Source organism: Arthrobacter sp. 2RAF6, assembly GCF_052115205.1.
Classification (GTDB): domain Bacteria; phylum Actinomycetota; class Actinomycetes; order Actinomycetales; family Micrococcaceae; genus Arthrobacter.
Genome location: NZ_JBFRGF010000030.1, coordinates 1 through 56,901 on the forward strand (window position 1 = coordinate 1; position 56,901 = coordinate 56,901).

Consider the following 56,901-nt stretch of genomic DNA (forward strand, 5'->3'; position numbering starts at 1 on the left):
GAGGTCCTGACCCCGGCCGACTACACCCACCACATCGACAAGTGGAACTTCACGGTTCCCTTCGTCTGCGGTGCCACCAACCTCGGCGAGGCGCTGCGCCGCATCAACGAGGGCGCGGCCATGATCCGCTCCAAGGGCGAGGCCGGCACCGGAGACGTCTCCAACGCCACCACCCACATGCGCCAGATCCGCGCCGAGATCCTCCGCCTCTCCACCCTGCCCGAGGACGAGCTCTACGTCGCGGCCAAGGAACTGCAGGCACCGTACGAACTCGTCAAGGAAGTCGCCGCCACCGGCAAACTCCCCGTCGTGCTGTTCACCGCCGGCGGCATCGCCACCCCCGCGGACGCGGCGATGATGATGCAGCTCGGCGCGGACGGCGTGTTCGTCGGTTCGGGCATCTTCAAGTCCGGCAACCCGGCCCAGCGTGCCGCCGCCGTCGTGAAGGCCACCACGTTCTTCGATGACCCCGACGTCATCGCCAAGGTCTCCCGCGGCCTGGGCGAGGCCATGGTCGGTATCAACGTCGAGGAAATCCCCGAACCCCACCGCCTCGCCGAGCGCGGCTGGTAGAAGCACAAGCCTCAGCACAAAGCGGCTTTTCCCTCAGCGGTGAAAGGCCGCTTTTGCTTTTCCGTGAAGCGCCGCACTGGACCTCTGACCGATGGGACGAAACTGCCTGAGCATTCGGGCGTTTCGTCACCCCAGACGAGCGATTCGCATCTAGGGAACTGACACTCCCGGGACCGAGGCTTAAAGGACAGCAAACCGCCCCATCAAGGAGATCACGTGACTACTTACAACCTGGCCCTGATCGGATTCGGAGGCGTCAACCGCGCCTTGGCCGAACTGATCCGCGACGAGCCCCAGCGTTTCGCTTCCCTCGGATTCGAGCTTCGCGTCGTGGCCATCACCGACCTCGCCTTTGGCTCGCTCGTCCAGGGTGGGGGAATCGATCTGGCCGCCGTCCTTGCGATGCCGCGCGGTTCCTCTTTCGAAGGATTGCCCGGGGGAAGCGCCGACCCGCGCAACGAAGAAGTCATCAAGAACAGCCCGGCCGACATCGTTGTCGAAGCCACCTTCACCAGCCCTGTTGATGGGGAACCCGCCGTGTCCCACGTCAAATGGGCCATCGAGTCCGGCAAGCACGTCGTGACCACCAACAAGGGCCCTGTAGCCCTGCTGGGCCAGGAGCTGAGTCGGCTGGCTGCAAACAACGGGGTCCGCTTCGAGTACGAAGGCGCCGTCATGAGCGGCACGCCCGTGATCCGTCTGGCGCACAAGATGCTCGGGGGTCTCGAACTGACCGCCGTGCAAGGGATCCTGAACGGAACCAGCAACTACGTGCTGGGACGGATGGAAGCTGGTCTGCGCCTGGATGAGGCCATCGCAGAAGCCCAGGATCTCGGATACGCGGAAGCGGACCCCACCGCCGACATCGGTGGCTCCGATGTTCGCTTGAAAGTCGCCATTCTGGCCAACGAATTGCTTGGCGCCAGCGTCCACCCCAACGATGTGGACACCACCGGCATTCAGGACATCAAGAGCGATGACGTCGCCCAAGCCCTGGCAAATGGTTTCCGGTGGAAGCTGATCGGCGAAGCTCGCCGTGAAGCAGACGGCCGCGTCGTCGCCGCCGTCCAGCCCATCCCCCTCCCCGCCGATCACCCGCTGGCCGGCATTTCCGGGGCCACCAACGCCGTATCGTTCACCACCGACCTCCTCGGCGCCGTTACCGTTTCCGGTCCGGGCGCTGGTCGCGTCGAGACCGCCTACGCCCTCATCTCCGACATCATCGCCGTCGACGAATTCGTCAAAGGAGCCGTTCGTGCCTGAAACAGCCATCGCCGAGACCAAACCGGCAGCCACCACCAACGAGCTGGTGGTGCACAACAAGTTCGACGGCAGTGTCCTGGCAACCCTGCCCCAGAGCACTGAGGCGGACGTACGCGTCGAACTCATCCGCGCCGCCGCCGCCACTGGTGCAGCTGCAGCCATGCCCCGCCATGAGCGTGGCAGGATCCTGGACACGGCTGCTGATCTGCTTCAGCAGCGGTCACGGAAAGTCTCCGAGCTGATCGTCGCGGAATCCGGAAAAACCATCAAGCAGGCCCGCAAGGAAGTCTCCCGTGCGGTCAACACACTCAAGCTCTCGGCAGCGGAAACCCGCCGGAACGTCGGCGAAGTACTTCCGTTCGACTCTTTCGCCGGTTCGGAAAACCGCCAGGGATGGTTCACCCGTGAACCGCTTGGACTTATCGCGGCCATTACGCCCTACAACGACGCGTTGAACCTGGTCGCGCACAAGCTGGGGCCGGCGATAGCCGGCGGCAACACCGTGATCCTGAAACCGTCCCAGCTGACCCCCCTGACGGCCATCCTCCTCGTGGACCTGCTGCGTGAGGCCGGGCTGCCGGCGGATTTCGTCACCGTTGTCCTGGGAGACCGCACGGTCGCGCAAACGATCATCTCCTCCAAACTGGTCCGCATGGTCTCCTTCACGGGCGGCTTCGCGACCGGCCGCGCCATCGCGGCAAACGCAGGTATTAAGCGCCTGTCCATGGAACTTGGAGGCAACGCACCCGTCATCGTGTTCGACGACGCCGACATTCCGGCTGCTGTGGAGGCCAGTGTGTCCGGTTCCTTCTGGGCAGCCGGCCAGAACTGCATCGGCGCCCAGCGCATCCTCGTCCAACGCGAAGTCTTCGACACCTTCCTGGATGCCTTTGTCACCCAAACTGCAGCCTTGAAGACCGGCGACCCACGCAACGAACACACCGACGTCGGGCCCATGATCAGCACCGCCTCCGCAGCCGAAGCGAAGCGCAAGATCGATCAGGCAGTGGCCGCTGGGGCGCAACTGCTGACGGGAGGCGCCCTGGACGGAGCGTTCCTGACACCCGCTGTTCTCACCGGAGTGCCCCGCACCTGCGAAGCCTGGAGCGATGAACTGTTCGCCCCCGTCGTCCTTGTCGAACCCTTCGACTCCACCGAGGAGGCCATCGAGCTGGCCAACGACAGCGACTACGCCCTGCAGGCCGGAGTGTTCACCAAGGACCTGGGCCGCGCCTTGCAGACAGCCAAAGCCATCGACGCCGGCGGTATCATGATCAACGATTCCTCGGACTACCGACATGATGCCATGCCGTTCGGCGGCTCGAAATACGGCAGCATGGGCCGTGAAGGGGTCCACTTCGCCTACGAGGAAATGACCCAACCCAAGGTCATCGCGATCGCTTCATGAGCGTCAATGTGAGAATTGAACAGGACAGCCTGGGGTCCCTGGCGGTCCCCGGGTCCGCCCTGTGGGGCATCCACACTGAACGGGCGATCCTGAACTTCCCGATCAGCGGCATCCAGCTGGGGACCCACCGGCATCTGGTCCGCGCCCTCGCGTATGTGAAGAAGGCCGCCGCGCTGACCAACGCCGAGCTGGGCTTGATCCCGGCCGATATCGGCCAAGCGATTGCGTCAGCCTGCGACACTGTGGCTTCGGGCGAGGTCGATGATGCCTTCCCAGTGGACGTCATCCAGGGCGGCGCCGGAACCTCGACGAACATGAACGCCAACGAGGTCATCGCCAACCTGGCCCTGCAGTCGTTGGGTCATCCCCCCGGGTCCTACGGAGTCATCGACCCGATCGGTCATGTCAACAAGTGCCAGTCCACCAACGATGTGTACCCGACTGCGGTGCGCTTGGCGCTCGTGTTCGCCTTGGAGGGCCTTCTCGAGAGGCTGGCTCTGCTCTCGGCGGCATTCGCAGAGCGCGGTCAGGCGTTCTCGGCCATCCCGAAGGTTGGCCGCACACAGTTGCAGGATGCGGTTCCCATGACGCTTGGGCAGGAGTTCACTGCTTTCTCGGTCACGCTCGAGGAGGACCAGCGTCGCCTTCGCGAGGCGGCCGCGCTGCTGAAGGAATGCAGCCTGGGCGCCACGGCCATCGGTACCGGCATCACCGCGGATCCGCTGTATGTGGAGCACGTCATCGACAGACTCTCCGCAGTCAGCGGGGTCCAGTTGGTTCGTGCCCACGATTTTGTGGAGGCAACGTGGGACACCGGGGCCTTCATGACCTTCTCCGGGGCGCTCAAACGGACCGCTATCAAGCTGTCCAAGATTTGCAGCGACCTGCGTCTGCTCTCCAGCGGGCCGCAAACGGGGCTCGCGGAGATCCGTCTGCCCCCGCGGCAGGCGGGCTCCTCGATCATGCCGGGCAAGGTCAACCCGGTCGTGCCCGAAGTCATCAATCAGATCGCCTTCTTCGTCGCCGGCGCCGATGTCACTGTCACCATGGCCGCTGAAAATGGACAGCTTCAGCTGAACGCCTTCGAGCCGGCCATCGCGCACGCGTTGCTGCAGTCGTTGAGTTGGTTGACCAACGGGTGCGACGTCCTACGGGACCTGTGCGTGACCGGCATCGAGGCCAATGAGGCGTTGCTGCGGTCCCGGGCTCGGGCATCCACGGCGCAGGCAACCGCACTGCTTCCTGTCTTGGGATACGCTGTGGCAGCCGAGATCGCTCACCGGGCTCTAGTCTCCGGGCAGAGTGTCCTCGACATCGCTGTCAGTGAGGGCCTGCTTCTGCCCGAGCAGGTCGAGGCACTGATGGGTGCCTGAGACATAGGCAACAAGCTCGTCGGGGCGGACGGCAAGGAGAGCAAGTGATGACCGGCACGGGGCTTCTTCCTGACCGGCGCTGCCGCCCCGGCGCCGCTGCAGGCGTTGGTCGCCTCTTCCTGCATTTAACCCGCCCGGCGAATCCGGCGTTGCGGACATACTCGTTTCCGCAACGCCGGATTCCTTTATCCCCTGGGTATGATGTTGGCCCGTTTAGCGTGGAGCCTGGCGGTCTATCACGGTCGACAGGGACAGGGCGGTGGTCGTGTCGCGGACGCCGGGAAACTCCGAGACCTGCCGCCAAATCTCCTGAATCCTCGCAGCATCGGGCGCCTCGACCCTGACAATGAGATCCAGTTCGCCGCTGACCACGTCGCAGGTGGCGATTTCCGGGATGGCCCGCAGCCCGGCGATGACGTCGCTGCCCCGCATCCTGTCATGCCGCTGAATCAGGAGCACGGCATTGACTGTCGGCGCTCCCTCCCCTGCTGATTCCCTGATGGTGTAGCCATTGATGTAACCATCACGTTCGAGCCGTTCGATCCGCTGCCTCACCGCATTGCGGGACAGCAGTATCTTTTCCCCCAGCTGGGCCAGACTGATCCGGGCATTGCGCCGGAGCTCGGCCAGAATCTGCGCATCTATCTCATCACGTGGACTCTTCGGCACGGGTGCTCCTGACTGAGGGGGATTGAACATGTGTTCGGGCGATCTCACGCAAAGCATCAATGACGATTGCGACGGCCCTGTGGACGACCCGCTCCGGCCGGATCAGCATGTCCACATGCCGCACCGTCTGCAGGCCCTCCAAAGGGCGCAGTACAACGTCCTGGGATGCAGGAATACGAACCGTGTGCCGGGGCAGCAGCGCAAGATGACCGCCCTCCGAAACCATGGCCGCGGCAGTACTGAAGTCATTGATCCTGTGCACAACGCGCATGGGGTACCCGGCGGCAGCAGCTACGGCGTCCAGCATGTCGGCCGGCGAGAAGCCGGAGTGGGTGGAAATCCATGTCGTCCCGACGAGGTCCGAGGGCTTCAATGTCTTCTTCATGGCCAGATCATGGGAGGAATGCATGGCCACGTCCATAGGTTCACGCAACAACGACAAAACCGCGAGCCTGTCCCTGGGCCACGGGGGTGTGTGGCTCATTCTATGGCCGATCACGATGTCGTAGCTGGCTGTCAGGGCAGGGAAGGAGACACGGTCGACGTCTTCGTCGACGCATTCAACCACCGGGAATCCTTCCGTGTGTTCCAAAGCCGCCAGATCGGGGAAGAAGGTCATCGCGGCACTATGGAAGGCACTGACATGCACCGTCCGATCAATCCCGCCGACGAACTCATCGACGGTTGCCTCAGCCCGGCTAATGGCCTCGGAGACAGCGATCGCCGCCACCGCAAGAGCCTGCCCCGCATCAGTGAGCTCCACGGAGCGCCCGCGCTTCCGGGTCAACGGGGCCTTGAATTTGCGCTGAAGTGCCGCCAAGGACTGGGAGACGGCCGACGGGCTCACCCCGAGGGCTCGTGCCGTAGCGGCAACACTGCCATGATCGCCGAGTTCGCGCAAGACGCTGAGCTGATATGGATCCATAAGCCTTACCTTAATCGTTGATAACAACATATCCCATTGGCTTGATGTTTCCCCCTCTTTAGCATTGATACAAATCACAGCTGGTACGCCTACCGGGCGCGCCGCGTGACGAACGCCCGGCACGGAACCAAGACGTTGGATCCCGCCGTGCTCACGCTATGTCTCTGCCGATCTTCGACCATGTGTGCAGGAGCGCCGCTCCCGCACACATGGCGTTCCTGCCTTGCGCCACGGATGCCGTGGAGGCAGGAGTACTTGACCCCGGGTCAAGCCATACCGCTAGGAATTTTCAGATGTCTTCAATACGCCACGTCCTCTTTCGCAGAACGACTCCGGGCCTGCAGCAATCTACGGAGCAGCCAGCGCTGACCCGCAGCATGGGAACCTTCCAGTTGTCCATGCTGGGCATCGGCGCCACCGTGGGAACGGGTATCTTCATCGTCCTGTCCCAGGCCGTGCCGGTTGCCGGCCCGGCGGTGATCTGGTCCTTCGTGATCGCGGCCGTCGTCGCCGGACTCACCGCCCTCTGCTATGCGGAGATGGCCAGCGCGATCCCCGCATCCGGCTCCTCCTATTCCTACGCTTACGCGACACTGGGCGAATTCCCTGCCCTCGCCGTGGGCGCCTGCCTCCTGCTCGAATACGGCGTCTCGGGGGCAGCTGTAGCCGTGGGCTGGTCCGAATACCTGAACCAGGCTCTGGAGAACCTGTTCGGAGTGCGCATCCCCGAGGCTCTCTCCAGCGCACCCGAAGCCGGCGGCGTCGTCAACCTGCCGGCCATCGTGTTGGTTGCGCTGTGCACGCTGTTGCTGGTGCGGGGTGTCAGCGAGTCAGCGAAAGCCAACGCAGCCATGGTCATCATCAAGCTGGCGGTCCTGGTGATGTTCATCATCATCGGGATCACCGGCTGGAACCAGGACCACTTTTCGAACTTCGCTCCGATGGGCATAGCCGGCATCACCGGTGCCGCCGGGATCATCTTCTTCTCCTACATCGGCCTGGATGCGGTCTCGACCGCAGGCAACGAAGTAAAGAACCCGGCCCGCACCATGCCACTGGCAATCCTCATCACCCTTGGTGTCGTCACGGCGCTGTACATCGTCGTCGCTGTCGTGGCCATCGGAGCCCAGGAAACGCAGGCGTTCGAGGGCCAGGAAGCAGGCCTGGCGGCGATCCTGCAGACCGTCACCCACGCCAGCTGGCCCGGCACAGTACTGGCCCTGGCCGCCATCGTTTCCATCTTCAGCGTGACGCTGGTCGTGCTCTACGGTCAGACCCGCATCTTCTTCGCCATGAGTTCAGACGGGCTCGTGCCGCCGGTCTTCTCCCGCATCGATGCCCGAACCCGGACACCAATTGCCGGCACTGTCATCACCGGCTCGGCCGTTGCAGTGCTCGCGGGGCTGCTGCCCATCAGCTTCCTTGCGGAAATGACAAGCATCGGTACTTTGGTCGCGTTCATCGTCGTGGCTTTGGCCGTCATCATCCGACGCGCCCAGCATCCCGACCAACCAGCCCCTTTCAAGGTCCCGCTGTACCCGGTCGTGCCCATACTCTCGATCGTGGGCTGCCTGTGGATCATCAAGGACCTTCGCCCGATCACCTTGATCGCTTTCGTCGCATGGTTGCTGCTGGCCACGGCGTTCTACTTCAGCTACTCAATCCGCCACTCCCGCTTGCGACAGGTACCGGCGGCAGAACCAGCTCCCGTTCCCTGAGCGCGTCAGCGCCAACCCCGTCCACCGCTACCCAAGGGATCAGAGCATGCCCGTAAACCGCGTCATCGAATCACCCAACGCCCCCGCGCCCGTCGGCTCATACAGCCAGGCAAAGCAGATCGGCCAGTTCCTCCAGGTCTCCGGTCAGATCCCCATCGATCCGCAAACGGGGGGCATTCTTCGCGGCAGCGTCACCGAGCAGGTGGCACAGGCGCTTGCCCAGATCGACGCGATCCTGGCCCACGCCGGAGCCGCCTGGAGCGACGTCCTGATCAGCCGCATCTACCTTTCCACCGATCAGGACTTTGATGAGTTCGACGCCGCCTATGCCCGGCATGTGCCCCAGCCGTATCCGGCCCGGGTGACGGTCGGAGCCGAGCTTGCTCCCGGTGCTCTCGTGGAGATCGAAGCGCTGGCCGTCATCCCTGGCACAGCAACGAGCGGCCTCCCGGCCTGAATGACCCAACAAGGAACACCCCTGCAAGGAGTGCAGTGCCGCGGCGCTGCGCTCCTTGTTCCATGCCGTCGACGCCCGGCTTCGGGCTGGTGCGAGGCGCACACGAAAGGATTCACCTATGGAAACCGCAGGGCTATTGCTGGTCGGCGCAGTACTCTTCGTCAATGGCATGGTGCTGCTGGGGCACGCCCAACCGCGCAATGCGGCCATCATCAATATCTTCGTTGGCCTTCTTCAAACGGCGATCCCCTTTCACCTTTTGATCACCGCACATGGTTCTGACGACATACTTAAGGCAACGCCCCTGTTCTTGTTCGGGCTGACCTATCTCTGGACGGGCGTCACCAACCTCACCGGGGGTGAGGGGACCGGGCTCGGCTGGTACTGCATGTGGGTGGCGGTCATGACCGTTGTCTTCTCCGCCATCGACTTCTTTCACTTTGATGATCCGAAGCAGGCAGTCATCTGGCTGAACTGGGGTGTTCTCTGGTGGCTGTTTTGGCGTGTGCTGACCCGACCCCGGCCAGAGCACGACAGGGTCGCCGGGGCCGCCGCCATTGTCATGTCCCTATGGACGTGCTCACTTCCGGCCGTCCTGACAATGATCGGATGGTGGAAGGATACGCCCGCATGGCCCGTCATCGTCGCCACCGTACTGGCCGCGGCGGCGATCAAATGGCTCTCCAGGCAAACCGTGCACGCCCCAGAGCAACCCAGGCAAAGGCAAACAGTCCTCTGACGCCGCCAGGGGTTCAGCGTGCGGAATCGCCGGACGGTCTGGCTGTCAGTGAAGAATCATGGCGGCGTCAGTCCCGTAGTGCCAGCCACAGGACAGATCTGTCATCCGGGGAGGCCAGGTTGAACCCCGCCTTTCTCTCCGCGCGCTGGAGGCGGCTGCGCAGCGTCTGTCGGTGAACGCCCAAAGCTGAGGCTGCCGCCTCCAAACTGCCGTTGTGGGCAAGGTACTGGGTCACTGCCTCCAGCCCCTCGGATTCGAGTTTGTTTCGGAGCCGCTGGGCATAGGCAGAGAGTTCGCTCCTCGTTTCCGCCCCGAACATCGAGACAAGCTTGTCCTGGCCACCCAGCATGCCATAATCCAGCGTGTTTTCACCCAAAGCGGCCGCCCTGCGAGCTGCGGTTGTCGCGTTCAAGATCCCTGAGTCGATGTCTTTGGGGGAAACGTCGCGACAGATCCCCACAGTGGTCGCAGGGTTGATTCTGTGTAGCCGCTCCCATGGGACAGTCCCCCGCTCGCCCGCCTGCACAAAGATCAGGAGTTGGTCGGGAAACATCGATACGGAGGTATACCGGGCCGCTTGCGTTGAGACGTACTGTTCCAGAGCGAGCAGTTCTGCTTCTGAGAAGTCATGGCTGGCTGTCACCAAAGCGACGTTGACCGGCGCCTGTTCCGGGAAGGAATAGAGGTCAAGAAGGGCCCCGTATCCATGTGCTTGGGCAACCATCACACGGGCTCGGCGCTCCGGCGCGCTCACTTGGGTCCGGTGGGAGGCTGAAAGTGCTATCAGCGAAGCTGCGGTGGAGGTGAAGATGCGCTCCAAGGGGCTGAAACGCTGCGACCGCCCAACAGCCAGATGCCTGGACTCCGGCCCGACACCCAACGGAATGAGCATCGCTTCCATTCCCGGCACCGCGATCGTGGACGCGGACAGCGGCGAAAGAGGGGTTCTTCGTGGCATGGCCTCGGAGATGGCCCTCAGTCCAGGCCCCGCCGAGTCCGTCTTCTGAACAACCTTTCCATCGGAGTCCAGGATTCCCGCCCATCCGTGCAGCTGTTGAGCGAGCCGCCCGATGATCTCGGCTTCGCCGAGGTCGCGCAGCGCCGAAGCTGCCAGTTCCGCCTGTGCAGCCAATGTGCTTTCGAATTCTCTTTCACGTTCCTCCGCGAGACGGGCCGCCACGAATTCCGAAAGAGCGATGTACGGGGTCTCAAAGGGCACTTCCAACAGCGGCAGGCCAGCCTTTATCGCCGCTGTTCGCCACGCCTGCGGCACATCCTTACCGGGCCACCCCGTCCCGTAACCCACGGCGGCGACACCACTGCTTTTCAGAGAGCCGAAATAGTCGTCAAGGGTGGATTCCTCGCGACCGTAAAGGTTGGTGGTTATGAGCATCTCACCGCCCAACAACCACGGCGTCGGATCGCCGACTTCCGAGACGTGCACCCAACGGATGACATTGCCCAGCGCGGTGTGGCCGGCTACGCAACGCAACGACAGCCCTGTCTGGTTGAGCAAATCGGCTACCGTGACCGCCATTCCTGCCTCCTCGATCTCCTGGAACACCATGGACAAAGCAGTGATCTTTGGCACATCTTTTCACCATTTCGTCGATGGTTGTTTGCACCGCGTGCACCAAGACTTTTCCTAGGCGTCACGCCGCAGACAACGTTCAGTGAAAGGAGCTCCACCATGTCAGCCACAGCACGAACATTCGAGATCCTGGGGGTGCCCTTCGACGGGGCAGCCACCCTCGGGTGGCCCGGGGCCAGGTACGCGCCGGCGAGGATCAGGGAAGCACTCGGGTGGATCACCATGCGGACAGAGAAAGGCCTTGTATATTCCCTGGAAACGGGCCAACTCCACCCCGCCCCTGCCATCACCGACCGAGGCGACGCGCACGTTGTTCCCCACGACCTCCAGGCCACACTCACCAACACTTCGGAGGCTATCGCAGATATCATCCGGAACAACAAAGTTCCCATCATTCTCGGCGGGGATGACAGCACCCTGTACTCGGGCAGCAAGGGAGTTCACGACGGAACGGCCGGAACCATGGCCATCATCCACTTTGACGCCCATCTCGATGTCATGGATGAAAACGAGGCACAAGGAACCCACAGCCAGTCCAGCGGCATGCGCCGCAGCCTCGAACTCCCCCGGGCATCAGCGGACCATTCGATCCAGGTAGGGCTCAGGCACTTCAACTTTCCCAGCTCCCAGGCCTACGTCACCACGGCAGGCCCTGCCCGGATCACCGCATACGAATTCGACTCCCTCGGAACAGACGCCGCCGTCCAGAAGATCCTGCAACGCGTCTCCGGAGCCGACACCGTCTTCCTGAGCTTTGATATTGACGCTGTGGATCCTGCCCACGCCCCCGGCGCAGGCGCACACGAACCCGGCGGCCTGAGCTCACGCCAGGCCATCGACACCATCAGGGCACTCGCCCCACACTGCCACGCCCTGGCCATCACCGAGGTCAACCCCCTGACAGATCATCGGGACATGACGTCCAATCTCGCAGCTTACCTCGTCTATTACTTCGCCACCTTCGGCGCCGAAGCGATCTGACCCTTCAACCTTGGAAATGTGAAACAAATGACAACGTCATCCCCGGCCGCGGCGTCTGCCCGGCCCATCGATCCGCAAGTTCTCCGCCGCGCAGTCCGCGGCACCTTCGTCGGCAACCTCATGGAATGGTACGACGTAGGCGTCTTCGGGTACTTGATCATCACCATGGGCCCCGTCTTCCTGCCCGAAGCCTCCCCGGCCACCCGAGTCCTCTTCCTGCTGGGCGCCTTCGCCAGCACTTACGTGTTCCGGCCGCTGGGTGGCATCTTCTTCGGATGGCTCGGGGATCGGATCGGCCGCCAGAAGGTCCTGTTCATCACCTTGAGCCTGGTCGTCCTGGCCACCTTCACTATCGGGCTTCTCCCGGGATACACGACCATCGGCATTGCGGCGGTGATATTGCTGGTCCTCCTCAAGGTCATCCAGGGATTCTCGGCCGGAGGCGAATTGACCAGCGCCCTGACCTTCATTGCCGAACACGCTCCGGACAAGCGACGCGGATTCTTTTGCGCGTTCCTGGACGCCGGCAGCTTCTTCGGCTTCGCGGCAGGGGCAACCTTCGTCACGCTGATGCAACTGGGCTTTGGCCAGCAAGCCATGCAGGATGGACTGTGGCGCATCCCCTTCCTGGCAGCCGGACCGATCGGCCTGGCAGCAATCTACATGCGCCTCAAGGTCGAAGAATCCCAGCTTTTTGTCGAACTGCAAGAAGACCGCGCCGCCGGGCGCCGCAAGTCTTCCAACCCGCTGGAGACCATGCGCCACAACTGGCCGGCCATGCTCCGGACGGTCGTCCTTGTGGCAGCGGCGAACACCGCGGGCTACGCGTTTACCTCCTACATGCCGACCTACCTTGCCGGACTCGGAAACCTTGACCCGCTTTCGAGCAACCTGCTCGGCGTTCCGGTCCTTATCCTCATGGCCGTGTCGATGCCTTTCATCGGCAAACTCTCCGACCGTGTGGGCAGAAAGCCGATTCTCTGGGTCGGCTCGGTCTGGACCGTGCTCTGCAGCGTTCCCGCATTCATGCTGCTGACCTCCGGGATCATTCCGCTGGTGGTCTGCGGTCTGGTGCTCATTGGCATCCCTGTCGCCCTCTACATGGGCGCCCTGGCGGCGACCCTGCCCGCCCTTTTCCCGACGGAACAGCGCAGCTCCGCGTTGGGCATGTCTTACAACCTGTCGGTCGCAGTTTTTGGCGGCACCGCGCCCATCATCATCGAGTCCATCATCCGCAGCACCGGCAGCCATATTGCGGCCGGCTTCTATCTGGCCATCATGGCCCTCCTCGGCATCGTTGCCGTCTGGAGCCTGAAAGAGTCCGCGGGTCAGCCGCTGCTGGACAACGCCAGCGTTGCCACAGCACACGGCATCCCCCTTTCCTCCTCGTCGCCGCACCGGACCTGAGGTAACCCGATGCAAGCCAGTCCCACCCCGGCCTTGGAAAGTGCACTCATGGTGCAGTATGATGCCTTTATGGATGAAAACATCGCAACCTTGGCCTCGGCTATCGGGGTACGGGTCAAACAGGAGCGTCAGGCACGCCGCTGGACCTTGGACCAACTGGCCGAAGCAGCCGGTGTAAGCCGACGCATGCTCATCAACGTCGAACAGGCAACAATGAACCCCAGCGTCGGCACCCTGCTGCGGATCAGCGACGCCCTCGGCGTCGGGCTACCCGACCTCGTCCAGTCCCCCGAGCGCAAGGCCGTGAAAGTAACGCGCAAGGACGAAGGCGCCGTGCTCTGGAGCAGCGAGGCGGGCGGCCGCGGCGTTCTCGTGGCCGGAACGGAACCGCCGGAAGTGGTCGAACTGTGGGATTGGACGCTGGGCCCCGGCGACGAGCACTCAAGCGAGGCCCATACTCCCGGCACGAAAGAGCTGTTGCAGGTTCAGCAAGGGACAGTCACGGTTGTGGCCGCGGACCAGACGGTCATTCTTGAGGTTGGGGATTCGGTCACCTTCCCCGGCGATGTAGCGCATTCATACTCGAACAACAGCACCGAAGCGGCACGGTTCTCGCTCGCGGTCTTTGAACGCGGTGTCGGATCAGGGCATCGGGAGACCGGCAATGCCTAGCTCCGAAACCCTCCAGGAACTCCTCAACGAAACACACGTCGAGCCGGCAGTGTTCGAGCTTCGACCCGACTACCGGGCCCTGCTCATTGCTGTCGACGGCCTCGTCCCGGGACCCAGCGACGAAGCCGGCAACGCTTTGCTCGAACAAGCCGAAACACGGGCCCGGGCGGCACTGACCGAGCAGAAAGTCGAACACCTCCCTCACGTTGCTGCCTGGCGGGAGGCGTACCAGGCCTTCGGTGCCAAACCCAACCGCACCCGCAACAGCCTCGAAGCGCTGATCCGTCGCGCGGACGCAGGCCTCCCCCGAGTCAACAGACTCACCGATCTTTACAACGCGGTCTCAGTGCTGCACCAGATTCCGCTCGGCGGCGAAGACCTCGCCCGCTACAGCGGGGCGCCCCGCCTGATCCGGGCAACGGGCCGTGAACCCTTCGATACCGTGGCCAGCGGGGAACCCATCATCGAATACCCCGAGGTCGGCGAAGTTGTCTGGTGCGATGAAGACGGGGTCACATGCCGGCGCTGGAACTGGCGCCAGGGCCGCCGCACGCAACTGCGCGACGACACGACCTCAGCGGTTTTCATTCTCGACGCCCTCGAACCGATGACCAGCGAGGCTCTCCGTGCCGCCGGTGAGGACCTTACTGCCCGCCTGCTCCTCCTGGGGCCGGAGGTTGTCACCGCCCAGCATTTGGTTGAGTCCGACGGCCAACGGCAAGAACTCTGACCGGAGGGAGGACGCCGTGACAGGCCGGGAACTGGACGCCATGGACCAGAAGATCCTCAGCATTCTCCAGGACGAAGGCAGGCTTCCGAGCACAATGATCGCCGAACGTACCGGCCTGACCGAAGGCCAATGCGCGGAGCGGATCCTCCGGCTTGAGTTGGACGGATACATCGGCGGCTACACGATCGTCCGCAACTACCCCGATGCGGCCACGAGACCGCTGTCGGCTCTCATCATAATCGTCCAGGTCCCGGGGCGCAGCGGGCACGACCTGCACCGCAGCATGGAGTCCATTCCGGAAATCAGCACGGCCGAACTCGTGGACAACGACCACACCGTCATCCTGAGGCTCCAGGTCCCCGACCTTGACCGTCTCAGCAGCATCGCCACCTTTTTCCTGGTGCAGTCCTCAGTGCTGGCCCTCGAAGTCTCAACAACGCAACCCATTCTCAGCCATCGACCAACGCCACAAACCATTGGCAGCTGACGATGCACACCATTTGAAAGGAAACACCAGCAATGAAGCGAAACCCAGACAAGCACAACCGTGCCTCCGTCCATGACTACACATGGGCAGTCCACGGTGGAAACAACATCGACAAAGGCACCGGCGCCCTCCGCACACCGCTGATCATGGCCAACTCCTACCTGTTGCCCGAGGACCCCTCCGAAATGGACTGGTCCAGCGTGGACGACGGACTGGTCTACAACCGGACTTCTGGCGCGAACTCGCTGGCACTGGAGACCAAGCTCGCCGCCATGGAAGGCGCCGAAGCCGCCGCCGTCTTCGCCACGGGCGTGGCGGCACTGCACGGGATCTTCTTCAGCTTCCTCAAGGTCGGGGATCACGTGGTGGTCTCCAACGTCACCTATGAGGCGGTCTACCGCCTCTTTGGCGTGCTCCTCCCGGAGAAGTACGGCATCGAGGTTACCTTCGTCGATGTGGCCGACCTTGAGGCAGTCCGGGCCGCGGTGCGCCCCAACACCAAGCTCATCCACGCCGAAACCATCGCCAACCCGACGACCAAGGTCGCCAACGTGGCAGCTCTGGCCCGCATCGCGAAGGACGCAGGTGCCCTGTTCAGCATTGATGCCACCTTCACGCCGGCCCCGTTCTACCGCGCCCTCGATGACGGAGCCGACCTCGTCGTGCACTCATTGACCAAATACATCAACGGTCACGGCGACGCCATGGGTGGAGTCGTCGCCGGCCGCCGCGACCTCATCCAGCACATCAAGCATGAAGCCGTCGTAGAAGTGGGCGGCGTCATTTCGCCCTTCAACGCTTGGATGATCATGCGCGGATCCGTCACCCTGCCGCTGCGGCTCAAGCAGCACTTCGAGAGCGCGGAGAAAGTCGCGGCAGTCCTTGAATCTGATCCCCGGGTCGCTTACGTGCTCTACCCGGGCCTGGCATCCCACCCCCAGCACGAAACCGCCACTAAGCAGTTCGGCGGCCGCGGGTACGGCGGAGTGCTCGCCTTCGCCGTCGACGGGGATTCCAATACCCAGAACCGTTTCGTCAACAACCTGCAGGTCATCACCTCGGCAGTGTCCCTAGGCCATGACGAATCCCTGATTGTCCATGTTGGCCCGGACGCACGAGGAGGGTCCGAAAACTACCCGGCCTCGTTCCACAAATATGGCCACATGCGCCTGTCCATCGGTCTGGAAGATTCTGAAGATCTCATCGACGACATCCTCAACGCCCTCGACAAGACGTTTGCGGAGCGGTAACAACCGCTGAAATGTCAAGCCTGGGACGGAGTGCGTGGGCAGCCCGTCCCAGGCTTTTCTCCGCCTCGCCCGTTCGCGCCGTGCCTGCGGTCCGGGCGGCAACTGCCCGGCTCTCATTCACAGGAAGCAATGACTACACCCGAGCACATCACCATCAAGCCCAATGTCCTCCACCTCGGAACTCCCGTCATGCTCCTGTGCACGGAGAACGCCGATGGATCAGCCAACATCTCCCCCAGCTTCCTCGTACCGGGCGCTGGAGAACATGATGGTCCTTGGACTCCTTGCCGACAGTCACACCATCGCGAACCTCCATGACAAGCCCGAACTGACAGCCAACTTCCCGGGACCTGCGCTGTGGCATCACATCGAATCCACCGCCGACACAACGGGGGCAGACCCTGCGCCGGAGGCAAAATTTTCACGCCATGTGCATGAAAAAGACAAATTCGGCCGGGCAGGGCTGACCAACCGGGCATCCGAGATGGTCTCTCCCCCTCGCATCCACGCATGTGCCCTCCATCAGCCTTCGCCATTATTTCGGTCTTGGCAGTGAACATGATTACCGGCCGACGAGCGACACCGCGCCTCTCTTCCGGCTCCCGCAGGCTGGGTGAACATTCCCTGACCGCAGCAATTGGAACGCCCGCCAGGCCGACCGCCATACATATGGTGAGGGCCGCTTCGCGGGCTAACTCTGCAGTTCTTCGGGCTGAACTTCAGTGGTCGGGTCAGCCCCACGACGGTCAAGGACCGAGGCCGACACGGCAACAGCGATAAGTCCGGCCGCCAGGAACAAGGGCAGCTGGGTTGCCGGTGCGATGATGGCTCCTACCAAGGCTGTGCCGGCCGATCCAGCGGTGATTTTTAAGGCACCGATCCACACGAACACCTGACCGCGTGCCTCGGCAGGTGCATACTCACTGCGGGCTGCCAAAGTTGCTGCGAAGAAGTACGAGTTGAGGACACCGGCGAACAAGAAGGCAGCGACAGCCGCAGGAAAAACCCCTGCGAAAGCCGCCCCACATAGGGCAACCCCCACGGCCGCTCCCAGCCAGGTCATCAACGGGTCCGCATCAGTTCTCAGGGGCCGGATCATCACCCCAGCGGATCCAAGCAGGCCGCCAAGCCCGTAGGCTGCAGTCAGAACACCGGCAGCCGCGGGTTCAACGTGAAGTTCCCCCGTCGAGGCGACCGCAGTGATGGGCAGCGCCGCGACCGACAGGGCGACGACGACTGTCAGGTAGAGCGTGCGGCGCAACGGGCCGTTCGAAACCATCATCAGCAGCGTTCTTCCGGGGCGAGGAACCTCCGACGGGCTGGCTGATGGTGGCGAATACGGCAGACGCCTGACCATTGCGGCTGCGACGAATGTCGATCCGGCAAGGATCAACGCCGCCACGGCGGGATTCGCCCAAGCGGACACGGCCGCAACCAACGACGGGCCGATGGTGCCTCCGATGCCGTATGTCGCCACGTCCCACCCCTGCGCACGGCGCTGGCTGGTCCTGTCACTTCCGGCAATGGCAGGCAACCGGCTGCTGATACCTCCCGTCAAAAGAGGGCCAACCAGCCCTGATGCTATGAGCAGCAAGCCGGGGACTATTGACCACGTGAACGGATACAGAAGTACGGCAGCTGCCAGCGTGACCCCGTGGGCCATGCAGGCCAAGGCGATCACCGTTCGGCCGTCCCGGGCGGTGTCCAGACGCCGGGCGATGAGGGGACCGAAAAGGTGCGGTGCAGTGATACAGGCGCCGAGGGCTCCTGCAAGCCAGCCGGGGGCGCCGCTGGTGGTCACGAGCAGGACAATCGCAACGACCGCACCGCCATCCGCGCTCCGGGCCAGCGTGGCCGCCACGACATACCGGGCAAGGCCCGCGCGAGCGGTTGACCTTCCCGAAACTTGGTCGAGTTGGATGCTGCCGCCGGGAACACTCACATCTCTCTCCGCGAAGGAACCGGCATCGGCTATGCCTCCAACCCGATGATGCTGATAGCCCCGGCCAGCCTGCTTCGTCCTTCGCTGTCCAGGCCGTGCAGCGGCCGCGGCAGAGCTCCTGAGGATACCAATCCAAGGTCTTCGGCGAGGGCCGCGGTAACGCGGAGGCTGCCGTAGTTGCGGAACAGCGACCATAATGGTTCCAGCTCCGCGGACGCTTCACGTGCCAGATCGCTCCGCCCGGCCTTGACGTGATCCACGATGATCCTGGCCTGACGCGGAAGTACACCCGCGATGACCGAATACCAGAGGTCGCAGCCCGAAAGCAGGGCTTCAGCTGCCACCCAGTCCCCGCTGATGCCCACCGAGGTTCCCTCCGGCAACCTTGAGCGGAGGTTCCCCAGCCGCGTGGCGATCTCCTCGGTGGCGGGCGGCGGGATCTTGATTGACGCAATCCCGGGAATCCGGGCGATGCGGGCGTGCAGGTCATCAGTGAAAGTGAAGCCGGTCGTGCCGGGGTTGTCGTAAACAACGATGGGAAGTGACGATTCCGCGGCAACGTCCTCGTACAAACCAAAAACTTCCGGTTCGGTCAGGCGCTGGTAGGATACGGGAGCGAGGAGCAAGGCCGAAGCGCCGGCGGTGTGGGCGTCCTCGGTCAGCCTCAGCACGTCCCGCGTCCGTAGTGCACCGATGCCAGCAAGGACCGGGACGCCTTCGGCAGCGCCCACCGACATCTCCAGGACAGCTCGACGCTCCTCACGCGACAGGTAGGCATAGTTTCCTGTAGAGCCAAGAACACCCAGGGAGTCAACACCGGCCTGGGCCGCGCGTGCCACCAGCTTGGCCACGGCGCTCAAGTCGACATTGTCACCGTTCATGGGCGTAAGGGGGAATGCACTAAGACCGTTGAACACGGAATCCTGCTTTCATATTGCTGCGAGGGTCAGGCCCGAACGCAGAGCCGAGATGGGGTGGTGCGTCTTATGCTGCCAAACCGCTTGGTCCTACACTAGGTCCAAGAATGACCAACTCCGGGGGTCCAATGAGCGAGGCCGAACTACCGATCGAACTGAACAGACAAAGCCCTGTCTCCTTGACCGCGCAGGTGGCCAGTCAACTTCGCAGCGCCATCCTTAGCGGACTTCTTCGGCCAGAGCACACGCTCCCCGCAACCCGTAGGTTCGCAGCGGACCTGGGCATATCCCGAGGCGTCGTGGTTCGCGCGTTCGAGCAACTGTCCGGAGAAGGGTTCCTGGAGAGCAACGGAGCAGGCGGGACCAAAGTGGCAGTCCGCCCGGACATTCAAAGCCTCCCTCTGGCGGAGAAACAGCCGAGCACCAGTCCTGCCCAAGCTGAGGTGATTGATCTGACTCCGGGCCGCCCATCAGGTTCTCCCTTCAAGGACAGGGAATGGCGAAGCGCCTGGAAAGCTGCCGTGTCCGAACAGGGACACACCCACCTGCCGCCAGCATTGGGAACATGGGCCCTCAGGGAATCCGTGGCCCGGCACCTTGCAGTATCCCGGGGACTTTCCGTCGAGTCCGAGAACGTCATCATCACCGCCGGCACCAGCGATGCCCTGCAATTGGTTGTAGCCATGCTCCGCGGACAGCGCGAACACCCCGGGATCCTGGTTGAGGATCCCGGCTACCCCACCGCCCGCCGGGTCATGGCAGCGGCCGGCGCACAGCTTCAGACAGTCCCTGTGGATGAAAACGGCCTGAAAAGTTCACAGCTGGCCACGCTAAGAGACATTCCGGATGCAGTCCTGGTTACGCCCAGCCATCAATATCCCTTGGGCGGGAGGATGGCCGTCCAGGAAAGGCTGGGGCTGCTGAAATGGGCTGGCCAACATGGTGTACTTGTCTTGGAAGATGACTACGACAGCGAATTCCGGCACACCCGAATGCCCCTTCCCGCCGTCGCTTCCCTCCCCGCAAATGCCGAGGTAGTGCTGCTGGGCACCTTCTCGAAGAACCTCAGCCCATGGCTGCGGTGCGGCTATCTGGTGGTCCGGGGTGATTCCGGCCAACGGCTCAAAGCAACACGCGAAGCCCTCGACACCCCTGTGGCGGGCGTCCTGCAATCAGCCCTGTCCCACTACATTGATGGCGGCGGGCTCTCCCGGCACATCACCCGCGCGCGCCGGGAATACGCCCACCGCCGATCCCTGCTCATTGAGCGTCTTGGATCCCGGGAGGAACTGGAGCTCGCCGCTCTCGATGGTGGGTTGCATGTAGTCATTCGCTTCGAACAACCTGCCGCAGCAGACCTGGCAGCGAAGGCCCTGGATTTAGGAGTCCGCGTGATTCCCCTGGCCGGATACTACGCCGACCGCGCACCCATGAACGGCCTGGTCATTGGTTACGGCGCAGTGACCGACCTCCAACTGGCTGAGGCCCTGAACGTCCTTGGACAACTTATTGATGGCCCGCGGTAGCAACTAGCGAGGGGGCGCAACGGGACCAAACAGAAAGACGCCCATCGACCAGTAGTGCACTTCACTGCCCTAATAGTGCATAATTGAATCACTCACGACAGCCGTTACTCTCACCGTCGTGCCTCCCCAGCTCAATCTCAGCAAGGAAAAGCAAATGGCGTGGCTCGTATTAATCCTCTCCGGCGTGCTCGAAGCGGTCTGGGCGACCGCACTTGGAGCATCAAACGGCTTCAAGCGCAAGATCCCGACGTTCATCTTCATCGCCTCCATGGCCATCAGCATGGCCGGTCTGGCCTACGCAATGACCGATCTTCCCACGGGCACTTCCTACGCCGTCTGGGTGGGCATCGGCGCGGTCCTGACAGCGGTACTAGCCGTCCTCCGAAAGCAGGAACGTCTTTCCGTGGCACGCACCGCGCTCCTGACAGCCTTGGTCGGATGCGTCATTGGGCTGAAGGTGGTCAGCTAATGCACTGGATCGTTCTTCTCGCCAGCGCCGTCCTTGAAGCCGTATGGGCAACAGCCCTGGGACAAAGCGAAGGCTTCAAGGCACCACTACCAACAACTGTTTTCATACTGGGACTAGTCTGCAGCATGCTCGGACTGAGCTACGTGGCCAAGAAAATCCCGATGAGCACGGCCTACGCCGTGTGGACAGGCACCGGTGCTGCACTGACCGTCACATGGGCAATGATCATGGGCACCGAGACGCCGACAGTTCTTCGTATACTCTTCCTCGCAGGAATCGTTGGCTCTGTCATCGGCTTGAAACTCGTACCCGCGAGACGTGCGCTGCCAAAGACCGTAAGCTGATGGCGGCCGGGGCGGCGCCGGTAATCACCGTAGCCGACCTGACGCGCAATCCTCAATCCCAACCTTCACCAAAGTCAGCGCCCTCCTAGAATCGACCACCCAAACAGGCGTGTCGGCGTTGTTTCTGCGTCCCCACGCTTTAGGGCTTGCTGCTGCGCAGGTCCCGTTCCACTGTTACTCCGTAGGGAACATCAGCGCTTAGGTTCACTGTGTAATTGTCAGGTCCGTGGCGGGTTACCAGAATGCCCTGCCACCCTTCTGCCATCGAGTGGTCACGGGCCATCTCTACAGCCGTATTGATACTGTCTTCGATTTCCGTCGGAGATTGACCTGTGATGTGGAAGTAGCGGCCGGCCTCGATCGTGATAATCATTGGACTCCTGATTTGCTCTTTCTGTTATCTCTGATTTGGTGCTCATGACTTGGGCACGGAGTGAGTCGGCTCCTCGGGATGAAGAAATGGTTTTCAGCGATGGCAGACTCGCCCAATCAGATTCTTCTTTGACCGGGAGTTTGCCCCCGGACTTGCACTGCATCCCCGGTTGCGGTTCGGCAGCCCGGGATGCAGTGGATTGTCACTCGGAACGGTACGGACTTTGGAGAGTGCCCATCGTGACAAGGGACGGTGGCAAATGACGCTGATTAGGTCCCTTTTCTCGAGATCGCCGCCCGCCGCACAAGGACGGCCCGGACATTGGTGTCCGGCCCGCCCTTGTGGTTCGTCTGGGAGTTAGATTTCGGTGGGCTGCGCTTGGGTGGCAGTCTGCTTGGTTGACCGCGTGTCGTCAGTGTTTGGTTGCTGAACCTCCTTGGTGGGTTCGTCCGGCTGGCCGTCGCGGGCGTGGAGACGCATCTCTGGTGGTTCCTTGCGGAATCCTTTGGTGAGGAAGACGAGGTAGAGAACGCCCAGGCCGAGCCAGCAGAGGCCGATGGTGATGGCGATGGTGCTGAGCTGGGTTAGAAGGTAGATGTCGACGGCGGCGCCCAGGATCGGAAGGACGATGAAACCAGTGATCGACAGGGTTGTGCCTTGCCGGCGGCTTCGGATGAAGTAGGCGATGACGCAGAGGTTGACGGCTGTGAATGCCAGGAAGGCCCCGAAGTTGATGAAGGAGGTTGCGATTTCCAAGGAAATGTTCAGTGCCAGCATGGCCACGGCACCGACGAGGACCAGGTTGAAGATGGGCGTTTTGGTTCGGGGGTGGAGGCGGCCGAAGAGCCGGCGCGGGAGGACTCCGTCGCGGCCCATGACGTAGAGGAGTCGGCTGGTGCTGGCCTGGATGGCGAGCCCTGACGCGAACCCGCCGACGATGGCGAGGATGTTGGTGAGGTTGGCGTAGAACTGCCCGCCGACGAGAACCTGCATGGCGTATGCCGCGGTCGCTGCGTCCTTGAAGTCTCCGCCAGGGTGGACGAGCTGCATGATGTAGGAGACGATGACAAAGAGTATTCCTCCGACGAGGACGGTCAGGAGGATCGCCCGGGGAATGTTGCGTTTGGCGTTTTTGGTTTCTTCGCTGAGTGTGCTGACGGCGTCGAATCCCAGGAAGGAGTAGGCGGCGACAGCAGCCGCGGCAGCGACACCGCCGACCGTGGTTGCATGGTTCCAGAAGGGGTCTGTGAACGACGGAGTCAGGTTTCCCCCGAGGTAGGCCAGGCAGTAGGCGATGAAAATACCGATGAGGGTAACGACCAGAAGGGTCAGGGTCTTGTTGACACGGTCAGTGAGCACGATGCCCGTGATGTTGATGATCGTTGTCAGCCCGGCGTTCAGAGCGAGCCAGGCCCAGACGGGGATGTCGGGAAACTGGGCTGCGAGGTAGAACGACTGGAAGAGCCAGGCCACGGTGGGAAGGAAGAGGTAGTCGAGGAGGATTGCCCACCCGACGAGGAAGCCGACGCGGGAATCGAGCAGCCGTCGCGCATACACGTAGGCCGATCCCGAATTCGGAAAGATCTTTGCCATCTTTGCGTAGCTGAGGGCAGTCAGCAGCATCGCGACGGCGGCGAGGGCGAATGCTGTCGGGGCTGTTCCGTCGCTGGCGGAGGAGATCACACCGAAGATCGATATCACGATTCCCGGGGCCATATAGGCCAAGCCGAACACGACCACCGACAGCAGGGATAGTTTGGGGGTGAGTTTGATGTTCTCAGCGGACATGGGGTTTTCCTTAGGCTGGGGCGGTGCTGAGGTTGGTCAGGGTTGACGGTGAGTTGGTCTGCCGCCAGAGGCGGGGATCAAGCTGGCCGGCGTAGAGCGGCAATGGGATGGTGTCGTCGTTTTCAGCGAATTGGTCCCAGGGGCGGGTGACGCCCGCTGTGCCGTGCTGACGGACATTGACCACCTGGTCCAGGTCGATCACATCGACCAAGGTCGCGTCTTCGGGTCCCGTCGCAGAGATTCGCACGCGGCCTTCAGGGTCAACCAGGAGACTCCGTCCGACCCCATGAGGGCCCGCCGCGTTCACACTGGCAACGAAGTTCTGGTTCACGATTGCGTTGGCTTGGCCGATAACAACTTCCTGCGCACGATCGTTGGTCGGGGTCTGGACAACATTGAGGACGAGCTCTGCCCCCATCCACGCCAGATGCCTGCTGTGTTCGGGGAACCACGCGTCGTAGCAAATCGACAAACCGACGCGGCCGTAGCCGGTCATGTCGAAGACCACGAAGTCCTTACCGGAACAAACGGTCTCGTAGGGTTTCCAGGGAAAGATCTTTCGGTAGCTGGCCACAGCCTTTCCTTGCGGGGAGTAGACAACGGCGGTGTTGTAGATTTGCCCGTCCGTTCCGCGTTCGAGCACGCTGCCAGGCAAAAGCCAGATCCCAAGGTCTCCGGCAAGCTCGGCAAGGGTGCGCCCGCGCGGACCGTCAAGAGGTTCGGCCGAGGCTTCCATGTAGGCCTGCCGGTCCGCAGTGCTTGGAGAATCTGGCGTGTTCAAGTGGAGCTCCGGGTAAACGAAAAGGTCGGTGACCGCATGTGCTTTGACCCTCCGCTCGAGACCAGCAGCAAAATCAGTCAAGGTCTCGGCGGGTGATTGCACAAGAGCCAGAGGGAGAAGTCGGGTCATGACAGTGACATTCCTAACGTGGGGAATTCGTGAACTGAAGATTAATTAAAGATTAATTAACGAACTAGGGTGTGTCAACAGTCACTTCGAAGTCCGTGTGAAAGCATGGTGACTATGGCAAGACCACGTAATCAGACAGCCCGCCGGGAACAACTCGTAGCAGCAGCCGGACGAGTCCTGCTGGACCGAGGGTCATCAGCGACCCGCCTTTCCGACATTGCCAACGAAGCCGGCGTCACCCCGGCTGCAGTGCTGTACTACTACCGGGATGTCGACGAGCTCTTCAGCGAGGTCTTCCATCAAGGCGTGACAGAGTATTGTGACCGCCGGGAGGCCCGCATCCAGGCCGAAAGTGACCCTGAAGCCCAGCTAAGGGCCTGCATCCACTCAGGCGTACCGTGGCCCGGTGAAAGCGAAACCGCTTCCCGGATCCTCGTGGAACTCATTCCGGTTTACCTGCGCAACGAAGCGGCCGCCCGGCAGCAGATGGCATTCGTGGAGCGTCAAACGAACCTCTACAAAAGGATCCTGGAACGGGGCGCGCAGCAGGATGCCTTCACCCTCTCAGCGCCAGCCGGATTCCTGGCCCGGAGCTTCGTAGCCCTCGAGGACGGCCTCGTAATGGACGTACTCCTCGGCGACCTGACGCCGGAAGACGAGTACGAGTTCCTGATCAGCTACGCGACGAACATGGTAAAAACAAAGACCGGCAACAACTTGCAGCTCAGCTGACTACCCGAGCAACAGCGGACACAACCAGGTTGACGGACGGCCATTTGGCGGGCGGGCACCTTGGTGCGTCGGTATGCTCCGGCGATGCGGTCCTTGAGGTCGTTGACCTCAAAGGAGGTCGCCGCATCTGGGCCTCCCTCAAGGATGGTCTGCGGCCCCGACTGGGGTCCTATCGCGAGGACCAGGGCTTGACGAGGGCAGTGAAAAACACAAGGTGAACCATTAAATCTCTCCAAAGAGGGGTTGGTCCGACCACTCCCCCAGAGTCACGAAAGGTCCAGTGCCCGAATTTTATAGGGAGTGGAAGTAGCCTCGAGAGCTCCTGCCAATGGCCACTGCTCCGGGAGCCAAGCCCTCGCGAATCACGTGAGCTTTTGGCACTCAGAGTTCGAGAGGCCGCTCAACCACCAGTGCCGAGAGTTTTAGGATTGATTGCCTTCTAGATTCGAGCGGCCGGGTACAGGTCAGATGTGAAACGTGAAAGGTTGCGTAGGCACTCCTCTATCGCAGACGCGGCGAAATGCAGCGGATTCCAGACGCCGAAGAGAGTGAACACGAGGTCCTTTCCGCGATGAGTGATCGGCATGGCGTGCACCCCGAAACTCGGATCGTCCGAGAGTACGCAGATGCCTTTGCCAGCGGCTGCCAACGCTTGGCCGACCCGGGCGGAGCGTACTTCAAATTCGGCCGTGTAGGTGAGACGTTCGGCGCTAACAGCATCGTCGAACATTGTGCGAACACCAAAATCGGCTGTCATCGCTATAAGGGGCCATTGGACGAGTTCCTGAAGGCTGATGTTCTCCCTCCCTGCTAGAGGGTGTTTGGCGTTGCACTGGGCCCAAAGGAACGCCCTGCCAACTACAACCGATTTGAGCTCGGATGGTGGCGGCTTTGTTCCCAGAGCAAAGTCAGCCTTACCCTCCTGCAGCGCATGGTAGACAAACTCGGGGGTCGCCTCGACAACATTGGTCAGGACTCCATCGGGCCCCTGCGAAACAATGAAAGGGGCGATGATGTCGGCGATGGTGGCAGAGGCTGCCGCTATCGTAAGCCGTTGCACCGAACCTCCGGCCATCGCCCGTGCGGATGACGTGGCCTGCGCCGCACGGGTGACCAGGTCCTTGGCGATGGGCAGAAACGCAGTGCCCGCCGCGGTCAGCGACAATTTTGCTCCTGATCTATCGAAGAGGGTGAGCCCGAGGTCCTTCTCCAAGGAGCGAAGCTGCCGGGATAAAGATGGTTGGGCCACCCGCAAAGAGCGCGACGCCGCATTGATTGATCCTTCATCAACGATGCTCAGGAAATACGTCAGGTGCCTCAAGTCCACTATGCCTCCAAGGTATTGGTTGTACTCATCATAGGCATTTCCCAGGCATAGATAGACGTAGTTAGACTCGTCACACTTCCCTCCCTTCTTCAAGGAGTCTCTGTTGGCACTCTCATTTCCACACCGGGCTCGGACCGTGCTTGTCACGGCCACAGCCGCCGTCGTTGCCCTTAGCGCGGCGGGATGCGGTCCTGCCGCACCCAAAGCTTCTTCCGGCCCCGACGTTTTCTCTGTGGCCGCATCGGCAGCCATCACTACGTGGGATCCGGTTCGTTCGTTTTCCACCGAAGCCCTCTACATGGGCAACATCTACGAACCCCTGCTTTGGAAGAACCCTGCAGGTTCCGCAGAAGCGTATTCCCCGGCAATAGCCGAGTCCTGGAGCGCCAGTGCCGACGGAAAATCCTGGACATTCAAGATCCGCTCCGGAGCCACCTTCCACGACGGCGAGCCGATCAATGCCGCGGCGGTCAAAGCCAGCATCGACGCTGCCAGGGACCATGCAGCCGCGTCCTTCATCTGGGCACCGGTGGAGAGCGTTACCGCCCCGGACGACTCCACTGTCACGCTGCAGCTGAAGTACTCCGCGCCAATGGACCTCGTCGCCTCCTCGACGTACGGCGCCTGGATCGTTGCCCCGAAGGCCCTGGCAGCATCCGCCAAGAATGACAAGTACTTCGAGGCCGGAATCGACGCGGGCTCCGGACCTTACACCATCGACTCCTACAAGCCCGGCTCTAAGGTCGTGCTGAAGAAGTACGACGGCTACTGGAACAAAAAGGCTGCATCGCACTTCGACGTTGTTGACATCTCTATCACCCCGGATGCAGTCACGGCCCAGCAGATGCTGACCGCCGGTGAGGTGGACTACGCGACCAACATCCCGCTCGAAAACGTCAAGACCCTGGCCAGCAACCCTAAATTCAGCGTCAAGGACTTCAACTCCCCGTTCAACTTCCTTGCCATGTTCAACACCAAGCGGCCGCCCCTGGATAATCCTGAGGTCCGCCGCGCCCTCAGCTACGCCATTCCCTACAAAGAGATCATTGACATCGGAGGGCAGGGCTACGGCACGCAGTCCCACGGCCCTGCTCCCAGCGGAATCTTCCCCTACAGCCAGGACGTCCCGCAGTACTCCCAGGACTTGGAAAAGGCCAAGCAGCTGTTGGCTGCAGCAGGTCATCCCGACGGCCTGAAGCTCAAGCTTACTTATGCCTCAGAAAACCCTGCAGAAGCCCGGTTTGTACCACTGATCAAGGATGCGTTCGCCAAGATAGGGGTGGAAGTGGATGTCAAGGCGGAGTTGTTCAATCAGCAATGGGACAGCGCAAAGGCTGATCCTCAGAGCGCCCAGGACATCTTTGTACTTAACTACTGGCCGACTTACAGCGATGCCGGCAGCGACAATCTCACGACGCTGTTCCATTCCAGCGAAAAGCCATCCTTCAACCTGAGCTATTGGAATTCCCCGGAGTACGACAAATTGGTGGACAAGGCGGCAACCTTGACGGGAACGGACAGGGACGCGGCCCAGGGCCTCTATAAGGAAGCCATGGACCTCCTCTACAAGGAAGCACCTGCGGCATTCCTCTACGATGCCCGCGCGGTCTCCGTAGTTCCCGTTGGACTGAACGTTGCCCAGTTCAACGAAAATTACCCGTTCACGGTCTTCTTCGCCCCCATCAAACGCGCCGCCTAAACGATACGACGCAGGCAGGGCCCGGGCTGCACCAACAAAGCCCGGGCCCTTGCCCTGCCCGCCCATCCCGCCACACCAATCAAGAAAAGGAGAACCATGTTGCGTTTCGTCGCCCGGCGGCTCATCACCTCGGTGCTGGTTCTCGCCGTGCTTACCGCGATCGTCTTCATCCTTGCCCGCATCGTTCCCAGCGACCCGGCCGTCATCTATGCCGGCCCGAAGGCGCCCCCAGCCGAGCTGGACAGGGTCCGGGAGCACCTCGGCTTTAATCGTCCGATCCTCGAACAGTACTTCGACTACGTCGCAAAGCTGATCACCGGGGACTGGGGCCAGTCTCTTGCCACAAAACGCCCCGTGTTGGATGAGCTGTTCACCCGCCTCCCAGCCACATTGGAACTCATAGGGTTTGCCATGGTTCTCGCTGTTTCGGCAGGGGTCATCTTGGGCGTGGTTGCCTCCCGCCGTCCCGGCGGATTCATCGACGGAGCAATCCGTTTCCTCTCAATCGGAGGGATTTCCGTGCCCGCCTTCTGGCTCGGACTACTCCTTCAACTGTTGTTCGTTGGGGGGCTGGGCATACTTCCGGCCACTGGGCAGTTCAGCAACTCCATCAAATACTCCAACCCCATCTCTCACGTGACCGGGCTTGCCCTGTTAGACAGCATGATCACCGGCAACGGCGTGGCCTTCGCCGATGGGTTGCAGCACGTGATACTGCCGGCCCTCACTTTGGCCGCATATCCCCTTGGACTCGTTGCACGAATGACCAGGGCCGCCATGCTCGATGTCATGAACCAGGATTACATCTTCACCGCCAGGGCCTACGGTCTGAGGGAGACCGCCATCCGTTGGCGCCTGGCCTTGAAAAATGCTCTGCCACCAGTCCTGTCTATCGCCGGAATGGCTGCCGCCTACGCCCTGACCGGAACATTCTTCGTCGAAGCTGTCTTCAACTGGCCAGGAATTGGGCAGTTCGCTACATCTTCCATGCTTGCGGTGGACTACCCAGCCATCATAGCAATTACGCTCATGGGCGCCACAGCATACCTGCTGGCCAACCTCCTCGTGGACATCCTGCAATCCCGAATCGACCCCAGAGTGAGCATGTCATGAGCCCCACGACCCAAATCTCCGCCCCGACCCGTTCCGGGCCGGCCGAAGAACAGGCCACCCTCAAACCGATCAAACTCCTCAAACAGACCCTGGGCCGTGACCGTTTGGCCGCTGTCGGCGCGATGATCATAGTCCTTCTCGTAATCCTTGCTGTTTTCGGGCAATGGCTGGCACCCTTCCCTGATCAGGGCATGGGGGCGACCAATGCCTCCGCCCGAAACCTCGCTCCCAACGCCTTGAACTGGCTCGGCACCGATCAACTCGGTCGTGACGTTCTCAGCCGCATCATCATGGGCGCGAACCCGGCGCTGACCATCTCTGCCGCCGTTGTCGCGGCCGCGGCCCTCATCGGCATTCCCCTCGGCGCTGTCGCCGGATATCGCGGTGGCTGGCTCGACGAAGCCTTGATGCGTGTGACCGAGATCTTCCAGGCCTTCCCGCCTCTGCTCCTGGCCATGGTGACCGTTGCGATCCTTGGGCCCAGCCTGACCAACGCCGGCATCGCCTTGGCCATCAGCTGGTGGCCCTGGTACGCGCGCCTTGTACGAGCGGAAGCAAAATCCCTTCGGGAACGCTCCTACGTCGAAGCAGCCCGCGCCATGGGCATTCCGCAACTGCTCATCATCAGCCGCCATGTACTTCGCAACTGCATGACGCCCATCCTCGTCCAAGCGACCGTCGACATCGGCACTGTGATCCTGGCCGCCGGGTCCCTGGCATTCATCGGTCTTGGAACCCAGCCGCCCCTGCCCGACTGGGGCCTGATGGTCGCCGAAGGGCGCGGGCTCATATTCAGTTCCTGGTGGATAGCCACCTTTCCCGGGTTGGCCATCTTTCTGGCCGTCCTGGGATTCAACCTCCTCGGAGATTCGCTGCGCGACCTCCTTGACCCCCGGCAGGTAAAGCGATGACACATGTACTTAGCATCCGCGACCTCAACGTCGAATTCACCGACCGGGGGAAGCTCACCAACCGCCCCGTCCGCGGGATCGACCTCGACGTTACCGCCGGCGAAATCCTCGGCCTGGTGGGGGAAACGGGGTGCGGCAAGTCCCTGACAGGACTCGCAGCCTTGGGGATCCTTCCACGCGGTGCACGGCGCACGGGGCAAGTGACCATCGGCAACGATCCTTCACAGGCTTCGTCAGGACCAGGTGGCTCGGCGGCCATCGTATTCCAAAACCCCGGAACTGCCTTCAACCCCGTCTTCACCCTTGGCCGCCAACTCAGCGATGTCCTGACCCGGCACCGGCAAATCTCAGGGTCCGAAGGCAAAGCTGAAATCATACGTCACCTGGGCCTGGTCGGCCTTCCGGACCCTGAACGGGTCTACCGCAGCTATCCGCACCAACTGTCCGGCGGAATGCTGCAGCGGGCCATGATTGCCATGGCTCTGCTACGCCAGCCCCGGCTCTTGATACTCGACGAGCCGACAACGGCCCTTGACGTCACTGTCGCCCGGCAAATCCTGGTCCTCATCGACGAACTCCGACACAAGTTCGGGTTCGGTGTGCTGCTCATCAGCCATAACCTTGGCATCATCCGCGATGTCTGCGACCGGGTGGCGGTCCTCTACGCAGGCAGGGTGATCGAAACCGGAACCGTGGAAGCGGTCATGAACAACCCACGCCACCCATACACCCGCGGCCTCCTGGGCGCCCTCCCAGCAGGGCGAACCCACGGCCAGCGACTGAACGCCATCCCTGGAACAGTGCCGGGAAACCTCCTCTCCCTCACCGGGTGCGCCTTCAGAAACCGTTGCCCACATGCAGTCACCGGCTGCTCCCTCACCGACCCGATGCTCACCCAGACCGGGCCACACCACGCAGTCGCCTGCCTCCAGGAAGCCGAACTATGACCAACGTTCTCACCCTCGAAAACATCGTCAAAACGTTCCCGCACCACAGAAGAGTCTTCACCGCAGTCGACGACGTCTCCCTTAGCATCAAGGAAGGTACGGTCTACGGCCTTGTCGGAGAATCCGGCTCCGGCAAAAGTACCCTCGCCCGCTGCGCCATGCACCTGATGCGCCCAACATCCGGGCGAGCCACATTTGAAGGACATGACCTCGGCAAACTCGGCCCCAAGGCACTGCGGACCATCCGTTCCCGGATGGGAATAGTACTTCAGAATCCAGTGGCATCATTGAATCCACGTATGACTATCGGCGCTTCAGTGGCAGAGCCCCTCCGGGCCCACACCGCCCTGAAAGGGCCTGCCCTCCAAGCAAGAATAAACAATCTGCTGGACGAGGTCGGGCTGGGAGCCGGGCACGCCCACCGGCTCCCGCACCAGCTCTCCGGAGGACAGTGCCAACGCGTCGGCATCGCACGCGCCCTGGCCACATCGCCCCGTCTCCTTATCCTGGACGAACCCACCAGCGCCCTTGATGTTTCCGTCCAAGCCCAGATTCTGAACCTGCTCCAGGACCTGCAGCAACAAAAAGGGCTCACATATCTGCTCATCTCCCACGACCTGGACGTCGTCCGCTATCTCAGCGATGAGGTGGCTGTCATGAAGACCGGAAAGATCGTAGAAAGCGGACCAGCCGAACGGATCTTCACCGATCCACAGCACGACTACACCCGCAGACTCCTCGAGGCAGCCCCAGGGCACGGCCGACCCGAATTGGCCGATTCCCGCACTCTCCCCACCCTTACCACGCAAGGCAACGACTAAACATGCCAGAGACAACCGCAATCAGTTCTCTCCTGACCAGCCCCGGCAAGGTTGACCGCTATGCCGGCCAGGACTTCAACGAGCACGTCACCCTCGAAAACTGGCAAGAAAGCCCCTTCAACCGCTGGGGCTTCGCTCACATCAGCGAACTCATTACCACCGCAACGATCCGTCGAGGCAGCACATCCGAGCCCTCTACTGGAAACGATCCAGTCACACCGGAACGCGCGGAGAGGTGGCACAGTGTTGAGGAGTTCCTGGAATCCACGCACACAGATGCCATTGTCGTACTTCAGCACGGTGAACTGGTCATGGAACGCTATTTTGGCGGTTTCCAGCCGCACGACCGGCACGTCCTGATGTCCGTTTCCAAATCCATCTGCGCGCTCATTGTCGGTATATTGGCCGGACGCGGACTCATAGACACCCAACAGAGCGTCCGCCACTACGTCCCGCCGCTGAAGGGAAGCGCCTACGGTAACGCGACGGTCCGCCAGGTGCTCGACATGACCGCCGCGGTCCGGTACAGCGAGAACTATTTGGATGCGGCCGCGGAAGTCCAGCAGCAGGATAGGATCGCCGGCTGGCGCCCAAAGCTCGAAACAGACCCAAGGGACACTTACGAATTCCTCACGCTCCTCCAAGCTGCCGGAGAACACGGCCGATCATTCCAGTACTGCTCGGCTGGTACGGATGTGCTGGCCTGGATAATCGAGAACGTCACCGGAAAGCGCTACGCCGAAGTCCTCTCCGACGAGCTGTGGTCCCGGCTTGGGGCACGCGACGATGCACTCATCACCACCGATTCCGGTGGTTTCGCATTTGCGAACGGAGGAATCGCTTGCACCGCACGAGATTCGGCCAAGATCGGACAGCTCATGCTGGACGAGGGGAAAGCCAACGGGCAAACGGTCGTCCCATCATGGTGGATCAACGACACGATGCGGGGCGGAGACCCACAACTGGCCAGAGGAACCGCCTACCAGCAAGTCCACCCCAACGGCTCATACCGGAACCAATGGTGGGTCCCCGGGGATAGCCGAGGCACGGTCTACGCTGCAGGCATCCATGGCCAATTCATTTGGATTGACCCCGTCAGCGACACTGTAATAGCAAAGTTTTCCTCTTACCCGCAGCCGGTTGCACTCGAACTCAGCCGGGCACACGCCGCGGGCTTCAGGCAATTGATCAGCATCCTGGAATACACCAACTGATTGAGGCAACCCCTCGGAGGGCAGGTCCTCGGTAATCCCCACCGTGTATAGGTCAAAGGATAGAACTCGCCTCCATGGGTAATCCGAATCTGACCCCGTAGCAGACCGCCGCCCGGTGGCTGTGCACCAAATTGCCGGCCTTCCTCGGCCATCACAGGGCCAAACCGACTGCTGCAAATCCCGGGCTCTCACTCTGCTCGTCGCCTGCCCCTGTACTTCAGGGTTCGATTCCTTCTCCTGACAACGAACCACAAAGGCTCAGACGCAACCTGACACTCCAAGCGGTCCTCCTCCTTCACCGGCAAATGGGCCCTTATCGGCGTGAGACCAAGACGAGTTTCATTTAATGCAAGAACTCGTCCTACTGGATCAACTTGGTGTTTCCACAGGTCAGACCGACATTCCGGGTCGACATTCTTCCCGAGATCAGTCGGCAGTAACGCGGCGTGTCAGACCAACCCTGAATCCACCGCTATTCAGACACTCCCGGTGAGCGAAAGCGGTTGACGCCACGGGGTCATACGCCGGGCACGGTTCGGAACACGTTGAAGGATTGGGGCAGGTTGGCCCGTGGCCGCCGAACGGCTGAGGATCGAGGATCTGAGCGAGGAACGGGTGCCGGCGTTCCAGACTGCTCGGCACCGGGTCGGCCGGAGCAGGAGCCAAGGTCTCCGCGGAAGTTCCTTGACCTTCCAGACTGCTTCCGGCTTGCCTTCGGGTCGTCTTCGAGGGAAGACATCATCCGAGTGAGGGCGCCGCCGGCGCGCAGGAGCAGGATCCGGTGCGCCCAGGCTTTGTCGACGCTGGGGTCGGGGTGGTATTTGACCTGTCGGGGCAGATTCTTCCGGGCGGCGGCGTCGTCGATGTTTCTGCAGGGCGGGGGTGCCGTGGGTGAAATACGATTAGGTAATGGTAACCAGTGTTGATGTGGCCCGGCATGTGGGATTGTCGCAGTCGACGGTTTCACGTGCTTTGCGGGGGGATCCGGCTGTCGCGCCTTCAACGAAGGAGCGGGTTTTGTCCGCGGCGCGGGAACTTGGCTATGTACCGGACGCAGCGGCGCGCATGATGGTGACGCGCCGCACGCATGCTGTAGGCATTGTCGTTGCTGATCTGACAAGCCCGATCTACCCGGTCATTGTGGAGTCGTTGCAAAATCGGCTGCTGGAGCGTGGTTACCGGATGGTCCTGATCCGGGACCCGGATTTTTCACCTGACCCTGAGGCTGTTGATGTGCTTGACAGTGCGACGGTTGACGGGATGATCTTCGTGTCGGCGCGGGAGGGATCAGCTGCGGTCCGGCGGGTCCTTGACCGTGGCACTCCGGTGGTGCTGCTGAGTCGTGATGATGTCAGCGTCGATGTCGAGGCGGTGCTCGCGGATGACCGTGGCGCGGGTGAGTTGGTGATTTCCCATCTGCAGGGTCTGGGGCACACGAGAATCGGCGTGTTATCGACTTTGCGGGATCGTTCCAATGGCCGTGACCGCGAGGACGGTATCCGCGCTGCCATGGAGCGCCGCGGCATCCCAATACGCGAGGACTGGGTTCAGCACCTCCGTTTGACGCATGAGGACGGTGTCCGGGCCGCCCTGCAGCTGCTGGAGCAGGAAGACCGTCCTACTGCTCTGTTCTGCGCGACCGATGCCTTTGCGTTTGCTGCGTTAGACGCCGCGGCCCAGTTGGGCCTTCGGGTTCCGGAAGAGCTGTCGATCGTGGGATTTGATGATTCCGGGCCATCCCGCTGGGCTTTTGTGAACCTGACCACCGTGCACCAGCCCATTGCGGAGATGTCGTATGAGGCGGTCGACCGCTTGGCTGGAAGGATCGAGGGCGAGCCTCCCAGCCAAGCGCGGAAACCCGTGTTTCCGGTCAGGCTTGAAATTCGGGGGACGACGGCGACGCCTCCTCAGGCGGTGTTGCGGCCGCCGCTCAAGTCGAGTGTCTGACCGGTCACGTAGCTCGCCTCTACGGAGAGCAGCCAGGTTGCCAGGGCCGAGAATTCTTCCGGTAGTCCGACCCTGCCCATGGGGACCTTGGCGAGCAGTTGGGCGTTCCGTTCCGGGCTCAGGTCCTCAAGGAGCCGGGTCTTCATCATCGACGGGGCGATGGAGTTGACGGTGACACCGTAAGGCGCGACTTCCTTCGCTGCCGTTTTGACCAGGGCCACGAGTCCGGCCTTGGATGCCGAGTAGGCGGCCTGGTGCGGGTTTCCTTCACGGGCGGAAATTGATGACAGGATGGCCACGCGGCCGTATCCCTGCTGTGTGAGGACCGGGAGGATGCCCGCCAGGCCGTGCAGGCAGCCGTCCAGGTTCACGCTCAGGGTTCTGGCCCATCCGTCGGCCGGCATGTCGGTCACCGGAACCTCGGGGCCCTGGATTCCGTGGGCGAACAGCGCGCCATCGATCCGGCCGTACCGCTTGAGTGTTGTCTGGATGGTGCGGTCCCAGTCCGGCCTGCTGGTGACGTTCAGGGCCATGCAGTTTGCCGGGCTGCTTCCGTCGCCCAGCCCGCCGTCGGCGACGTCGGTGCACACGACCGTGGCGCCTTCACGTTCGAGCCGGTCCGCGGTGTCGGATCCGAGCCCACCGGCGGCGCCGGTGACCAGGATGACCTGATCCCGGAAACGGCCCGGCCAATAGATCTCTGCGCTGGCGGTTCGGGGCCGCAGGGGGCTGCCTGCGGCTGCCCCGGGTGTTGTGATTTCGGTGAGTTCGCTCATGGTGTTGTCTCCATTTCGGTGTTCAGGGGTCAGCCGATCAGAGTCTCGGCGGCGGTGTGGAGGTGTTTGAGGTGTGTGGCTGTGCCGCCGGTCTCGACGGCCCGGACATCAGGGGCCTCGACGCTGACCGGCGCGTCCGGAAGGGCCGCCAGGATTTCCCGAAGCGGGAAGACCCCCTCCCCGGGAGCCAGCCTTTTCGCGCGCGACTCGATCTGCCGGGCGGATCCGTTCACGTCCTGTGCCAGCGGCATGCGGTGCGGGATCGGCAGGGCCGGGGTCTCTGCCGGACCGTCACAGAGCTGGATGACGGTGACCGCCCCTGCCGGCAGGGCTATGAGCTCTGCAATTCGGCCGCCTGCGCGCACGAAATGGAGCGCGTCCAGCATGATTCCGCAGCCCGTCTGCCCGACCAGCATGCCGGCGTCCGGGATGGAGTCAAGTGGCTGATACGAGATCGGCTCAATGGACGGACGGATTCCGTACCTCCGGGCATCCTCAACCAGCGCCGCGAGGCTGTCCGTCAGGCGGGCGCGGTCCGGATCACCGCCAATCACATTAAGAACGCTCGCGCCGAGGGCTGCGCTGGCCTCCAGGACCGGTTCCCATTCCTTGTGTCCGCGGTTTCCGTCCAGGGTAAAAACTTCAACGTCGCGCACGACGAGTCCCGTTACCGCCAGCCGTTCAATGGTCTGCACCGACATGAATGAACCTGCCGCCATGGGGTACTGCGTTTCACCCCGGGTTGCCGGGTGAACCCGGACCCCGACAGAGGTAAAGCCGGCGGCCGCCGCTGCGTCCACCAGCTCCGGCGGACTCAAATGCAGCGCCGACAAGTGCGCCAGCCCGATCGTTCTGTTCATAACTTCCATCCTGCTCAGCGGGTGTTTGACCGAGGCCAAAACATGCGCGTATGATCTAAATCACTAAATGACTACGTAGTCATTAAAGCATTCAATCCGCTCGCCCGCAAAGGTGCAGCCGAGCAAACAGAAAGGTTGCGGTGAACCGCAATGCCGAGTCCTCAAACCCCCAGCACCGGGAGTGCCACCGCCATGGGCGCACTGAACCACCCGGCAGTCGTCATTAGCCCGAAGGCAGGACGGCGCGCAGCGCTGGCCAGCACCGTCGGCGCCGTCGTCGACTGGTACGACTTCTTCCTCTACGGCACCGCAGCCGCCGTTGTTTTCGGGCCGTTGTTCTTCCCCTCGGACAATCAGGTCGCCGGGCTGCTGGCCTCCATGGGTTCGTTCGCCGTCGGCTTCCTGTTCCGCCCGATCGGCGGGGCCATCTTTGGCCACTTTGGCGACAAGTACGGCCGCCGCACCATGCTCTTCATCACCGTCATCATGATGGGACTGGCCAGCACGGCCATCGGTTTGCTCCCCGCCTACGCCGCGATCGGCGTCGCCGCACCAATCCTGCTCATCACCCTGCGGGCCATTCAAGGTATCGCCGTCGGCGGGGAATGGGGCGGCGCGGCCCTGATGGCAGTGGAAAACGCGCCGGCAAGCAAGCGGAACTTCCTCGCCACCGGCGTGCAGATCGGATCGTTCGTCGGGCTGCTGCTCGGCACTGCTGCATTCTCCCTGGTCACCGCACTGACCACCCCTGAACAGTTCCTTGCCTGGGGCTGGCGACTGCCGTTCCTGATCAGCATCCTCTTCGCCCTGATCGGCCTCTGGATCCGGGCCGGCGTGCCCGAGTCAGCAGAGTTCACCGCCGCCAAGGAAGAACACAAGGCCGCACGCGCGCCCTTGGCCGAGGCACTGCGGACCAGCCCCAAAAAGATCCTCGCTGTGATCGGCATGCGGATGGTAGACCAGAGCACCTTCTACATGGGCTTCACCTTCTCGCTGGCTTATGTCAAGAACTTCACCCACACCCCTCCCGCCACGGTCCTGACCGCCTCGATGGTCGCCATGGTCCTGGCCATCCCCTTCCTGGCCCTCTGGGGCCGCCTCGCAGACAAGTTCGGCCGGAAATGGTTCTACATCATCGGTCCACTTGCCGCAGCGCTAGCAGCCGCCCCGTTCTTCGCAGCCCTTGAAAGCGGCGACCTGTTCCCGATGATCCTGGGCTTCTTCGCCCTCATCAATCTCGGACACAACATTTCCACCTGCGTTCAGCAAACGTGGTTCACCGACATGTTCGACGTCCGGATCCGCTACAGCGGCGCAGGATTCGCCTATGCGCTGGCCGGCGCTGTCGGTGGCTTTATTCCCCTGATTGCCACCGCCCTCATGGCCAGCAGCGGCAGCTGGGTCCCAGCAGCAGCACTCCTTGCTGGACTCTGCCTCATAGCACTGGTCTCAAGCCTGTGGTCCTATAAATGGGCCAACAAGGAACACCACTAGCCCTAAAACAGCATCCATGCCCACCACTAATAGGGGGAGGCAGGTGCGTGCAGCCCAAAGGCGCGTTCCTGCCTCCAGCCCATCCCCGAGAACAACGATGAAGGCCAACCGAGTGAAGACCAGAACTGATGAATCAAGCGCAACCCCCGGCACCACCCAGGACTGCGATGTCCTGGTCATAGGCTCGGGCGCAGGCGGCCTGTCAGCAGCGGTCACGGCCGCGTACCACGGACTGAAAGTCATCGTCGTCGAAAAAGCGGACGTCTGCGGCGGTGCCACGTCTTGGTCCGGTGGCTGGGCGTGGACTCCAGGAAACCCCCTGGCCAAGGCCGCCGGAATCAACGAGGACCGGGAACTCTTCCGCACTTACCTGCGCCACCGCCTCGGCAAGAACTACAACGCGGAAAGGATCGAGGCCTTCCTTGAAGCAGTCCCCCACATGGTCGGCTTCTTCCATAACAAGACCAGCCTCCAATTCGTCCCCGGGGCCAAGATCAAAGACATCTATGGCCAGACCCCTGGCGCGGGTACCGGAAACCGCTCCGTGGCGCCCGAACCCCTCAATGCGCGCAACATCAAGCCCGAGCTACGGGCCAAGGCGCGCCACCAGCTCTATGAAACTTCATTCCTGGGCATGGGCATCATGGCCGGACCTGACCTGACAAAGTTCCTCTCCGCCTCCCAGGGCAACATTCAGGGCCTGCTCCATGCCATCTGGAGGGTAGGCCGCCATCTTCTGGACCTGCTCATCCACCGTCGCAACATGCAACTCGTCAACGGCACCGCGCTCACCGCCAGGCTCCTGAAATCAGCTGACGACCTAGGTGTGGACATCCGCGTCTCCACCCCGGCCAGACACCTCCTCACCGACGAGGCAGGAAAGGTGAGCGGCGCCGTCGCACATTCACCTGCCGGAAGCTACACTATCAACGCTTCCCGCGGCGTCGTGCTGGCCACCGGCGGCTTCCCCAACGACGTGGCCCGCCGCGCCGAACTCTTCCCCAAAACCCCCACCGGCGAGGAACACTGGACCCTGGCTCCCAAGGAAACCACCGGAGACGGCATAACGATGGCCCAAGCCATCGGGGCCAGCTTCGACACCAACGTCGAATCTGCCGCCGCCTGGTGCCCCGTCTCCCTGGTTCCCTACCGCAACGGCCGGACAGGAACATTCCCCCACATCATGGACCGCGCCAAACCAGGCAGCATCGGCGTGCTCCGCAACGGTAAACGATTCGTCAACGAAGCCAATGGCTACTACGACTACGTCGAAGGAATGCTCAAAGCCACCCCCGAGGGTGAACCGGTCGAAGCGTGGCAGATCGCCGACGCCGTATACGTCCGCAAGTTTCCTCTCGGCATGGCCAAACCGCTGCCCGTCCCGCTATTCCCCTATCTCCGCTCCGGCTATCTGAAAAAGGGCGACACCATCGAAGAACTAGCCACCGCCTGCGGCATCGACCCAACAGCGCTGGCACAAACCGTTGCCGACTTCAACGAAAACGCCCGCAACGGCATCGACCCCGACTTCGACCGGGGAACCACCGAATTCAACCGATACGGCGGAGACCCCAAGAACACCCCCAACCCATCCCTCCGGCCCCTGGAAAAGGGCCCCTTCTACGCCGTCAAAGTCCTCCCCGGGTCCTTCGGAACGTTCGCAGGCCTCGCCACCGACCCGCGCGCACGGGCCCTCGACAACGCCGGACAACCCATCAACGGACTCTACGTCGCCGGCAACGACCAAGCCTCAGTCATGGGCGGACACTACCCCGCCGGAGGCATCAACCTCGGCCCCGCCCTCACCTTCGGATACATCGCCGGACGCGACCTGGCCGGGGTCAGCGACTACGAAGACGACGGGTCGCCAGCATTTGCGAACGGCACCCGGACGTATAAGTAGCTGCATGCTTACGGGCCAAGTTCTCCGGCTCTGTCCCATTGCGGGGCCAAGGGAATGGGACGCTCCAGGCTTTAGAGTCTCTCGGCGACGTGTTTGCCGAGATCGAGTTCGATTCCCTGTGGCTGTTGCAGGCCGCGGTCGAAGAGGCTGCGAAGGTGATCCGCGTTTTCCGGACGCATGGCCGTACGCCTGAAGGCGGCCATGGCGGCAGCATAGTCCCCTGCAGGGATTGCTGTGGCTTCGTCAACGAATTTCTTCGCGCCGGCGATCCCAGCCTTGCTGAACCCGGCGATACGGCGAGCGAAGGCGTCAACAAAGTCGTCCAATTCGTCGTCGGGAAAAACTCGATTGACGTATCCGTATTCGGCCGCCAGCTGGGCAGTGAAGTCGTCTCCTCCCAGGATGATCTCCATGGCACGGCCTCGTCCCACCAACTCAGCCAATCGCCCCATCGGATTGCCGCCAGCTACCGCTCCGAAACCAATCTCGGGCTGTCCCAGAATGGCGTTGTTGCCGGCAAAGCGGATGTCCGTGTTCAAGACGAACTCACTTCCCGCGCCCCGGACACGGCTCTTAATGGCCGAGATAGTGACCACCGGAACCTTGCTGAGCCGCAGAAGGTTGTCCGAAAAAGGCAGGAGGCCGGTGGGACCTGGGGCAGTGGTGTAAATGCGTTGAATGTCGGACAGAAGGTCGAAGTGGGCCATGAAGAAGTCCGGGTTGGCGCTCTGAAACACCACGACGGTCACATGAGGGTCCTGCTCCATCCGGGTTATCAAATCGGCAAGCTGCTCGACGGTGTCTGGGTCGATCAGATTGATCGGGTCGTTCTCGAAGGTCACCCTCCAGTAGGACGGAGACACGGCATGGACCTGAAATTGCGTTTGGTTGCTCATAGGGCTGACTCTATTGTCTCTGAGTTGTAAAAGCCAAGTCAGGTTCTATCTAACTGTTCTCTGGCCCCCTCGTCGAGTGAGCGGGCAGGTCGAGGGGCACGCATCGGTGATGAGAGGGCGCCTCTGTCGCCGTGTTGCGTTGGTTGGCGCCGCAAGCTGGCGGTGGAGGCAAGGCAAGGCGGGTTCCTCCTGCAGTCCGCGAAGCCCCTCGGGCATCCTGACATGGAAAGAAGAAGCGTGAGGGGAGCCTTCGTGATGGTCCCGAACCTTCAAGATCCGCTTGCCCAGAGTTCACTGAAGCGCGGGACGTTCTCTGCGGACCGCCCCGACGAGCTCGGTCGATTGGCCGGGTCCGCGCGCTGCCGCATTCCCGGTACCGTTGCAGTCGTCTGGATGGTATCGGGAAATTGTTGCGGAGAGCCTTCAGGTCAGCCTCGCTCCTTCGAGGCCGGCCGTGGAGGCTGGCAGGAGCACACCTTGGAACGGAAGCTACGCTACTTCAGGCGGGGATGGGCCACGGTCGGGACCAGTGCGACGGATCTTTCGTCGACTTCGTTTCCGCTATCGTCGATAAACCCAATATGGACTGGACGTCCTGTGCCCTCGACCTGGCGCAAAAAACTTGGCCCGTCCGGCCAGGGGAGGTGCTTGTCGCCCCACTGTTGCAGGCCGAGCAGGACGACGAGGAGCTCCCTGCCAGCATCCGTGAGTGCATACGAAAAGCGAGCCCGCTCCCCCGGTTCTCTGTAGGGAACCTTCTGCATCACACCGTTTTCGACCAAGGTGTTCAGGCGTTCGGTGAGAACATCTGGTGCCACACCAAGCCCGCTCCGAAACTCCGAGAATCGGCTCGACCCCGTAGAGGCCTCACGCAGGATCAGAAATGTCCAGCGCCCGCCGAGCACTTCCAGGCTGCGGGCGATGGCGCAACTATTATTAGGAATCTTGCCCATGCCGCAAGCCTACTCTAAGTTGTTTATTCCAACTTCGGTGGCGTAGGTCGGGCTTCCTAGAGGGAGTTGCGATATGCAAATCCCAGCACAGCCTAAATTCCCCGCTCGTGCAGCACGGGGTTCCTGTCTTTACGAATTGCTTCCCAGTGCCAACCGGAAGTTATTCTGCCCGTTTGCAGGCCGCGTGCGGCTGATCAAGTTGGCGTCCTTTTCCTCCCGTGCTGTAGGTATATAAGTGCCGGAATTCCCGAACACGCAACGATCATTGCCTCGTAAAAAACCATGACAAGACAGTGGCTGGCGCCAGGTCACCGACCAACACCAGGGCCACGACGAATCCGCCGGTAAGACTGATGCTGGGCATGGCTATTGCTGTTGCGGAGATCCCAGCCCAACCTCATGCGATGAGGATCCGGCCGTAATTTCCAGGGAGTTGATCATTCCTACGCCCCAGGCAAACGTGCCCAGTATGGCGGCAAGCCGGGGGCCTGGCTGAGCAGGGGAAGATCGATGAAGCGTTCTGTAGGCCTCTCGGGTAGAACCTCACGTGGGGAGCAGGACCGCGCCGCTGCTTGAATGCACCCCAGTCATGACGGGGCAGGTTTCCATTCGTGAAATCAGGGAGAACCATCTTCGGCCGCCCTGCGCAGCAACTCAGTGAGTCGTAGCGGCATGACTTCGAGCAGAGAAATCGACGTGTTCGTCCGCAGCACTCCTGGCATCGTGAGCATCAGGTTGGTAATCCGGTGCAGGTCCGTCGTGTCACGGGCCACTACTCGCAGCAAAATATCGGCATTTCCCGTCGTTGAGTGGATCTCGATTATTTCCGGGATCTTCGACAACCCCGCCAACGCTTCCTCGCCTGTTCCCTGGCGGATGGACAGTTCCACGAAGGCGGTGAGGTCGTACCCGAGAGAGCGCGGGTCCAGACGGCGGCTGAAGGGTCGGAGCACGGGACTGTCCGTAAGTCTCCGCAAGCGAGCATGTACGGTGTTCCGGGCAACCCTGAGGAGTCCTGCCAAGGCCAGGATCGTCGCGGAAGGATCGTCATCAAGGGCCAGGATGATGCGGGCGTCCAGGGAGTCAAGTCGATACATGTAAAGCATTTTGGCAGGCTTTGCGGAAGTTATTGTGCACTTATCTCATTGAAATTCAAAGTGGTAGCGCATTCATCTCCTTTCTTGGGACGCTTGCGGGGAGCCTGGTACCGCAAGCGGCTATGCGCGCGTAGGTAGCGGGTATTGAAGCCCGGGCAACATCTAAAGAAGGACAAACGATGACACACGTCTCCAATGGTGGTGGCGCCCCCGAAGGCATTGAACCTGTCTTGCGCGAGGTTGTATCTGCACTTCCCAGCTATGTCGCGGGGCGTCGCGCGTCCACCGCCCTCGCCGCCGCTCTGGCGTCAAACGAGAGCCATGAGGCGCCATTGCCGTCCGTGCTACGGGTGGTTCGGGAAGCCAGCGATCGAATCAATCGCTATCCCGACATGGCAGCCGCGGAGCTTCGCGAGCACATCGCCGCCTTTCTTCATGTGCTGCCGGACGAGGTAGTCATCGGCCCGGGTAGTGTGGGCGTCCTGCAACAGCTACTGGCAGCTACATGCGGACCTGACGACGAAGTTGTCTTCGCCTGGCGGTCCTTCGAGGCGTATCCGATTCTTGTCAGTCTCTCCGGCGCCACGCCCGTCCCCGTTCCACTGGGAGCCGACGAAGGCCATGATCTCGATGCGATGCTCTCAGGGATAACCGACCGGACCAAGGCCGTTATCGTCTGCACGCCTAACAACCCGACGGGGGTGGCCATCGATCACAACACGCTGGAGCGCTTTATTGCAGCTGTGCCGCCTCACGTACTTGTCATAGTGGATGAGGCGTATGTCGAGTATGTTGATGCCGCAGACTCCGCGGACACCACGCGGTTCTTTCGAGCCCACGCCAATGTCTGCGTCCTGCGGACCTTTTCCAAGGCCTATGGGTTGGCCGGCTTACGCGTCGGGTTCGCCATTGCCCACTCTTCCCTGGCAGAAGGACTGCGCAGAGTAGCCCTTCCATTTGGCGTCAGCGCCTTGGCGCAACAGGCGGCCGCGGCTTCCCTGGACGCAGCAACCGAGATCCAACAGCGCGTCGACGCGGTAACGGCGGAACGCCGCCGTGTGCTTCAGATCCTTCGCGAGTCTGGGTGGGAGACCCCCGACAGCGAGGCAAATTTCATATGGCTGCGAACCGACGAGCGGCTGCGACTGAACCTGCTGGAAGCATTCGATCGCGCAGACGTGCTGGTTCGGTCCTACGCTGACGACGGCGTCCGAATCACCCTGGCCGATACGGCCACAAACGACCGGGTCCTCGCTGTGTTAGGCAGCAAGGACACTTTCGCCCAACGCTCATCATCAATTGTTCACGAAATGGATCCGGCAAAATGATCACCAACCCGGGCGCCATTCGCCCTACGGTTCCGGCAACGGTTTCCTCCGCAGTGGCTCAGGTCGTCGCCGCCCGTACCAACCATGTTTTTGGTCTCATGGGCAACGGAAACGCCCACCTTGTCAGCCACCTCACCGCCGCGGGATTCCCATTCACAAGCGCCAGGCACGAGTCTGCCACCGTGGCAATGGCTGACGCCTACTATCGGGCGACGGGACTGATCGGCGTGGCCACAACCACATATGGTGCGGGCTTCACGAATACATATACAGCGCTAGCCGAAGCCCGTTTGGCGCGGATCCCCCTCGTTCTTGTGGTGGGCGATGCTCCCAGCACCGGCTTACGGACATTCGACATAGACCAGGCAGGCGCTTCAGCCGCAGTCGGCGTCACTACGGTGACGGCTACCGCTGCTGATGCTCCTGCCATGACCCACCGTGCCTTCGACCTTGCGATGCGCAACTTCCAACCGGTAGTCCTCTCGATTCCGTACGACCTAGCCAACGCACCGCTTGCCGACGAACTTGCAAGTCCTCTCCCACTGCCTGAAAAGCCGGTCTGGGTTCCCACAGCCGAGGAACTCGACCGTGTGCCGCCAGGCCCGACCGCACAACCGTCTTCATTACAGGCGATGGCGGAGGCCTCATGGGCCTCGCCGATATGGAGACGTTCCTTCGAACCACCAAACGTGGCGTCATCGTCGTCTTGAACGACAGCGCGTATGGCGCCGAACTGCATCAATACGCATCAAAGGGTCTCGACCCCACCGCCATGCTGATCGATGAGGTCGACTTCGCGGCAATTGGCCGCGCAATGGGCAGCGACGGCATCAAGGTCAGATCCTTGTCCGATCTCGCCGTTCTCAGCGATTGGCTGGCCACCCACGAGCAGGGAGTCTTCGTGCTCGACGTCGCCATCTCCCAGAAAGTCATAGTCGAGTTCATGAGCGCCTCCCTTGCCGCGGCCCGGTAGAACGTTCACAACGCCCGGGTGCAGCACGCATGTTTGAGCGCCCGCGTCGGGCCATTCAATTTGGACCTGCGGCTGTAAACGCCCGTCTGCACCATGATTCCGACACGGAGCAGGCGCGCGCAGTTCATTCCGGACACCCGGGCCAGTACGCAACAGCACGGCCGGCAGGCAGACGCCAAGAAACATGATCTCGCTGCCGTGAGCAGTTGGCGCGGTCGGCACTTGCGACCGTTCCCCGTCCCAAGTGCCGACCGCGCCAACATCCTAAAAGTCAAAGCAAAGCAGGAAGTGATCGTCTATGGCTGCAAAAGCGTAAGGGCACGCACTGTGACCAGTTCAGGGGTATCGATGAACGGCTTGATACCCATGGCTTTGTAGATACTGGACGGAGATACCGCACGCCCGCCCAGAAGCGAAAGCGCCACGCGCCGCACCACGGAAACATCGACGGTAGGATCCCCTTCAACCACAATGAGGTCTGCTGCGTAGCCAACGCGGACATGACCGTGCGTGGCCCCTCGGCCCAGATGGGCCGCACACGCGGCAGTCGCCCTGTAGATTGCCTCGGCAGGAGTCATGCCTGCCAATACGTACAGTTCCAGTTCCCGATGAATCGGGAAGCCCGTGCCGTCATCTGTGCCGGGCCACAAGTCAATGCCAGACCGGTACAGAAGCCCAAGAATTTCCAGAAGCCGGGTGAAAGCAGCATCGTACTGTTCCAGGTCTGCCGGTTCGGTGAAGGGAACATAAGTGCGACGCCGTTGGCGCTGGTACGCGGGGGGCATGTGTTCAAGGAAGGGCTGATCGGCTTCAAGGGTGGTCCGTGCACGGCTGAGCATTAGTCGTTCGATGATGAATGCAGTCGTGTCGACGCCAATATTGTTCGAACGCAGCAGCTCGATCGAGGCCAGGACCCGCGGATCATCCAACGAAAGATCGGCGGCCCTCGCCAGCGCGGTCAGCCGCAAGGGCGTGCGGCTGTCCTCTCCTTCAGCGAGCAACCACCCCAGAGCGAGCTGGTTGAGGTGGGTTACTTCGTCGAAGCCATCAAGGACAGCCTGGTCGGCATTCGAAAACGCCGGAATGTGCCCAAGGACACGCATCCCAAGGCGGTGCGCCTCCGCGGCTGTGGCCGGTACCCATTCGGCCCGGATGGAGTTGTAAAGCTTAACCATGGTGTATCCGCGCTCCGCATACCAGCGCACCGCATCCACAGCTTCTTCGACACTCGACACAATCTTTCCAAAGCGCGCCGAGTATGGGCTGCGGCCTTCAATGAATCCCGCAGGGACGACGGACGGGCCTACCAAGTCGCCGGACTCGATCGCAGACACCAGCTCCTCAAGGCGTGCAGGGTCGTTGCCCATGTCACGGACTGTTGTTACACCGGCCGCCACATTGAGAAGGGCGTCCGCGCCCGCGATATGCGCGTGCATGTCGTGAAGTCCAGGCAGGACCGAGAGCCCGTGGCAGTCGATCACGTCGATGTCGGCAACGTCCACCGTTCCCGCCGGTGTTATCGACCGGATAATGCCGTTCTCAATCATCAGATCGGAGTTTGACCCCAATTTCCCGGCTTCGACGTCAAGTACGCGCACGTTTCGCATAAGCAGCGTGTTGCGGTCGCTTAGCCGCGCTCCTGCGCTCACCCGTCGGAGACGTTCTGTGGCCAGTTGTTCCCGGAGCCGGCGCAACTCCGGTGCGTGCTCAATCAACCGCGGTGAAAGAACGAGCATCAGTTCGTCCATTGCTCCTGCAACGGCGTCATCCGCTCCCAAAAGGACGTATTTGGGGTGAAGGGTAGCCCCCGAGAGTTCAACCACCCGGACATCCACGTCGTCCACGTGCCGGACGACGTTTGCGGTGCCCTGCCCTGAGGGGAAGAGGGCTATGGTGCCGCCGGCGGCGAGTGCTGCCTGGGTTAGGAGGATCCAGGACCAAGCAGTCTCGTCCGCGGGGACGTAAACCCCGGGACCGGTCCTGGTTGTCTGGCCTTCGTCTGCTTGACTGGTCCAGCTGACTCGTTCGCCGGAGATGGCGAACGACTCATCGACCGTACCGCCCATGAGGGACGTCCCCCGAATATGCCATCGAGTCTGCATCCCGGTCTGGTCCTGCCAGATCTGCTCGTGGAGCTTTGCTCCGCGTCCGTTGTCATCCACAAGCCAGTGGACGTCGAAGAACGTACCCTGATCCGTCAGGGCACGTTCGACTGACATCGAACCGATGCTTTCCTCGTTTGATACCAGCGTGTAAGTGTCGCTCATGCGAAGGATCCTTCCGAGATTCCAAATTCTTCAATGTGTGTCCTTATGGTGCCGATGAGCTTGTCCAGCTCTTCGTCGGCAGTCATGAAAGACGGAGAGATGCGTACGCGGCCTGCGCGTGCAGCGACGACAACCCCGCGCTCGGCCAGGGCAGCGACTATTGTTTCCGGGTCGCTGGCGCCGATACTGAGAATGCCGGCCCCCTCGATGACATCTGTCAGGCCGTAACCGCGAACAGCTGCGGAGATCCGGGAGCGGCGCTCGGCGATGGCCCGGTACGTCTCCCCAAGGCCGACCTCGCGACGGACCAAGGCACCTGCAGCCAGTGATGCAGCACCGGAGATATTGAGATGACCCGTCGACAGTCCCCCGCTGGTGTTGTTGTAGCCTCGCAGCCCATTCACCGCACGTTCATCGAAGCACTTGGACCGCGCCACGGCGGCAATCCCGAAACCCGCGAGCTGCCACTTGTATCCGGTGGCTACGTATACGTCCGCCCACGACGCGTCGACGGCCAGGGCCCCGGCGGCTTGAGACCCGTCGACGACCAGCAGGGCATCGACGTCATCACATGCTGCGGCCAGCCTTTCCAGATCAACGGCTTCCCCGGTGTCCGCGTGGACGTGAGTGACGCTGACGACCTCCGTCCCGGGGCGAATCTCGTCCAGGATCGCCTCGGTGCGGTTCCCGCCAGCAACGCGCTGGACTTGTTCGACTATGACGCCCTTGAGTGCCTGGAACGGGAGGATGCTTTGGGGAAAGTCGCCCTTCTCGACCAGGACGGTCGATCCCGGCCCCAGTCCGAGCGCTCGAGCCGTGGCATTCAGCGCCTCGCCGGCGCTGGACATGAACTCAATCTGGGACTCTGCAACTTGCCATTCTGCGGCAATCAACTGCGGCGCGGTGGAGGCCAGTCGGTGGGCACGGCGAAACCCGACCGTGCCTTGTCCTAGGTTCAGCAGCACCTCCTCAACCGCTTCGCGGACTGCCGTGGGAACGGGCCCAATGGATGCGTTGTCCAGGTACGCGGTCTCGCGCGGCGGGAATGCTGGCCTATTTCCTGCAGCCCTTGAGTCATTGGGCATTGAGGAATGTCCGGATATCTGCTGAGAGTGCCTTCCGCGGTTCGTCCCCGATGTACGGCATGTGTCCCGACTCGTACTGGCGCACGACGACCTGGCTCGGGTCGTAACTGATATGGTCAGCTGCGATCTGTGCCGACTCAACGGGGGTGACGAAGTCGTAGACCCCCGATGCGAAGAGCATCCGGAAGTCGGAGTCCAAGTCTACGACCCGTCGTAGGGAATCGGCGGGGTCGTTCGGCAGCCACGTTCCTGGACCGTGGCCCCAATCCCATTGGCCGTTCACGTTGGCGAAATCGATTATGCGGTAGTCGGCTAGGTCTGTGACCCCGGCGCGCCGCAAAAGCTCGCGGGAGGCCCAGGCAAAGGACTGGGTATAGCGGCCCATGGCGCTGTCATCGGCTACGGGATCTGCCGGGGGAGAGAATGGTGGTGTCCCTGTCCTGGGTGGCGCAGCGAACCGGGAATCATAGGCGCCCGCTTGTAAGCCACGTTCGGCAAGTACCTGTCCGGTGTATTCCGATGGCTCCACCCTGAGGTCGTGTGCTGCGATCCAGGCAGCCGGAAGACCGATGAAACTTGACATGACGTGGGCCGCCTTTGTCTTCTCCTGCTCATCCAGCCGGCGCCCGCGATCGTAGAGCGGGACGAGCTCCTCCCGGGCGAATTTGGAGGCCGACGCGACATGTTCGGGGAGACTTCCAATCTTCTCTATGGCCCCGTGGAACCAGGCGGTTGCGGCCATGGTGGGGAACGACGATATAAAGCGGGTATCACCAGACATGCGCCCGCTCAGATCGAAGGCGCCGCCGATGAGTATCGCTCCCGAAAAGGCCGTGCCGTGCATTTCTCCGCCGATAGTGGGTCCGCCCAAGGACCGCGAAAGGATGGTCGCTACTCGGACTGAACCGTAGCTTTCGCCAAGCAGGTAAAGAGGCGAGCCGTCTCTGTCCTGGCGTGAACACCAGCTTCGGATTATGGCCAGCGCAGCGTCCGCATCCTGGGTGACGCCCAGGAAGTCGGCGCGCGCGTCCTCGGGAACCCTGGTCAGTCCTGTCCCTGGGGGGTCCACGAGCACGACGTCGGCTGTCTCCAACAGATGTTCGGTATTCGGTACAAGCCGGAAGGGACCATGGACCGGTGGTTCGGTCGGTGAGGGTAAATCGATGCGGAACGGCGCGAGGAGGCCTGATCCGAGAAATCCAGAGGACGAACCAGGTCCACCGTTGAAAGCGAAAATGACGGGCCTGCGTGGGGAAGCGTCCGTCCCAGCACGTTTGTAGGTTGTAGTAACTGCATCCGCTGCCGCACCGCTGGGTCCCCGAAGCGTCCAGCGTTCAACAATTATATCGACATGCAGGTCGCCGATGGTTTCGGAGAGAGGTTCGGCAAGTGGTTTAACGCTGGTGATGACGTGAGGCATAGGAATGGCCTTTCCTGTGGTCCGCTGTGGGTGTCATAGAGGGAGCTTTTCCGCTGGGTGCTGGTCGAGAGTGCCGGCGTGGCCGTCCGCGAATTCCAGATCCCCCGTGATCAGTTCACGGACGTCATTGGCCAGGTCAAGCGCACATTGCGGGTCCGTGTACATCATGTGGCCTGCGGCGTAGGTCCGCCGGGTGACGCGACCCGCGGGAAGGTCTGCGGTGGCCAGGAGCATGTCGGCCGCCCCGATGGTAGTCAGCGTGTCGTAGAGTCCTGTCGCCAGAAGCAGGCGTGAACCTGCCTGCCGTCTCATCCAGCGCGTCAGTGCCCCCGCGTGGTCGAATCTGCCGAACGGTCCTCCCTTGGAATCAAGTTCATCCAGGGCCCAGTTCCAGCCCCGAGCTGTGCCAGGATCTACCTGGAGATAGTCCCGGTCCGTGTTTATCTTAAGCACCTCATGGAAGATTCGGTGAAGGGCTGCCTGGAATGCAGGTGAGTAAGCGGAAGAGTCAGGGTCGATTCGGTGATCGCCGCGGTCAGCGTCCCAGCTGCGTGTGGTGTAGCGGGCGTCGTATTTTCCGAGGATGAGGCCACTTTCGCGGAGGAGTTCCGTGCGGAAGGCCTCCTTGGTGATCCGGAGCCGACGGCGTGTCCATTCGACCGCTGGGAGCCCGGTCAGCTTCTCAAGCTGGTTGGCCAGCAGGGAGCGTTCGGTTTCCGGGAAGGTGGGCCAAGTCAGGAGTGCATGGGCGTATGGGCCTCGGGCGAAGTCAGCGGCCGCGGTGACTGCCACCTGGAGGTTCGGCGCGTCAACACGTCCGTGGTACCAGCCGGCCGCGGCCAGCAGCTCGAGGTTGGCGATGTACCCCATGGCGTTTCCTGGTCGTTGGGCGGTGTCCATGACGTTCAGGGCCTGCCCAAGAAGGGCTACCCCATGCACGCTGACGGGTTCGCTTCGTGACTGCAGCTCATCGGCGAGGACCGCGGCACGCAGGGTGCCGTAACTCTCCCCGAGAACAAATACCGGGCAACCAAGCCTGTTCTCACGACGCAACCACTCGTGAACGATTGCCGCGAAGGACTGGACATCGGTTGAGGTCCCGAGGATACGTTGCGGGTCCACGCCGTCGGCCCTGCGCCCAAACCCGGCACCGACCGGGTCGATGAACAGGACGTCGGCCACCGGAAGCACCGAAACCGTGGATTCCTGAAGCACGGGACGGATGGGAAGCACGTCGCAGCCTGGCTCAGGAGCGGCGAGAGTGTAGGCGGCAAGACCGCTCAGGTGCAGCCAGCTGCTGGCCGACCCGGGGCCGCCGTTGAACGCAACAAGCAACGGGCGCGCGGAGCCGTTCTGGTCATCATCGTCGTCCAGGACGTACGAGAAGGTTGAGGCGTCACCAATGGTTCCTCTGTCATCAATGACGCTGATGAGGTCCGAATAAACGTGCACCGGACGGTCCACACCTTTGATCGTCAGCGTTGCCGTGCCGAAGCGTTGTATATGGCGAGCTTGCATGGGTATGTTCCTTTCGTGTGCCCACGGCCGCTTGCGCGGCCCAGGGCGGATTCTTTCCAGCGCTTGGCGAGGTTGAGCGGATTCCGGTAAAACGCGTTTGTGCCCGCACCCACGTCCCGGGGGTGCGAGACATACCGCAGTACAGACTGGACCAGAGGATCCCGGGTTGGCTGCGCGAAAGAGTTCCTTCTCCATCTCCCTGGGATAATTTGTGACGATTCCGGCTGTTCCCACCTCGTGGAAGGAAGCCCCGGGCGCGCACGTAGCTCCTAGTCGAGTTCTTCGAAGTTGACTGTCACTGAGTTTCGCTTTGAGCGATCTCGTTCAGATAGTTGTAGATCGTGTAGCGGGTGACATCGAGCGCCTTAGCGCTGAGGTCCACGGCCTCGCGCAACTCGTAGAATCCTCGTAGCTTCAGCGCACGAACGATCGCGATTTTGTGTTTTTTCTTCATGAGTTCAACAGGGATTCCAGTGGCCGTTAGCTCTTCGCGCAGAATCCCCTCAGACAGTGACTCGGCGGACGACGCGAAAGTCTCAATGGTGCTGTGATGCCCATTGTTTCCAAGGCGGAGGGGGGTTATCGCGGTTAGTTGCGCCAGTGCCTCGCTGGCGCGGATAAGATCGTCGACATCTGAGTTGACGCAGAGCGCAACAACTGCTCTACCACTCGGGGCGCGAACGAAGGAGCTCGTGGACCGCAGAACCTTTCCCTCGTACTCCGATGCGTATCCAACGACGTCTTCGGCGCGTTGGCTGGCCATCAGAATCAGGCTCAGGTCGGTAGGCGGGCCTCCGACCTGTCGGCCGGTTATTGACTGAGCTATGGCCACAATGGAGGCTGGCATCCGTGTGAGGTCGTGCACCAGAACTTCCACTCGCGGGCCCAAGTGCTGAGCGAGTGCGTAAATGACCTGGCCAAGAACAGTAGACGCCAGGTGAGCATATGCGCGTTCGTCGTCTGTAAACGTTTGGCCAGTTTCGGGATACTCATGAGGCATGACTCCATCATGAATCAAATGAACGTTCTCCACTGAACTTTCCTATCTCCTCGACGAATCGCGTCCCCTGGGGTCTGATTGATGCCCAATATGAGCTTGGCAAGTGATCTCAAGACGAAGCCCGAAGGGCAGCGACGCCACCGCGACGGTAGTTCGCGCGGGCGGGACGGTGCTTCCGAAATACTCCCGCCATGCCGCGTTGAACTCGATCAGATCGTCGATGTCCACAAGGTAACAGGTAGCAGTGACGAGATCGCTGAGTTTGGCACCGATGCTGCGAAGATTCGTTTCGATATTCCGGAGGGTCTGGTGGGTTTCTTCCTTAATTCCGCCATGGACGACTTCGCCGGACAAATCGAGACCACCCTGTCCGGAGAGGTAGACGGCCTCACCCACGCGCACGACACTTGTGTAGGGCCCGCGGGGCTTGACGGTCTCAGGAGATTCAGTGGGCTGGATGGGTGCACCCATAAGTTTGTTTGTTCCTTTCGATGGTTTGCCGGCGAGTCCCTGCCGGCTGAAGCTAATGAGTGGCGCCAGTTGCACCACCGACACCCGGGCGGGGCGCCTGCGCAGCTGGCTCCCTGCGGGGTGACCTCCTTGGGACGAAGTAGTCTTTTCGAGAGGCGGCGTTTGCCGCCACCGCCTCTCGAAAAGACCTAGGCGTCGCGCCCATTGAGGACTTGGCCAGGAAGTGATTCCTCTGGTTGGCGCCTGTCGCTAGGACCTTGCCCTCACGTGTCGCAGCCAGAGGCCGTTCTGTAGCTCCCGGTAGTCCATTCCACCGGTGGAGGATGCGTATCCGTTGCCCACGGTGGTCACCGAGTTCTGGGCGGCCAGCGGAATGTAGGGAACCTGATCGGCGATCTGCGACAAGAGGGTCTTTGCTGCAGCCCATCGTTCTGCGTTGGGGCCGGGCGAGTTCACTACCGGCAGTGCCTGCTCGACCTCGGGTGTGGTCCAGTTCGCGATGTTCAGCCTCTGCGGGCCGATGTTCTTCTGGCCCACGAGGGCGCCCATGAGAGAGGTTGGGTCAGGGACCGTGGCTGTGAAATCGAAGGCCAGCATCAGGCCTGTGAGCTGGTGCTGGTAAAACTCGCCTCCCCATGCCGTGAGCGTCACCGACTTGAGGTCGACGGTGATGCCGATTTGCTTGAGGTTCTGCTGGAGGGAGAGTGCGAGGAGTTTCGTGGCCGGGCTCGAGTCGATGTATTCGATGGTGGTGCTGAAGCCTTTGGGGTGGGAGGACTGGGTAAGTTCCGCCTTGGCCTTTTCGAGGTCGAATGCGTACTGCGGCAGCGAGTTCACGAAGTCTTCGGCCGGTTGTGTTCCGCCGGCGACACCCGCGAGATTGGCCGGGGGCAGGAGCGCCTTGAGCTGGGTAGCCTCGCCTCCCCAGGCTGCCTTGATCAATCCCTGCACGTCCGTTGCGTGGGCGATCGCCTTGCGGACGTGAATGTCGTCAAACGGTGCCTTGCTCACATCCATTCCAATGAGGTTCTCCGCCGGAGACGGCGCAGAGTAGACAGTGGCTCCCGGGATGGCGCGCCACTGTCCGATAGTCTTCGGATCCGCGACCGTGGCAGCGTTGACGGAGCCAGAGCGCATGGCCAGCTGTGCGCTGTTGTCATCCGAGACGATCTGATAGGTCAGTTGCTTGATCTTGGGCTTCTCGCCCCAGTAGTCTTCCCGCCGGGTAAGCGTGATTGCCGATGACGAGGTCGTTGTGACGGTGTAGGACCCGGTGCCAACCGGAATGGCTTTGTCGGTGCCCAGATCAGCCTTGTGGGCTTCGGCGAACTTCTTCTGCTGGATCAAGAACTGGGAGATGAATGCCCGGGCGTTGGGGCGGGGATTCTTGAGCTTCACCGTGACCTCCAGCGGGCCCGTGGCTGTGGCCCCCACAAATGCACCGCTGAGGTTGGATGCTGTCTGCGCCGGCGGGGTGGCTGCGTGGGTGATGCTCCAGGCGACGTCATCCGCAGTGAGGGGCTGGCCGTCGGAGAATGTGATTTCGGGTCGCAGCTCGTACACGATCGTGTTCGAGTCCGGCTGTGTCACTTTTGCGGCGAGGCCTAGGGTGTACTTGCCGTCGCTGGAGAGATATTCGAGCGGCTCGGTGACGGATGACATCACCTGATCCGTCGCGGAAGGAAGATTGCTATTTGTCTCGTCAAAGCTGGGCGGGGCTGCGCTGATGGCGAAGGTGAAGCTGGGAATGTCCGCGTCCGACAGGGGCGCATTGCTGGACGCCGTGGGGCCGGATGAGCAGGCTGCAATCGTGCAGCAGAGGGCAAGTGAGCCGCCTAGGGCGGTCACGGTCTTGCGGTACTTCATCGGATGATGTTCCTCTCGGGGGTAGCGGCGGAGAATGAAAGTCGTTGGGATTCGGAAGGGTGGCCCGGCTCAGCGCGTTGTTCCCGGGACAAGTTCATGCCGGGGACAGAAGCGACGAGGCTCTTGGTGTACTCGTGCTGCGGGAAGTCAAGGAGCTGGGCCGTCGGGGCCGCCTCGACGATTTCTCCGCGGCGCAGGACGATGGCCCGGTCGGTCATCTGGCGCACAACCGAAAGGTCGTGGGTTATGAAGAGCATGCTCGTCGAGTAGCGCCTCCGCACGTCACGGAGAAGTTCGAGGATCTGGGCCTGCACGGAGACGTCGAGCGCAGCGACGGGTTCATCGCAAATCAGGAGCTTCGGTCCGACCGCCAGCGCACGGGCGATGGCGATGCGCTGGCGTTCGCCGCCGGACAACGCTGACGGCAACCGGCCCGCATAGGATCGAGGCAGTCCGACAAGATCAAGCAGTTCGTCCACCGTTCCCGGACGATCTCTGCTCCCGTCTCCGGCCGTGATTGCCTCTCGGAGCGCCGCCCCGATGCTGAGGGAAGGGTTCAGCGATGCGTAGGGATCCTGGAAGACGATCTGTACGAGCTGCCGCACTCGGCCCCGCTGCTCTCGGCTGAGCTTGCGGTAGTCGGTGATATCGGCCCCGTCCAGGCTGATCGATCCTGTGCTCGGCGTGACCAGGCCCAGGATGCAGCGAGCCAAAGTCGTTTTACCGGATCCCGTCTCTCCGAGGAGGCCCAAGGACTCGCCTTCGGCGATCTCGAACGAAGCCTGATGTACGGCTATGTTGTCTTTTGAGCGTCCGAGAAGCGAATGTGTGCGGTACCTCTTGCTCACGTCGGCGACACGCAGGAGCGGGCGGCCGGCAGCGAGGGCCGGAGGTTGCCCAGGAGTTCGGGTGGCCGACCGGACTGCCCGCATCTCGCTCTGGATCTGCTCGGTCCGGAGGCAGGCGGAAAGGTGGATGCCAAGGGCGCCGGTTCCCCGGATCTCGGCAAGTGGAGGTGCAGAGGCCACGCATTCGTCTCTTCTCCACCGGCACCGGTCCGCGAAAGCGCAGGTGTCTTGGACTGCTTCCGCCCGCGGAACACTGCCCGGGACGAAGTCGAGGGAGTCCTGGTAGTGGGCAACGGGGGGCTCCGCCACCATCAGGCCAAGCGAGTACGGATGCTTGGGGTCAGTGGAGAGAGACTTCGCCGGCGCATTCTCCAGGACCGTTCCCGCGTACATGACCATGACGCGGTCGCACATCGAAAAGGCGACGCGCAGGTCGTGGGTGATCAGCACCAACGCCATTCCCCGGTCCTTTTGGAGCTTGCGAAGCAGATCCAGAACCTGGGCTTGGGTTGTGGCGTCCAAAGCAGTGGTGGGCTCGTCCGCTACGAGGAGTTCAGGGTCTCGTGCCAGAGCGGCTGCAATGGCGACCCGCTGTCGCATGCCGCCGGAGAGCTGGAAGGGGTATCGGCCGGCCACTTCGGGTCCAAGGCCGACTTCGGCGAGCCGTCGCACAACCTCGGTCTTAGCGAATGCACGATCGCGGCGGACGGAGGGATCCAGGGATTCGTACAAGTGTTCCCTGACGGTCTGCAATGGGTTGAGGGATGTGAAGGGATCTTGAAGTACCATGGCGAAGCGGTTGGCCCTCAGTGGCCGGAGGAATGATTCTGAGCGTCCCAGCAGCGAGACGTTGTCGAAGACCACCTCTCCGCGGGCTTCCAGCCCTTCGGCCAGAGCGGAACTTATGGCGCGGGCTGTGAGGG

General features: G+C 62.0%; 50 protein-coding genes and 1 pseudogene (1 of these 51 only partly in view). 29 read left to right on the plus strand and 22 right to left on the minus strand.

What is annotated here, in order from left to right:
* The 4 genes and pseudogenes from AB4Z38_RS18475 to AB4Z38_RS18490 all read left to right on the plus strand — a co-directional run.
* A pseudogene (locus AB4Z38_RS18475) lies at positions 1-573 on the plus strand (pyridoxal 5'-phosphate synthase lyase subunit PdxS); the annotation flags it as partial.
* Between the two features lie 216 nt (positions 574-789).
* On the plus strand, positions 790-1,836 hold the full coding sequence (locus AB4Z38_RS18480; protein ID WP_441431057.1) for a homoserine dehydrogenase: 1,047 nt from the start codon (positions 790-792) through the stop codon (positions 1,834-1,836).
* The gene (locus tag AB4Z38_RS18485; RefSeq protein ID WP_441431058.1) at positions 1,829-3,244 is read left to right on the plus strand and encodes an aldehyde dehydrogenase family protein; all 1,416 of its coding nucleotides are present in this window, start codon (positions 1,829-1,831) and stop codon (positions 3,242-3,244) included. Before AB4Z38_RS18480 ends, AB4Z38_RS18485 begins: the two co-directional genes overlap by 8 nt.
* On the plus strand, positions 3,241-4,617 hold the full coding sequence (locus AB4Z38_RS18490) for an aspartate ammonia-lyase (protein WP_441431059.1): 1,377 nt from the start codon (positions 3,241-3,243) through the stop codon (positions 4,615-4,617). Before AB4Z38_RS18485 ends, AB4Z38_RS18490 begins: the two co-directional genes overlap by 4 nt.
* Positions 4,618-4,830: 213 nt before the next feature.
* On the opposite strand, the gene AB4Z38_RS18495 is transcribed toward AB4Z38_RS18490, so the two are convergent.
* Both AB4Z38_RS18495 and AB4Z38_RS18500 read right to left on the minus strand, forming a co-directional pair.
* Positions 4,831-5,286: an Lrp/AsnC family transcriptional regulator gene (locus AB4Z38_RS18495; RefSeq protein ID WP_441431060.1), complete on the minus strand. Its 456-nt coding sequence runs from the start codon at positions 5,284-5,286 to the stop codon at positions 4,831-4,833.
* Positions 5,267-6,211 carry a LysR family transcriptional regulator gene (locus tag AB4Z38_RS18500; protein WP_441431061.1) on the minus strand — a complete coding sequence of 315 codons (945 nt, stop codon included), beginning with the start codon at positions 6,209-6,211 and terminating at the stop codon, positions 5,267-5,269. Before AB4Z38_RS18500 ends, AB4Z38_RS18495 begins: the two co-directional genes overlap by 20 nt.
* A gap of 293 nt (positions 6,212-6,504) precedes the next feature.
* Here AB4Z38_RS18500 and AB4Z38_RS18505 point away from each other — a divergent pair, with 293 nt between their 5' ends.
* From AB4Z38_RS18505 to AB4Z38_RS18515, 3 genes are all read left to right on the plus strand, one after another.
* Complete coding sequence (locus tag AB4Z38_RS18505) at positions 6,505-7,929, plus strand: amino acid permease (RefSeq protein WP_441431062.1); 1,425 nt, start codon at positions 6,505-6,507, stop codon at positions 7,927-7,929.
* A gap of 46 nt (positions 7,930-7,975) precedes the next feature.
* A complete protein-coding gene (locus tag AB4Z38_RS18510) occupies positions 7,976-8,386 on the plus strand; it encodes a RidA family protein (protein WP_441431063.1) in 411 nt (136 codons plus the stop codon).
* A 118-nt stretch (positions 8,387-8,504) separates the two neighbouring features.
* Positions 8,505-9,125, plus strand: coding sequence for an AmiS/UreI family transporter (locus AB4Z38_RS18515; RefSeq protein ID WP_441431064.1), 621 nt, complete (start codon positions 8,505-8,507; stop codon positions 9,123-9,125).
* 67 nt (positions 9,126-9,192) lie between these two features.
* On the opposite strand, the gene AB4Z38_RS18520 is transcribed toward AB4Z38_RS18515, so the two are convergent.
* Positions 9,193-10,716 (minus strand): PucR family transcriptional regulator, encoded by a 1,524-nt coding sequence (locus AB4Z38_RS18520; protein ID WP_441431065.1) that lies wholly within the window; start codon positions 10,714-10,716, stop codon positions 9,193-9,195.
* 99 nt (positions 10,717-10,815) lie between these two features.
* Here AB4Z38_RS18520 and AB4Z38_RS18525 point away from each other — a divergent pair, with 99 nt between their 5' ends.
* The 6 genes from AB4Z38_RS18525 to AB4Z38_RS18550 all read left to right on the plus strand — a co-directional run bounded on the left by AB4Z38_RS18525 (position 10,816) and on the right by AB4Z38_RS18550 (position 16,243).
* Entirely contained in the window at positions 10,816-11,697 is an 882-nt protein-coding gene (locus AB4Z38_RS18525; protein WP_441431066.1) for an arginase family protein, read from the plus strand.
* Positions 11,698-11,724: 27 nt separating this feature from the next.
* Positions 11,725-13,104, plus strand: a complete 1,380-nt coding sequence (locus tag AB4Z38_RS18530; protein WP_441431067.1) for an MFS transporter — start codon at positions 11,725-11,727, stop codon at positions 13,102-13,104.
* Positions 13,105-13,173: 69 nt separating this feature from the next.
* Positions 13,174-13,776, plus strand: coding sequence for a helix-turn-helix domain-containing protein (locus AB4Z38_RS18535; protein ID WP_441431068.1), 603 nt, complete (start codon positions 13,174-13,176; stop codon positions 13,774-13,776).
* Positions 13,769-14,506 carry a B3/B4 domain-containing protein gene (locus AB4Z38_RS18540; RefSeq protein WP_441431069.1) on the plus strand — a complete coding sequence of 246 codons (738 nt, stop codon included), beginning with the start codon at positions 13,769-13,771 and terminating at the stop codon, positions 14,504-14,506. The genes AB4Z38_RS18535 and AB4Z38_RS18540 overlap by 8 nt, the downstream gene beginning before the upstream one ends.
* A gap of 16 nt (positions 14,507-14,522) precedes the next feature.
* Positions 14,523-14,993 (plus strand): Lrp/AsnC family transcriptional regulator, encoded by a 471-nt coding sequence (locus AB4Z38_RS18545; protein ID WP_441431070.1) that lies wholly within the window; start codon positions 14,523-14,525, stop codon positions 14,991-14,993.
* A gap of 32 nt (positions 14,994-15,025) precedes the next feature.
* Positions 15,026-16,243 carry a trans-sulfuration enzyme family protein gene (locus AB4Z38_RS18550; RefSeq protein ID WP_441431071.1) on the plus strand — a complete coding sequence of 406 codons (1,218 nt, stop codon included), beginning with the start codon at positions 15,026-15,028 and terminating at the stop codon, positions 16,241-16,243.
* Between the two features lie 691 nt (positions 16,244-16,934).
* On the opposite strand, the gene AB4Z38_RS18555 is transcribed toward AB4Z38_RS18550, so the two are convergent.
* Positions 16,935-18,185, minus strand: coding sequence for an MFS transporter (locus tag AB4Z38_RS18555; protein WP_441431072.1), 1,251 nt, complete (start codon positions 18,183-18,185; stop codon positions 16,935-16,937).
* Between the two features lie 29 nt (positions 18,186-18,214).
* Positions 18,215-19,102 (minus strand): dihydrodipicolinate synthase family protein, encoded by an 888-nt coding sequence (locus tag AB4Z38_RS18560; protein ID WP_441431073.1) that lies wholly within the window; start codon positions 19,100-19,102, stop codon positions 18,215-18,217.
* A gap of 107 nt (positions 19,103-19,209) precedes the next feature.
* Between AB4Z38_RS18560 and pdxR the strand changes: the two genes are divergently transcribed.
* From pdxR to AB4Z38_RS18575, 3 genes are all read left to right on the plus strand, one after another.
* Complete coding sequence (gene pdxR, locus AB4Z38_RS18565; protein WP_441431074.1) at positions 19,210-20,628, plus strand: MocR-like pyridoxine biosynthesis transcription factor PdxR; 1,419 nt, start codon at positions 19,210-19,212, stop codon at positions 20,626-20,628.
* Between the two features lie 154 nt (positions 20,629-20,782).
* Complete coding sequence (locus AB4Z38_RS18570; RefSeq protein WP_441431075.1) at positions 20,783-21,097, plus strand: DMT family transporter; 315 nt, start codon at positions 20,783-20,785, stop codon at positions 21,095-21,097.
* Complete coding sequence (locus tag AB4Z38_RS18575; protein WP_441431076.1) at positions 21,097-21,441, plus strand: DMT family transporter; 345 nt, start codon at positions 21,097-21,099, stop codon at positions 21,439-21,441. The genes AB4Z38_RS18570 and AB4Z38_RS18575 overlap by 1 nt, the downstream gene beginning before the upstream one ends.
* 139 nt (positions 21,442-21,580) lie before the next feature.
* Here AB4Z38_RS18575 and AB4Z38_RS18580 read toward each other — a convergent pair whose 3' ends face one another.
* The 3 genes from AB4Z38_RS18580 to AB4Z38_RS18590 all read right to left on the minus strand — a co-directional run bounded on the left by AB4Z38_RS18580 (position 21,581) and on the right by AB4Z38_RS18590 (position 24,512).
* Complete coding sequence (locus AB4Z38_RS18580) at positions 21,581-21,814, minus strand: hypothetical protein (protein ID WP_441431077.1); 234 nt, start codon at positions 21,812-21,814, stop codon at positions 21,581-21,583.
* Positions 21,815-22,171: 357 nt separating this feature from the next.
* Positions 22,172-23,602, minus strand: coding sequence for an APC family permease (locus AB4Z38_RS18585; RefSeq protein ID WP_441431078.1), 1,431 nt, complete (start codon positions 23,600-23,602; stop codon positions 22,172-22,174).
* 10 nt (positions 23,603-23,612) lie between these two features.
* A complete protein-coding gene (locus AB4Z38_RS18590; protein WP_441431079.1) occupies positions 23,613-24,512 on the minus strand; it encodes a carbon-nitrogen hydrolase family protein in 900 nt (299 codons plus the stop codon).
* Between the two features lie 114 nt (positions 24,513-24,626).
* Here AB4Z38_RS18590 and AB4Z38_RS18595 point away from each other — a divergent pair, with 114 nt between their 5' ends.
* Positions 24,627-25,244: a TetR/AcrR family transcriptional regulator gene (locus AB4Z38_RS18595; RefSeq protein ID WP_441431080.1), complete on the plus strand. Its 618-nt coding sequence runs from the start codon at positions 24,627-24,629 to the stop codon at positions 25,242-25,244.
* Positions 25,245-25,683: 439 nt separating this feature from the next.
* Here AB4Z38_RS18595 and AB4Z38_RS18600 read toward each other — a convergent pair whose 3' ends face one another.
* A complete protein-coding gene (locus tag AB4Z38_RS18600) occupies positions 25,684-26,724 on the minus strand; it encodes a LysR family transcriptional regulator (protein WP_441431081.1) in 1,041 nt (346 codons plus the stop codon).
* Between AB4Z38_RS18600 and AB4Z38_RS18605 the strand changes: the two genes are divergently transcribed.
* The 7 genes from AB4Z38_RS18605 (at position 26,675) to AB4Z38_RS18635 (ending at position 35,223) form a co-directional block, all read left to right on the plus strand.
* A complete protein-coding gene (locus AB4Z38_RS18605) occupies positions 26,675-28,270 on the plus strand; it encodes an ABC transporter substrate-binding protein (RefSeq protein ID WP_441431082.1) in 1,596 nt (531 codons plus the stop codon). The genes AB4Z38_RS18600 and AB4Z38_RS18605 overlap by 50 nt on opposite strands.
* Positions 28,271-28,366: 96 nt before the next feature.
* Positions 28,367-29,383, plus strand: a complete 1,017-nt coding sequence (locus tag AB4Z38_RS18610) for an ABC transporter permease (protein WP_441431083.1) — start codon at positions 28,367-28,369, stop codon at positions 29,381-29,383.
* Complete coding sequence (locus AB4Z38_RS18615) at positions 29,380-30,294, plus strand: ABC transporter permease (RefSeq protein ID WP_441431084.1); 915 nt, start codon at positions 29,380-29,382, stop codon at positions 30,292-30,294. The genes AB4Z38_RS18610 and AB4Z38_RS18615 overlap by 4 nt, the downstream gene beginning before the upstream one ends.
* A complete protein-coding gene (locus tag AB4Z38_RS18620; protein WP_441431085.1) occupies positions 30,291-31,241 on the plus strand; it encodes an ABC transporter ATP-binding protein in 951 nt (316 codons plus the stop codon). The genes AB4Z38_RS18615 and AB4Z38_RS18620 overlap by 4 nt, the downstream gene beginning before the upstream one ends.
* Positions 31,238-32,062 (plus strand): ABC transporter ATP-binding protein, encoded by an 825-nt coding sequence (locus AB4Z38_RS18625; RefSeq protein ID WP_441431086.1) that lies wholly within the window; start codon positions 31,238-31,240, stop codon positions 32,060-32,062. The genes AB4Z38_RS18620 and AB4Z38_RS18625 overlap by 4 nt, the downstream gene beginning before the upstream one ends.
* A 2-nt stretch (positions 32,063-32,064) precedes the next feature.
* A complete protein-coding gene (locus tag AB4Z38_RS18630) occupies positions 32,065-33,276 on the plus strand; it encodes a serine hydrolase domain-containing protein (protein ID WP_441431087.1) in 1,212 nt (403 codons plus the stop codon).
* Positions 33,277-34,185: 909 nt separating this feature from the next.
* Complete coding sequence (locus tag AB4Z38_RS18635) at positions 34,186-35,223, plus strand: LacI family DNA-binding transcriptional regulator (RefSeq protein ID WP_441431088.1); 1,038 nt, start codon at positions 34,186-34,188, stop codon at positions 35,221-35,223.
* Here the strand turns inward: AB4Z38_RS18635 and AB4Z38_RS18640 are convergent.
* Complete coding sequence (locus tag AB4Z38_RS18640; RefSeq protein ID WP_441431089.1) at positions 35,184-35,999, minus strand: SDR family NAD(P)-dependent oxidoreductase; 816 nt, start codon at positions 35,997-35,999, stop codon at positions 35,184-35,186. The genes AB4Z38_RS18635 and AB4Z38_RS18640 overlap by 40 nt on opposite strands.
* Positions 36,000-36,028: 29 nt before the next feature.
* The gene (locus tag AB4Z38_RS18645; RefSeq protein WP_441431090.1) at positions 36,029-36,859 is read right to left on the minus strand and encodes a sugar phosphate isomerase/epimerase family protein; all 831 of its coding nucleotides are present in this window, start codon (positions 36,857-36,859) and stop codon (positions 36,029-36,031) included.
* A 150-nt stretch (positions 36,860-37,009) separates the two neighbouring features.
* On the opposite strand from AB4Z38_RS18645, the gene AB4Z38_RS18650 reads away from it, so the two are divergent.
* Both AB4Z38_RS18650 and AB4Z38_RS18655 read left to right on the plus strand, forming a co-directional pair.
* A complete protein-coding gene (locus tag AB4Z38_RS18650) occupies positions 37,010-38,353 on the plus strand; it encodes an MFS transporter (protein WP_441431091.1) in 1,344 nt (447 codons plus the stop codon).
* Between the two features lie 112 nt (positions 38,354-38,465).
* Positions 38,466-40,256: an FAD-dependent oxidoreductase gene (locus AB4Z38_RS18655; RefSeq protein ID WP_441431092.1), complete on the plus strand. Its 1,791-nt coding sequence runs from the start codon at positions 38,466-38,468 to the stop codon at positions 40,254-40,256.
* Between the two features lie 71 nt (positions 40,257-40,327).
* Here AB4Z38_RS18655 and AB4Z38_RS18660 read toward each other — a convergent pair whose 3' ends face one another.
* The 3 genes from AB4Z38_RS18660 to AB4Z38_RS18670 form a co-directional block, all read right to left on the minus strand.
* Positions 40,328-41,152, minus strand: a complete 825-nt coding sequence (locus AB4Z38_RS18660) for an enoyl-CoA hydratase/isomerase family protein (RefSeq protein ID WP_441431093.1) — start codon at positions 41,150-41,152, stop codon at positions 40,328-40,330.
* Positions 41,153-41,646: 494 nt separating this feature from the next.
* Positions 41,647-42,105, minus strand: a complete 459-nt coding sequence (locus AB4Z38_RS18665) for a winged helix-turn-helix transcriptional regulator (RefSeq protein WP_441431094.1) — start codon at positions 42,103-42,105, stop codon at positions 41,647-41,649.
* Positions 42,106-42,722: 617 nt separating this feature from the next.
* Complete coding sequence (locus AB4Z38_RS18670) at positions 42,723-43,211, minus strand: Lrp/AsnC family transcriptional regulator (protein WP_441431095.1); 489 nt, start codon at positions 43,209-43,211, stop codon at positions 42,723-42,725.
* Between the two features lie 170 nt (positions 43,212-43,381).
* Here AB4Z38_RS18670 and AB4Z38_RS18675 point away from each other — a divergent pair, with 170 nt between their 5' ends.
* From AB4Z38_RS18675 to AB4Z38_RS18685, 3 genes are read left to right on the plus strand one after another with little or no spacing between them, the layout of a single operon-like run.
* Positions 43,382-44,530, plus strand: coding sequence for a histidinol-phosphate transaminase (locus AB4Z38_RS18675; RefSeq protein ID WP_441431096.1), 1,149 nt, complete (start codon positions 43,382-43,384; stop codon positions 44,528-44,530).
* Positions 44,527-45,240 (plus strand): thiamine pyrophosphate-binding protein, encoded by a 714-nt coding sequence (locus AB4Z38_RS18680; protein WP_441431097.1) that lies wholly within the window; start codon positions 44,527-44,529, stop codon positions 45,238-45,240. Before AB4Z38_RS18675 ends, AB4Z38_RS18680 begins: the two co-directional genes overlap by 4 nt.
* On the plus strand, positions 45,177-45,503 hold the full coding sequence (locus AB4Z38_RS18685; RefSeq protein ID WP_441431098.1) for a thiamine pyrophosphate-dependent enzyme: 327 nt from the start codon (positions 45,177-45,179) through the stop codon (positions 45,501-45,503). Before AB4Z38_RS18680 ends, AB4Z38_RS18685 begins: the two co-directional genes overlap by 64 nt.
* Positions 45,504-45,799: 296 nt before the next feature.
* Here AB4Z38_RS18685 and AB4Z38_RS18690 read toward each other — a convergent pair whose 3' ends face one another.
* The 8 genes from AB4Z38_RS18690 to AB4Z38_RS18725 all read right to left on the minus strand — a co-directional run.
* The gene (locus AB4Z38_RS18690) at positions 45,800-47,770 is read right to left on the minus strand and encodes an amidohydrolase family protein (RefSeq protein WP_441431099.1); all 1,971 of its coding nucleotides are present in this window, start codon (positions 47,768-47,770) and stop codon (positions 45,800-45,802) included.
* A complete protein-coding gene (locus AB4Z38_RS18695; RefSeq protein WP_441431100.1) occupies positions 47,767-48,855 on the minus strand; it encodes an aminotransferase class V-fold PLP-dependent enzyme in 1,089 nt (362 codons plus the stop codon). Before AB4Z38_RS18695 ends, AB4Z38_RS18690 begins: the two co-directional genes overlap by 4 nt.
* Complete coding sequence (locus AB4Z38_RS18700) at positions 48,845-50,275, minus strand: S10 family serine carboxypeptidase-like protein (RefSeq protein ID WP_441431101.1); 1,431 nt, start codon at positions 50,273-50,275, stop codon at positions 48,845-48,847. Before AB4Z38_RS18700 ends, AB4Z38_RS18695 begins: the two co-directional genes overlap by 11 nt.
* A 33-nt stretch (positions 50,276-50,308) precedes the next feature.
* Positions 50,309-51,793, minus strand: coding sequence for a S10 family serine carboxypeptidase-like protein (locus tag AB4Z38_RS18705; protein ID WP_441431102.1), 1,485 nt, complete (start codon positions 51,791-51,793; stop codon positions 50,309-50,311).
* Positions 51,794-52,088: 295 nt separating this feature from the next.
* The gene (locus AB4Z38_RS18710; RefSeq protein WP_441431103.1) at positions 52,089-52,826 is read right to left on the minus strand and encodes a helix-turn-helix transcriptional regulator; all 738 of its coding nucleotides are present in this window, start codon (positions 52,824-52,826) and stop codon (positions 52,089-52,091) included.
* Between the two features lie 9 nt (positions 52,827-52,835).
* A complete protein-coding gene (locus AB4Z38_RS18715; RefSeq protein WP_441431104.1) occupies positions 52,836-53,264 on the minus strand; it encodes a RidA family protein in 429 nt (142 codons plus the stop codon).
* 249 nt (positions 53,265-53,513) lie between these two features.
* Complete coding sequence (locus AB4Z38_RS18720; protein WP_441431105.1) at positions 53,514-55,130, minus strand: ABC transporter substrate-binding protein; 1,617 nt, start codon at positions 55,128-55,130, stop codon at positions 53,514-53,516.
* Positions 55,127-56,901 carry the 3' portion of a dipeptide ABC transporter ATP-binding protein gene (locus AB4Z38_RS18725; RefSeq protein ID WP_441431106.1) on the minus strand. The gene runs 151 nt beyond the window's last position, so the window shows 1,775 of its 1,926 coding nt (coding positions 152-1,926); the start codon falls outside the window, past its right edge; the stop codon is at positions 55,127-55,129. The genes AB4Z38_RS18720 and AB4Z38_RS18725 overlap by 4 nt, the downstream gene beginning before the upstream one ends.

What these genes read in the sequence shown, in the direction of transcription:
- AB4Z38_RS18630 (WP_441431087.1), top strand. Translation starts at nt 32,065, where the DNA reads ATGCCAGAGACAACCGCAATCAGTTCTCTCCTGACCAGCCCCGGCAAG.
- AB4Z38_RS18685 (WP_441431098.1), top strand. Translation starts at nt 45,177, where the DNA reads ATGGGCCTCGCCGATATGGAGACGTTCCTTCGAACCACCAAACGTGGC.
- AB4Z38_RS18525 (WP_441431066.1), top strand. Translation starts at nt 10,816, where the DNA reads ATGTCAGCCACAGCACGAACATTCGAGATCCTGGGGGTGCCCTTCGAC.
- AB4Z38_RS18715 (WP_441431104.1), bottom strand. Translation starts at nt 53,264, where the DNA reads ATGGGTGCACCCATCCAGCCCACTGAATCTCCTGAGACCGTCAAGCCC.
- AB4Z38_RS18510 (WP_441431063.1), top strand. Translation starts at nt 7,976, where the DNA reads ATGCCCGTAAACCGCGTCATCGAATCACCCAACGCCCCCGCGCCCGTC.
- AB4Z38_RS18550 (WP_441431071.1), top strand. Translation starts at nt 15,026, where the DNA reads ATGAAGCGAAACCCAGACAAGCACAACCGTGCCTCCGTCCATGACTAC.
- AB4Z38_RS18505 (WP_441431062.1), top strand. Translation starts at nt 6,505, where the DNA reads ATGTCTTCAATACGCCACGTCCTCTTTCGCAGAACGACTCCGGGCCTG.
- AB4Z38_RS18660 (WP_441431093.1), bottom strand. Translation starts at nt 41,152, where the DNA reads ATGAGCAACCAAACGCAATTTCAGGTCCATGCCGTGTCTCCGTCCTAC.
- AB4Z38_RS18705 (WP_441431102.1), bottom strand. Translation starts at nt 51,793, where the DNA reads ATGCAAGCTCGCCATATACAACGCTTCGGCACGGCAACGCTGACGATC.
- AB4Z38_RS18580 (WP_441431077.1), bottom strand. Translation starts at nt 21,814, where the DNA reads ATGATTATCACGATCGAGGCCGGCCGCTACTTCCACATCACAGGTCAA.
- AB4Z38_RS18595 (WP_441431080.1), top strand. Translation starts at nt 24,627, where the DNA reads ATGGCAAGACCACGTAATCAGACAGCCCGCCGGGAACAACTCGTAGCA.
- AB4Z38_RS18500 (WP_441431061.1), bottom strand. Translation starts at nt 6,211, where the DNA reads ATGGATCCATATCAGCTCAGCGTCTTGCGCGAACTCGGCGATCATGGC.
- AB4Z38_RS18675 (WP_441431096.1), top strand. Translation starts at nt 43,382, where the DNA reads ATGACACACGTCTCCAATGGTGGTGGCGCCCCCGAAGGCATTGAACCT.
- AB4Z38_RS18590 (WP_441431079.1), bottom strand. Translation starts at nt 24,512, where the DNA reads ATGACCCGACTTCTCCCTCTGGCTCTTGTGCAATCACCCGCCGAGACC.
- AB4Z38_RS18680 (WP_441431097.1), top strand. Translation starts at nt 44,527, where the DNA reads ATGATCACCAACCCGGGCGCCATTCGCCCTACGGTTCCGGCAACGGTT.
- AB4Z38_RS18530 (WP_441431067.1), top strand. Translation starts at nt 11,725, where the DNA reads ATGACAACGTCATCCCCGGCCGCGGCGTCTGCCCGGCCCATCGATCCG.
- AB4Z38_RS18695 (WP_441431100.1), bottom strand. Translation starts at nt 48,855, where the DNA reads ATGCCCAATGACTCAAGGGCTGCAGGAAATAGGCCAGCATTCCCGCCG.
- AB4Z38_RS18650 (WP_441431091.1), top strand. Translation starts at nt 37,010, where the DNA reads ATGCCGAGTCCTCAAACCCCCAGCACCGGGAGTGCCACCGCCATGGGC.
- AB4Z38_RS18515 (WP_441431064.1), top strand. Translation starts at nt 8,505, where the DNA reads ATGGAAACCGCAGGGCTATTGCTGGTCGGCGCAGTACTCTTCGTCAAT.
- AB4Z38_RS18635 (WP_441431088.1), top strand. Translation starts at nt 34,186, where the DNA reads ATGGTAACCAGTGTTGATGTGGCCCGGCATGTGGGATTGTCGCAGTCG.
- AB4Z38_RS18670 (WP_441431095.1), bottom strand. Translation starts at nt 43,211, where the DNA reads ATGCTTTACATGTATCGACTTGACTCCCTGGACGCCCGCATCATCCTG.
- AB4Z38_RS18665 (WP_441431094.1), bottom strand. Translation starts at nt 42,105, where the DNA reads ATGGGCAAGATTCCTAATAATAGTTGCGCCATCGCCCGCAGCCTGGAA.
- AB4Z38_RS18690 (WP_441431099.1), bottom strand. Translation starts at nt 47,770, where the DNA reads ATGAGCGACACTTACACGCTGGTATCAAACGAGGAAAGCATCGGTTCG.
- AB4Z38_RS18575 (WP_441431076.1), top strand. Translation starts at nt 21,097, where the DNA reads ATGCACTGGATCGTTCTTCTCGCCAGCGCCGTCCTTGAAGCCGTATGG.
- AB4Z38_RS18620 (WP_441431085.1), top strand. Translation starts at nt 30,291, where the DNA reads ATGACACATGTACTTAGCATCCGCGACCTCAACGTCGAATTCACCGAC.
- AB4Z38_RS18610 (WP_441431083.1), top strand. Translation starts at nt 28,367, where the DNA reads ATGTTGCGTTTCGTCGCCCGGCGGCTCATCACCTCGGTGCTGGTTCTC.
- AB4Z38_RS18570 (WP_441431075.1), top strand. Translation starts at nt 20,783, where the DNA reads ATGGCGTGGCTCGTATTAATCCTCTCCGGCGTGCTCGAAGCGGTCTGG.
- AB4Z38_RS18625 (WP_441431086.1), top strand. Translation starts at nt 31,238, where the DNA reads ATGACCAACGTTCTCACCCTCGAAAACATCGTCAAAACGTTCCCGCAC.
- AB4Z38_RS18615 (WP_441431084.1), top strand. Translation starts at nt 29,380, where the DNA reads ATGAGCCCCACGACCCAAATCTCCGCCCCGACCCGTTCCGGGCCGGCC.
- AB4Z38_RS18700 (WP_441431101.1), bottom strand. Translation starts at nt 50,275, where the DNA reads ATGCCTCACGTCATCACCAGCGTTAAACCACTTGCCGAACCTCTCTCC.
- AB4Z38_RS18640 (WP_441431089.1), bottom strand. Translation starts at nt 35,999, where the DNA reads ATGAGCGAACTCACCGAAATCACAACACCCGGGGCAGCCGCAGGCAGC.
- AB4Z38_RS18535 (WP_441431068.1), top strand. Translation starts at nt 13,174, where the DNA reads ATGGATGAAAACATCGCAACCTTGGCCTCGGCTATCGGGGTACGGGTC.
- AB4Z38_RS18540 (WP_441431069.1), top strand. Translation starts at nt 13,769, where the DNA reads ATGCCTAGCTCCGAAACCCTCCAGGAACTCCTCAACGAAACACACGTC.
- AB4Z38_RS18585 (WP_441431078.1), bottom strand. Translation starts at nt 23,602, where the DNA reads ATGTCCGCTGAGAACATCAAACTCACCCCCAAACTATCCCTGCTGTCG.
- AB4Z38_RS18720 (WP_441431105.1), bottom strand. Translation starts at nt 55,130, where the DNA reads ATGAAGTACCGCAAGACCGTGACCGCCCTAGGCGGCTCACTTGCCCTC.
- AB4Z38_RS18645 (WP_441431090.1), bottom strand. Translation starts at nt 36,859, where the DNA reads ATGAACAGAACGATCGGGCTGGCGCACTTGTCGGCGCTGCATTTGAGT.
- pdxR (WP_441431074.1), top strand. Translation starts at nt 19,210, where the DNA reads ATGACCAACTCCGGGGGTCCAATGAGCGAGGCCGAACTACCGATCGAA.
- AB4Z38_RS18490 (WP_441431059.1), top strand. Translation starts at nt 3,241, where the DNA reads ATGAGCGTCAATGTGAGAATTGAACAGGACAGCCTGGGGTCCCTGGCG.